This window comes from Chitinivorax sp. B (genome assembly GCF_005503445.1).
Lineage (GTDB): Bacteria > Pseudomonadota > Gammaproteobacteria > Burkholderiales > SCOH01 > Chitinivorax.
Window position 1 is genome coordinate 170,992 of record NZ_SCOH01000002.1, and the last position, 57,671, is coordinate 228,662.

Consider the following 57,671-nt stretch of genomic DNA (forward strand, 5'->3'; position numbering starts at 1 on the left):
CCAAAAGATGCCAATGCCGTCATGGTCTCCTATGTGATGGAAAGCATGGTCAGCCAAAAAACTGGTGACAAAGCCGCCGCGCAGATGGCCCTGGAAATGGCTCAGAAACAATACCATCTACTTGGTGGAGACGTACCGGAACGCTATGTATTGGACCTGGCCGAAGCTTGTTATCGAGTGGGTGATGAGTCAGAAGCAGAACAGCTGGTACGCAATGTGTTGAAAAACCGCAATGAAGATCAGGATGTATTAGATCGCGTCAATAACCTCTACTCAGCAATCGGCCGTACAGAAACAGGTAATGCACTGATTGAACAGACCAATGCAGATCTGATCAGCATCAACAACCGAGCTGTGAACATGGCCAAGCAAGGGGACTTGGAAGGCGCTGTACAACTTTTCATCCAAGCGGTCACCGACATGCCAGCTAACATCCAAGTCACCCTCAACACCATCAACGCCTTACTCGCTTACGTGAACACCCAAGGCTGGCACGCCAGTTACATACAGCTGGCGAAGGAGTATCTGGAACGGGTCCGCAAACAGGACCCGGCCAATGGTAAATTTCAGAAGCTAGTACAAACCTACCAGCAAACGCTGTTGCGCTACTCGGCCAAACGAAGCAGATAAACGCCCATCATTATCGATCGAATACATCCCGATAGCTGACATAACCGGTAATCAACAATGTAGGTCCCAATACCAGTAATCCCAGCCCAAAAGGAATAATTGCTACAAACATCAACACGGTACCGATTACCGTGTAAACCAGCATCGGTACCAGATTACGCAAGCTGGCATTCAGGCCGAGTTTCAATGCATCCACCGCACCCACCCCTTCCAACATGACCAGATTTGTCGCGAACCACAGTGCCATCGTGACGGGTATAGCCATCGCAGCAAATACCAATATCGAAATGACGATAGCAAGTGCCGCAAATAAACCGATGCCCGCCAATGCCTCCATGTTTCCGATCAAGATACCTGTAAATACCGTGGCACCACCCGCTACCAGCACCGGTAGAAATGCGATCATCGAAACAGCCATCATTGCCACGACTGCAACCACACCCAACAAGGCTAGCTGATCCGTTCGTTGCCGAAAACCTGCAAACAATTGGCCAATTTCCAATTCTTCGCCATTTTCAGCCATAGAACACGCTGTGACGATTCCAGCAAATAGAATGGGGCCCAGCAGATTAGCCACCATACCGATTAGTGGCAGCTTGGTCGCCACGATATGAATAATGAAAAAGATCAGCGTAAACACTATCCACAATCCAGGTTGCTGTCGAAACAACTGAAATGCGCGGATGTACCACAACCACCCATGATTCGCGCTCACTGCACGAGATACGGGCAATCCACTACGATGTTCAAACGTCGTCATTACTTAATCCAAAATATTGAAATTGTTGGCAGATGGTAGGAGACCAAGCTTCTTTTATCGATTCTTCCCCTTCTTCACAAAATGTAGTCAAATCGCCTCCATGTAGTTTTACAACGAAAATTAAAGTGATAACTCGATGTTTTTTTTCGACAATCTTGCTCGAAAACCCTGAAACAGCGATAATTGCCGGATTTTTACGGTCGGCCGCGTGTAATTGGATGCCCCCACCCGCACATGCAGCCTGCTACTGAAAGCCCGTACCCAGGCCCTGGGGGAGTTTGATTCTTGCCAATGGGTACCACGAGGAAACCGATCTACATGGCGACTCGCAAGCAACTTGCCGATGCTATCCGCCTTTTGGCGATGGATGCAGTTCAAAAAGCCAATTCCGGCCATCCGGGCATGCCAATGGGCATGGCCGATATCGCAGAATCCCTCTGGAACCACAACTTGCGCCATAACCCGGCCAACCCGAACTGGGCTGACCGCGACCGCTTCGTGCTGTCGAACGGCCATGGTTCCATGCTGCTGTACGCACTGTTGCACCTGACGGGCTATGACCTGTCGATCGACGACCTCAAACAATTCCGCCAGTTACATAGCAAAACCCCGGGGCATCCGGAATATGGCTACGCACCCGGCATTGAAACCACTACTGGCCCGCTGGGTCAAGGCATTGCCAATGCAGTAGGCATGGCTATTGCGGAAAAAGTCCTGGCAGCAGAATTCAACCGCCCCAACTTCGACATCGTCAACCACCATACCTATGTGTTCCTGGGCGATGGTTGCATGATGGAGGGCATCTCGCACGAAGTCTGCTCGTTGGCTGGCACACTGGGTCTCAACAAACTGATCTGCTTCTATGACGACAACGGGATCTCCATTGACGGCGAAGTAGAAGGTTGGTTCACCGACGATACACCGAAACGCTTCGAATCCTATGGCTGGAAAGTCATTCCCAATGTAGATGGCCATGATTTTGCCGCATTGGATGCCGCCATTGCTGAAGCCAAGCAAAGTACCGACAAACCGGTAATGATTTGCTGCAAAACCGTCATTGGCCAAGGTTCGCCAAACAAAGCGGGTACCGAATCCTGCCATGGCGCGCCGTTGGGTGATGCAGAAATTGCCGCTACTCGTGCCAATCTGGGCTGGGAACACGAGCCATTCCACGTACCGCATGCGGTTTACCAAGGTTGGGACGCAAAAGCACGCGGTGGTGCCCAAGAAGCACGCTGGAACAGCCTGTTTGCAGACTACCAAAAAACCAATCCGGAATTGGCTGCTGAATTCCTGCGCCGCATGGCTGGCGAACTGCCTGCCGACTGGGCTAGCCACGCACAAACAGCTATTGCTGCGGTGGATGCCAAGGGCGAAACCATCGCAACCCGCAAGGCTTCGCAAAATGCCATTTCCGCGTTCGCACCCAAATTGCCCGAACTGCTTGGCGGCTCTGCCGACCTTGCTGGTTCGAACCTAACACTGTGGTCCGGTGCCAAAGGTGTTGCCAAGGAAAATGGCGGTAACTACCTGTACTACGGCGTGCGCGAGTTCGGCATGGCCGCCATCATGAACGGCCTGACCTTGCACGGCGGTGTTCGTCCCTACGGCGCCACCTTCCTGATGTTCAGCGAATACGCCCGTAATGCGCTGCGGATGGCTGCGCTGATGAAAATCAACCCGATTTTCGTCTTTACTCACGATTCAATCGGCCTGGGCGAAGATGGCCCGACCCACCAGCCGGTGGAGCAAACCGCTACTCTGCGCCTGATCCCCAATATGGATGTTTGGCGCCCTGCCGATGCCGTTGAATCCGCTGTTGCCTGGGCAATGGCGATTGAGCGCAAGAGTGGTCCAAGCTGCCTGATCTTCAGCCGTCAGAACTTGCCGCACGTACCTCGTGAAACTACAACCGTAACCAACATCCGTCGTGGCGGCTACATCCTGCGTGACTCATTCAAAGCAGAACCGGATGTAGTACTGATTGCGACGGGTTCCGAAGTGGAGCTGGCCCTGAAAGCTCAAGCAGAACTGGCCAGCCAAGACATCGCTGCCCGCGTAGTCTCCATGCCATCTACCTTTATTTTCGACCATCAGGATGCCGCCTACCGCAAGCAAGTGTTGCCCGCCGGCACACCGCGCGTTGCCATCGAAGCTGGCGTGACCGACTACTGGCGTAAGTATGTTGGCCTGGAAGGTGGCGTGGTCGGTATTGATACATTTGGCGAATCAGCCCCCGCTGGCGCGCTGTTTAAACATTTTGGCCTGACTGTAGACAATGTCGTGAAAACTGCACAGACGGTGATCGGCAAGTAACACAATAAAGGCGCCACGAAACAAGCCCGGTATTGTAGTGATTACAAAACGGGCTTTTTCCAGGCGCCAATAAAAATAATAATTTTCACTTCAGATTTTGTAATTTTTGTTTCAGGAGATTGAATCAACATGGCTATCCGCATCGCAATCAACGGCTACGGACGTATCGGCCGCAACGTGCTGCGCGCGATTTATGAGCTGAACAAGACCAACGAGTTCAAGGTCGTCGCTGTCAACGCCTCTGGCGATTTGGCAACCAACGCCCATTTGACGCGCTTTGACACGGTACACGGGCGGTTCAACGCCGACGTGAAGGCCGATGTGGATGGCGGTTGGCTACGCATCAACGACGCCAACGTCAAGTTCTTCTCGACTCGCAATCCTGCCGAATTACCCTGGGGCGACCTGGGCATCGACGTTGTGTTGGAATGTACTGGCTCCTTTACCAGCAAAGCCAAGTGTATGCCACACATTGAAGCAGGCGCGAAAAAGGTGCTGATCTCAGCACCGGGCGACAAGGACGTGGACGCAACCATCGTCTATGGTGTCAACCACCACCTGCTCAAGAGCGACATGACTGTCGTTTCCAATGCATCGTGCACCACCAACTGTCTGGCACCGCTGGTTCAGCCGCTACATGACAAACTTGGCGTGGTAAAAGGCTTGATGACAACGATTCACGCCTATACCAATGACCAGGTATTGACTGACGTACGTCACAAAGACCTGCGCCGTGCCCGTTCTGCCACCCAATCGATCATTCCGACTAAAACCGGCGCAGCTTCTGCAGTGGGCCTGGTATTGCCGGAACTGAATGGCAAGCTGGATGGCTATGCCCTACGCGTGCCGACCATCAATGTATCGATGGTTGACCTCAGCTTTGTTGCCGGCCGTAATACCAGCAAGGAAGAAGTCAACGCAATCCTGAAGGAAGCGTCGGAAACCTACCTGAAGGATATTCTGGGTTACAACGACCTGCCGTTGGTATCCATCGACTTCAACCATACCAGCGAAGCATCGATTTTCGATTCCACCTTGACCAAGGTCATGGATGGCAATCTGGTGAAGGTTTCCTCGTGGTACGACAACGAGTGGGGCTTCTCCTGCCAGATGCTGCGCACGCTGAAAGCGATGATGGAAGCCAAGTAATCAATGCACAAAACCGCATGCTGTGTTCGCGAAAAAAGGCTGCCAAGCTAAAAATTGCCGAGCAGGCATGCGATTTGGCTGCTATGTTGAATCGTTGTAATGAATTTCTTCACAGCTGCATTGGACTTCAACGGGAGAACGGGCAACCGGCTCCCGTTGTTTTTACGTATAAGTTGTGGTGTGCAATGATTAGGCGATCACTGCGCTTGTGCGTAAAATACGACATCTTCATAGTTCGAGACTGCTGATCCCGATGCTCACGCTACGGCGACTGCCCGATACTTTTGCCATTCACCGGTGGCCAGCAACTAGCGCGATACCTGCCGCTGCCTTGGCAGCCAACTGGTTTTCCATCACCCGAACAGCCAACGAACTGTCGTTGGTACTGCCCTCAGCCATTACGCTACCTTCCGAACATGTTTCAACCGACTGGCAAGCACTGGCTGTAGTAGGTCCACTGGATTTCGCCCTGACCGGTATTCTTGCCGGACTGTCCGGTGTATTGGCTCAAGCTGGCATTTCAATTTTCGCGATCTCGACATACGACACCGATATTCTGCTGATCAAAGCTGACAGGATGGATGCGGCCATTCACGCGCTACAACAAGCCGGTTATCACATAGAATCGGCCCCCACCCCCACGGCTTTGACCTGAAAAAACAATCCTTGGAGCCAGACATGAATTTTCGCAAACTGACCGACCTTGACCTCGCTGGCAAGAAAGTGCTGATTCGGGTCGACATGAATGTCCCCGTTAAAAATGGCGTCATCGGTGACGACACACGTATTCGTGCATCGTTGTTGTCTATCGAGCATTGCCTGAAAGCGGGTGCTGCAGTGATTCTGATGACTCACCTGGGGCGACCAACTGAAGGTGAACTGACCGAAGAGGATACCCTGAAGCCCGTTGCAGCCCGGTTATCAGAACTCTTGGGTAAGGCCGTTCCTGTTATGGCAGATTGGCAGAGCCAGGGCTTAACTATCCAAGCCGGCGATGTCGTGATGCTGGAAAACGTCCGCTGCAATGTCGGCGAGAAAAAGAACAAGGACGAGCTGGGCCAGGCCTATGCCAACCTGTGTGACGTATTCGTCCATGATGCTTTCGGCACCTCGCACCGTGCAGAGGCTTCTACCTACGCCGTAGCCAAATTCGCTCCCATTGCCTGCGCAGGTATTTTGATGGCCGCTGAACTGGATGCACTGGGCAAAGCCTTGGCTCAACCTGCCCGTCCGCTTGTTGCCATCGTGGCCGGCTCCAAGGTTTCCACCAAACTGACCATTCTGGAAGCATTGGCTGACAAGGTTGATCAATTGATCGTCGGTGGTGGTATTGCCAATACGTTCTTGTTGGCCGAAGGCAAGCAAATCGGCAAGTCGCTGGCTGAACCAGATCTGGTCGAGGCTGCACAGGCAGTGATCAAGAAACTGCGCGCACGTGGCGGTGATGTACCTTTACCGACCGATGTGGTATGCGCAACAGAATTTGCGGAGACTGCAACCGCAACCCCCAAGGCGCTGGCGGATGTCACTACCGAGGATATGATTCTCGATATTGGCACCCAATCGGCCCAACAACTGGCCGATATTGTCGCCCAAGCAGGAACAGTCGTATGGAATGGCCCGGTCGGTGTGTTTGAGTTCGATCAGTTTGGTAGTGGCACCAAGACACTGGCGACTGCCATTGCCAACAGCCAAGCCTTTTCGATTGCTGGCGGTGGCGACACTTTGGCAGCGATTGCCAAGTACGGCATTACCGAGCAAATCAGCTACATCTCTACCGGTGGTGGTGCGTTCCTGGAATTCCTGGAAGGCAAGACCTTGCCAGCAGTTGAGATCCTGGGCCAACGTGCCAACGGATAAACCACCATGCGCCACCTCGCCTTGAGTGTCTTGCTGTCAGCCAGCGTACTGACCGCATGTGGAAAAAAAGAAGCGCCAATGGCCAATATGGCCGCTGCGCCAGCGGCGGAGGTCGCAGCCCCCGCAGCGCCCCCAGTAGCTGACCAAGCCGATTACAGCAGGGCTGCTGGTGCAGCGGGGCAAGCTGAAGCGGCGCCACAACGTTATCTGGCGATTCGTCATCATTTGACGATCGAGAGTGATCCGGTTGATCTGGAAAAAGCCTGGCAGGCCGCGCAAGCCAAGTGTCTGGCATTGGGTTGTGAGATTCTCAGTGCAGGTCTGCAACGTAACGAAGCAGATCGACTGCCGTCGGCAGAACTATCGCTTCGGATACCACCGAAGAATGTCACTGCCTTCTTCGAAACACTCAAGCAAGGCGGTCACATTCAATCCCAACAAACTACTACTGAGGATAAAACCGATGCAGTGGTCGATGTGGAAGCTCGGCTGAAAAACTATACCGAGCTGCGTGATCGCTTACGGCAAATGATCACCAACAAAGATGGCAAGTTGGCTGACGTGTTGGCGGTACATAAAGAGCTGGCCAACACACAGGCCGAAATCGACCACATGACCGGTATGCGCAAAGTGTTGGCCAATGAAACTGAAAAGGTGGCCATTGATGTGCAATTTGTACCGATTCGGTCAATTGCCGAACGTGGTGTATGGACACCATTAGGTGATGCTTGGCAGCGCTCAGGGTACAATTTCACCAGCGGCTTGGCAGATGTATTGCACTTTGTCACATCTGCCATTCCTTGGTTATTGCTGATCGCACCTGCCGTTTGGCTATGGCGCCGGCGGCGTAAAGCACGCAGTAAATAAGCATGACGTTGAGTGAGCGCATCTGCTGAAACAAAAGATGCGCTTGCTTGATCAACACAATCTGAAATGCAGGCATCGTACCTGCCATAAAACAACAGATGACGTGCCGGCACGTTTTATTCAAGGCATGTCCCGTAGTGCAGATACTACGGCGAGGGATGACAATTTAGTAACGAACAGGAGAAATACAATGGCACTCGTCTCAATGCGCCAGCTGCTGGACCATGCAGCCGAATACAGCTATGGTCTACCAGCCTTCAACGTCAACAATCTGGAGCAAATGCGCGCCATCATGGAAGCTGCTGACAAGGTCGATGCGCCTGTGATCGTGCAAGCTTCTGCTGGCGCCCGCAAGTACGCCGGTGCCCCATTCCTGCGCCACCTCATTCTGGCTGCGGTTGAAGAATTCCCGCACATCCCTGTGGTCATGCACCAGGATCATGGCACCAGCCCTGGTGTCTGCCAACGCTCCATTCAATTGGGCTTCAGCTCAGTCATGATGGACGGTTCGCTGGGTGAAGATGGCAAAACCCCAACCGACTACGATTACAACGCCGCGGTTACCAAACGCGTAGTCGATATGGCTCATGCTTGTGGTGTATCCGTTGAAGGCGAAATCGGTTGTCTGGGCAGCCTGGAAACCGGTATGGCCGGCGAAGAAGATGGCATCGGCGCAGAAGGCACATTGGATCACAGCCAACTACTGACTGATCCGGAAGAAGCTGCTCGCTTTGTCAAAGATACAGGCGTTGATGCATTGGCAATCGCCATCGGCACTAGCCACGGCGCGTACAAATTTACCCGCCCACCCACCGGTGACATCCTGGCTATTGGCCGCATCAAGGAAATCCACGCTCGCATCCCGAATACCCACTTGGTCATGCACGGCTCCAGCAGCGTGCCGCAAGAATGGCTGAAAGTGATCAACGAATTCGGCGGTGAAATGCCGGAAACCTATGGTGTGCCGGTTGAAGAAATCGTCGAAGGCATTAAGCACGGCGTACGCAAGATCAACATCGACACCGACCTGCGTCTGGCATCCACTGGTGCGATCCGTCGCTTCCTTGCTCACAACAAGAGCGAGTTTGACCCCCGCAAGTACCTGAAGGAAACCGTTACCGCCATGCGCGATATTTGTATCGCACGCTATGAAGCGTTTGGTGCGGCTGGTCAGGCATCCAAGATCAAGGCAATCAACTTGGAAAAGATGGCTGATCGCTATGCGAAAGGTGAACTGGCGCAAATTGTGAAGTAAGCCAGCTCAAACCGCCCAACTAAAAACGCCCACCATCAAGTGGGCGTTTTTAGTTGCAGCAACTGCCCATTGTTATTTGCTTCATGCGGTCGATCACCGCCACCCGATCAGGCTCTCCACCAGTGCCCCAATCAGGAATCCCACCATACATCGCCTATATTGGTTAGATATGGGCCGATTCTTCATTCTGATCCCGCCCATCCCTCTATCAGGCAACTACCTATAAGGCGGTTGAGCATGAACCGGCGTCAATTTAACCAATGGGCCAGCCTTCTTCTTGCGCAGCTACTTGCTTCACCTGGTCATGCCGCAGGCAAACCGGTGATCGGCATGCTACTGAAATCGATGCGGAACGAGTTCTTTAAATTAATGGCTGACGCCGCACAGAAATATTACCGTGCCAAAGCGAGTGAATTCGAATTGCTGCTGGATGGTGTTCAGGAAGAAACCGACGTCAAAGGCCAGGAAGACATCATCAAACGCTGGGCTGGTCGGCAGCTGGATGCATTGATTGTGGTACCTGCCGACTCAGTCACCTTGTTACCCACCTTGCTGAAGGCCATCGAACGAGGCTGCTTGGTCATCAATATGGATAACAAACTGGATGACCGTGCGTTGGCTGCGGCAGGAGTTAATATCCCATTCGTTGGCCCCAGCAATTTCGCTGGTGCAAAAAGCGTGGGCGAATATGTGGCGCGCCAACTTCCAGCGGGCAGTTTTGTTGGGTTGATTGAAGGGCCGCCGAATTCGATCAACGCAAAAGCACGTAGTGATGGCTTCCGTGCCGCGTTACGAGCAGCAAACATGAATGTTGCCGGCATCCGTTCCGGTTTTTGGGAAGTCGAAAAAGGAAAAGCTGCCGCGTTGGAGCTGTTGAAAGCCTTTCCCGATATCAAGGCATTGCTATGCGGGAACGACAACATGGCGATTGGGGCCGCCGCAGCCGTAAACAGCAGAAGTGCCACCGTGTCGGTTCTGGTAGCCGGTTATGACCACATCCCCGCAATCCGTCCTTTGATTGCTGAAGGCAAGGTGGCAGCCACTGCCGATCAGCACCCGGAAACCCAGGTGGAATTCGCTATTGATTTGGCTACCAACGCCGTCAAAAAACGCATGATGCAAAGCGAGTTACCTACAATTGTCCAGACACCTGTACAACTGATTACCCAATGATTCTTCGCTGTATTCGATATGGATCACGCTGTTGCAGATTATTGACAGTCTGGATAATGACTGTGGCAGCTGCAAAAGCAGCGGTCACACTGGATGTGTATGCTGATGCTTATCCACCTTTCCTGAACATCCACAAAAACAGTTTGCGTGGCCCGATGGTGGAAGCTTTTGCCAAACTGATGGCTCAACGAGGGATCACCCCCCGCTTCATTGCCCAACCCACCAAGCGGGTGATGCTGACCATTGCCACTACCCCAAACAGTTGTGGACTGGCTGTCAATTTCTCACCCGGTGACGCGGAAACCATCACCTATGTTGCCCGAATTGCGCCTGTCACAATCGCCGTTTATGCCAGAAAAGACTGGAACCACGTCATCAAATCGGTTGCTGATCTCAAGTCGCACTCCATTGGCGCCATTGATATCGCCGAAATCCGAGATCTACTAGACCTGGCTGGTATCCGTTACGAACCACTAGCTAAAACCAGCAGCGGTATGCGAATGTTGGCCGCAGCACGATTCGATTTGTTGATCAGTGATCTGAACCCAGAGTATTTGACCGGTAAGGACCAACAGGCACATGATATCCACAACGTATTGACCCTCGCTCGCCTGGATCGTTGGTTGGCCTGCAACCCAAAAATTGATTCCACCACCTTATCCACCCTGCGGCGCACCTTAAAAACGGGCCTGTTCAATGAATCCACCCAAATAATCTGGCAGCAGCACGGACTGGTCGCCTACTGGCGTGAGGCCATGCAGGAATGGAATGACGTCGCTCCCCCTGTTAGTGGCAAATAAGTACATTTCCGGATCAGGCCACTCTCGGGCCAAACTGATCGATATAATAAGGCGCTATTGAGTACCTTTTCTAAAGCCATTCACGATGAAGTAACTCTGGCCCCCATTCTTCCATAACGTTTGGTCTGGATTTCGATTGTTGGGATTACAACCGATCCAAGTGTGAAATTCCCGCTGTACACCCGAACAGTTCGCATTGCTGGTATTAATGAATGTGGAGTTGGAGATCGCCACCTGCAGGCTAGAGTTTAGCCAAAGCGGGGAAATGAATTGGGTAGCTTTACCCAATTACCTATTGATCCCAATGCTGGATGTGATGGTAGGGCTAATACTGACCCGGTTGTTCAAGCATCGCCGGTTACTGTTGTGGCGGCCGGTTGCAGTGTTGTCCATTTCAGTTTGGTTATCCTTAACTTGCCAGTCCTTGGTGAAGTGAGGTGGCTTGAAGGTCCACGATCTAGAAGCGATTCATTTCACACCCGTCAACGTGATCTGGCTGGTTCTGTCGATATGGTATCTACTGATCCTGTTATTGGCACTGAAGCGTGTCCTAAAGGTTTCGTTACGGCGAGCAATTCTGGTCAGCATTACCATGATTCCGGGACAAATGGCCGGGGCCATGTTGTACTCAGAATCGCTATGGTGGCCGATGACAACAGACGCCCTGGCCGAGCATCCAGCCCCACCGTCACCCCTTGTCTTGGACGAGTCATTCCTGCGTGAGGAGAAGACACGTCTGGATGAGTATTTGGCTTCATTAGCCCCTGAACGTAAGGGAGTCGTCATTTCTGCAAGCTGCTGGCTACAGCACCACGACTACCCAGCTCTGCCAGTACCGGACGCGGTTATTGCATAAGCCATAGACCCATTATATTAATATTAGTATCTTCTAATATTAATATAATTAGATTTTCTTATTTTCTCCATTTAAAAAGCATATTGCTGCCGATCTGATTTCGGCAGGAACTTTTAGCTGGCAACTGACAATAAGGAGACATGATGAACCCTTGCAATTCCAATTCGCGTAAGGCGATTTCCCTATTTGCGCTCTCCCTGACATTGGCCTTATTCGCTGGGTGTGGCGGAGGCGGCGGTAGTGACAGCACTGGGACAACCACGGGTACTGGTACTGGTACTGGTACTGGTACTGGTACGACGACAGGATCGTCGGTTTCTGGGCTTCAGGTTGCCGAACAGGTCAGCGTCGTCGAGGCCAAATGACCCTTCCATCCACGCAACCAGTCCAGACAACTGCTTGACCGTGGCGCAGTGATTGACACAAAGGCATGCAACGGTTGCCGATGCAGCGGGCCATTTTGCCCGTGCAATGCACTGCAACGATGGAATCAAACAAATTGGAAATTGCGCGTTTAATTTAGGAGTGCTTCATGTCACAAGCTAAAACAACACTCATTGCCAGCCTTGTTGCCGGCATTTTTGCCCCAGTTGGTTCCATACTGGCGGACATCCCCGCCGATTCGGACTACAACAAGGACAAATCTCAACGGCATGTCCATGAACGAGCAGCGGAAACGTTCGATATGGTCAACGAAATCCTATGCTATTTTGGTCAGACCAAGTATGCCAGCTTCGTCAACAAAGGCCCTTACAAAGCAATGGTGGATGCCAACCAATGCTCATCCAGCCGTGACGATGGTAGCAACAGCACAGCCGATTCAAGTTCAACCAGCAACAACCCCAGTTACATGGACTGGGTTATCGATGTGACCCGAGCAGACAACACGTCGTCACAGATCGTGAAGTTCTGGATTGATGACAAGGGCGGGGGCGATGACGGCGCCATGAAAATCCATGCGCTGATGACCATCACCGAAGCCGCCAGTGACAAAAACCCGTATGGGCTGTTCAAGCTCGACTTCATCGGGCATCCCGTCGTCAATGGCCAGACCATGAGCGAACCTGGCATGCGCGGTTATATGGAAGTCGCCAAGAATGCAAGTGACGTAGCGGAATTGTCGTTTTTCAATACCAATAAAGAACGGCAGTCCAATCAAACCCGTTCAGAGAGTGCCGTTATACAGCGCGCGGCCGATGGATCATCTGGTTCAGGCAAGACCGGGACAGGCAAAGAATCCTTTTCGTTTGCCTTTGACAGCAGTCACTTCTTGCGCGGTTCGGCAGCTGAAAACACCTGCTTCAGCCGGGATCAGCGAGACGAGACGGTATGGCGCTACGGTCTCTACGATGTTGCCACCGGCCAGCGCGTCGATGTCAATTCTGGCTTTCCAATCAAGGTAGAGCAGGATGGGAAAAAGTATCACGGCTGGGTAGGATACTGGGGCTTGCACCTGCCACGCGAAGTGATGTTGAACAATGGCGACACAGTCTATAAGGAGGCATTCGGTAAAGATGGTGCAGCCACGCCATACACCCTGCTAAAGGCTGGCGGACGCCTTCAAAAACACACACGCAAGACCTTGACGCTAGCTGATATCGCCGGTGTGTTGTTGGACTGGCAGCCCATGAACAGCACTACGCGCTTCCAGATCAAGTGGGACAAAGATCAGGGCAAGTTTTTCAAGGTCAAATCCATGCCGGCCAAGCAAGAGGGCGAACAAATGTCCAATTGGGAGGAAATCAAACCGGCGGTCGCGCTGAGCGCTTCCGACTTGGAGAATCAGCATGATCTGAATGCGTGGTCGCAGGCATTGGGTGGGCAGGTTCGTGTCGCAATCAAAGAGGCAGACCCGACCCGGCCAGGTCAAGCGACGCTCAGGACACTGCTAAACACAACGCAAGCCACGGTGATGGTACAAACGTTTGTTGGTCCCAATGACTCGGTACCCTCGACACTTGCTTGCTTCGACAATTGCCCAGACGTATCCAAATTTGGGGTGGTTGGCCAGCAACCCTATTGGGGATTTGGCACGGGCCAACATGATTACACCTTTGACAGCACAACCATGCTGCTCAAAGAAGGTAATAAGAACGTCGTGCTGACCGCCACCTACAGTGGTGTTCGGAACATTAACAGCGGCCCCATGTTCGAACCGAATTCGACCAACATGAGCAAGCTCGCCTGCGACTGGAACACCTCACAGACATGTTCCTGGAAAGCCTGGCAAGTGCTGGATTCGTTCTACACATGGCAAACAGGCATTGACCAATGGAACCAGCTGGCGTTGTTGAAGGATAGTAGCGGCAAGATCTTGAAGTTCGATCAGCCCAAGCTGGTCACACTGGTCTATACCAACGCCGATTTAGGATTCAAGGAAACCAAGTTCCAATTGGAATACGGCGGATTTGGCAATCTGCACGGCATTCCTGGTGATTGCGTCCATCCAGAAACCAACCTGAAAACGGCTTGTGGTCCGAACGTCCGCTTCGTGCCCGTCTTTTCGATCCCAACCGGGACAGAGGTGACCGATGCCACGCCCGGATCGACCAAGACTTATCTTGTCAAGGCATTGGATATGGAACAACGCATGAAGAAAATCGACACCACGATGTGCAGCTCACTGACACTACCAACCAACGTTACATTACCCGATGGCTCGCACTTCAAGACGCCTGATGTCGGTGATGAACCGACCGTCTCCGGCGGTGCGGCAGTCGTGGGCGGTGTCATCAAGACAGAGTGACGGTCATCGTGCCATTCCGCCAGGTTCAATCGTGAACTTGAACAATGACATCTTGGAACGCTGCCCGGGGCCGCCAACGGCTCCGGCGCGGTGGTTCATTCCGGCATTGCTGGCACTGGCGCTCCACACAACGGTCTTTCACTTATTACCCGCCCCTACCGCTAAACCGCCCACGCAGTCGACAAAACACTTCGCGCTGTCATTACTTCGGCGTGCTACAACACTACCTTCTGCACCCTTGGACGCCGCCATCGCGCGATCTCGTCAACCCGACGCAGCGTTGAGACCTGGATCCGATCGGTTGAGACACCGCATTACTCATGCCACCGCCGCAGAGTCACCGGCAACGGCGACGAACGAGGCAACTCCTCCCGCGAACGAGCCTGTCGATCAATCGTTGCCGACCGTTCTCCCCCCCGTTCCCGACGTGGGTAGGGAAGCCATACAACCATTGCTTGATTTCGGCCAGCGTCGCCGCTGGGGTATTTCGTTTACTGGGCCGTCACCAGCAAGTGCGGACCCACTTTTTGAGGAAGCACGACGACTGGATGCCCAAAACCAGTACCTGTCGAGTCTGGCAATATCGATTGGCACACGCATCGCCCACGCGCAGCTACAACTGCAGGGCTCCTCGCCTGCCACACATTGCAGCGTGACGCTGGCTGCACATAGCGACCCGTCAATTGACTGTGCAACGCCGCAGCAGCATGCATGGCTCGTCGACAATCTCGACCCGGCAAGCTTCCCAAAACCTGAATCGCACTTTCCGTCGGCAGCATTTCTGATCGCCATCGACGGCGACGGAGCACTGCATTTCTCAATCACCCGTGCAGAACCCGCCAGTCTCGCAAAGGCCGAATGATCGGCAACGATCAACCCAAATGCCGCCCTCACCCCAGTTGACGGGACACGAGATGCGTTCTCTACACCACCTTGGTGACGGATTTGGGATAATGAACATCGAACCCTTTCCATTGATGTAACCATGAAACAGATATTGATCGATTTTGCGCGCAACCTGTGGGCTGGCGGACGCCTGCTCGCGCTGCGACCCGTGGACGTTCGAGATTTTCGCAGCACGCCGGAACAATTCGTACTGCTCGCATTTGTTGGCATCGCCATGCAGATTGCGATGGACATGGCAGAGCATCCCTGGTCTGGTTATCTGAACTGGCCTTCGTTACCGTATTATCTGCTGCTACCGGTACTGGATCTGTTCATGGGCTTATGTCTCGCCCGGCTCTACCGGCGGCGCCGGCTGATGGCATGGTGGCCCATCGCGGGGATGGTGGTTTCCTGCTGGATAACCCTCACATTATGGCCACTGGTCCGATGGGACAACCTGCAATTGCATGGCGTGGATCAAATCATCTGGTCTCGCGCGTACGTAATCATGATCGGATTGACGATCTGGACCATGGTGGTTTTGCTGCTGGCGTTGAAACGTGCATTGAACACCTCGCTGCGACAGGCAATTTTGGTATGCGTTGCCATGTTCCCATTACAGTTCGTCGCGGCCATGCTCGTCAACGAGCCATTGTGGCTGGCCGCAACACAAGAGGATATTGCCGATACGGCCGTTGCCAACACGCCATTGGTGCTCGACGAGTCGTTTCTTTATGAAGAGAAAGACCGTCTCGATCGACAACTGGCATCATTGAAGCCGCAGCGACCCGGTGTGGTGGATACTTATTTTCTGGCGGTTGCTGGTGACGCATCGCAGCGCGTGTTCAAGCACGAGGCGCTGGCCATCCGCCAATTGTTCGACACGCGTTTCGATACTGCAGGCCGTTCGGTCGTGCTGATCAACAGCAACATCACTGCCGGACACCGGCCTCTTGCAACACGGACCAGTATCGAAACAACGTTGCAACAAATTGGCACCGTCATGGATCCAACAGAGGACGTGTTGGTTTTGTATCTGACGTCACACGGCAGTCCTGACCATGAATTCGTGTTGTCGTACGAACCCCTGTCCCTCTTGCCTATCACGCCAAACTGGCTCAAGGAAACGTTGCAGCGGGCCGGTATCCAGTGGCGTGTCATCGTGGTATCCGCTTGTTATTCGGGCGGATTCATCCCCCCATTGCAAAACGATACCACGTTGCTGGTAACGGCCGCCGACGCGACTCATCCATCGTTCGGATGTGAAGATCGAGAACAGTTCACCTTTTTTGGACAGGCCATGTTCGACAATGCACTGCGCCAGACCCGTAGCTGGCAACAGGCGTTTGAACAAGCCAAAACCAGCATTCGCGAACGCGAACAGAAAGAAGGGTTCGAGCCCTCCAACCCTCAGCTGTCAATTGGCCGCGCGGTGCTCTCCAAACTGTCCGCAGCATCTTTCAATAGCGGCGACGTGCCATGACAAACAAGTTTTTCCGAGGGTCGTAACACGCTACAATGCCCACTTTCCTCAAGGCGGTTGATATGGATATCGGCATCGTGGACATGTGGGCCTATGTGGTCGCCTCATTACTTTTGATCATTTCTCCCGGCCCGGGCACACTGAACATTCTTGGTTGGTCTATCCGATCTCGCCGATCCGGCATGATGGCGCTGGCAGGCACCAGCGTTGGCGATGCGACATTGATGACGCTGGCCGCACTGGGTGTGGCGGCACTACTCAAGTCGTATCCAATCGCCTTTGAACTGGTCAAATATGCTGGCGCCGGTTATTTGGTCTGGCTAGGCATCCAAGCATGGCTGGCTCGCGGTGGCGAAGTTGTGGCCGTACCACCAACCGATGGTCATGCGTTTCGCCGTGGGCTTACGGTGACCCTGTCAAATCCCAAAGCAATCGTGTTCTTCATGGCATTCTTCCCACAGTTCGTCACGCCGGAAGCTGGCGTACCGGCATTTGTCGTGCTTGGTGCGTCTTTCCTCACAATGAACTGCGTGTATCAGCTGGTATTGATCCACAGCGCAGCCAGTATTGGCCGACGCCTGTCGTCGACGCCGCGTTTCGGGACGACACTGAATCGGCTGGTTGGCACGGTCTTTGTTGCATTCGGTATACGATTGGCAATCGGGAATTAGTCCCTGTTGCTGATGTCCGACTCACACATGGTGGTCATTTAATTCGTCGTTATTTGAGCCTTGCGTTCACCACTTTTTTTCACTTTACTCGTCAGCTATTCATGGATCTCATTATTCTGTTGAAAGCCCTGATTCTTGGGCTAGTCGAAGGCTTAACTGAATTTCTTCCCATTTCCAGCACTGGTCACCTGATATTGGTTGGCGCCCTGCTTGATTTCAATGATGACAAAGGCAAGGTATTTGAAGTCGTGATTCAACTAGCTGCGATCCTGGCCGTCTGCTGGGAGTACCGTGTCAGGTTGATCAATGTCACCAAGGGATTGACCACCCACGATGCCACATCACAACGGTTTGTGATGAATGTTTTGATTGCTTTCATGCCCGCTGCTGTATTAGGTTTTTTACTGGTCAAGGCCATCAAGACATACCTGTTCAACGCCATTTGTGTGGCAACCGCATTCATAGTAGGTGGCATTATTATTCTGTGGGCAGAATCTCGTGCCAGTACGCACACACGGGTGCAATCTATTGATGAGATGACACCGATGGATGCCTTCAAAGTTGGTGTCGCACAATGCTTTGCCATGATTCCTGGTACTTCCCGCTCCGGTGCAACCATCATCGGCGGCATGCTGTTCGGTCTATCACGTCGAACTGCCGCGGAATTTTCCTTTTTCCTGGCCATTCCCACCATGTTTGCGGCCACGGTATATGATGTCTATAAACACCGTGACCTGTTTGTGATGTCGGATGCTCCGGTGTTCCTGGTTGGCTCCATTGCCTCATTCGTATCAGCATTCTTCGCCGTTCGCGGGTTGTTGCGTTTCATTTCGAATCACACCTTTGAAGTGTTCGCTTGGTATCGAATTGTCTTCGGCATCATCATTCTGTTGACCTACTACTTCGGCTGGGTCAACTGGTCCGCCTGATCGTTCTGCACCGCGCCCGGCGATCATCGCTGGGCGTATTCCCCGACATTCCGTTTCTGGCAAATCCCCCATCTGTCAACTAAGCTGGAACCTGAACGCGCTAGCAGAAGCCGACGCGCACCGTGTTAGATGGTTCTTGTTAAATTGATTTGGGGAGAGTCGTATGTCTTGGAACGTCGGGACTCGTCTAACGGTCGTCTTGATCGTTGTCGCCACCGTTCTGCTCGCCATTTCAGGCGTTTATGGTTCATGGTCAACCAAGAAACAGCTTGAAAACCGACTTCAGGAAGAGGTATCGGGCGTCACCGCACGGTTGCAAGGTAGCTTGCCATCCATGTTGTGGAACTTTGACAAAGCCCAAATCGGCAAGACCATCGGTGCCGAAATGCACTCCAATACCATTGTCGGATTATTCGTATCGTCTGACCAAGGCGTAGTCGCTGGCGTGTTGAAAGACACTGGCGGCAAGCCACAGTCATCCACAACTGTCCCCAAATATGAAGGTATGACCACCGAAGTCGATCTGACTTATTCCGAAGAAGGGAAAAATCAAAAGGTCGGCAAAGTTAAAGTGCTGGTCTCCACTGCTGAAGTTGACGCCATCCTGCAACAAAACCTGATCGCACTGATTGTACAAATCATAGTGCTCGATGTACTGCTGATCGTCGCACTTTCCTGGGCAGTCAACCGCGTGGTATTGCGGCCACTCAAACAAGCCAGAGATGCACTGAAGAATATCGCCAGTGGCGATGCAGATTTGACTCGCCGCCTGGATGAATCCCGCAAGGATGAATTTGGCGAACTATCACATTGGTTCAATGTATTCGTAGAACGCATCCGCATGGTGGTAAGTGACGTGTCAGACAGCGCCATTCGTTTGGCCTCGGCGGCAGATGAAACCAGTCGAACCAGTGAACAAGCCTCCGAAAATGCAGCCCGCCAAGTGGTGGAAGCGGACAGCATGTTGCAGCACACCCGCAGTGTACTCAATCAGTTGGAACAGGTTGCTGACAGTACAGGCACCGCACAGCAAATGGTCACGGCAGCTGTCTCACAAGCCGAGCAAGGCAAAAACATCATTCGCGAAACCGGGTACGTGATCAATCAGCTATCCCAAGATGTGGTAAGTGCTGCGAATGTCATCTCGCAACTGGATACGGAAGCCCAGCGTATCAAAACCGTATTGCAGGTCATCGAAGAGATTGCGGGGCAAACCAATCTATTGGCACTGAATGCCGCCATTGAAGCAGCCCGCGCTGGTGAACAAGGGAGAGGGTTCGCCGTTGTAGCAGATGAAGTACGAAAGTTGGCTAATCGGACTGCCGTATCAACGGGTGAAATTCAGGAAGTCATCAAACGGTTACTGGAAGGCTCACGCAATGCTGTTCAGGTCATGAGCAGCTCTCGAGAACTTGCCGATGCCGGGTCAGAGCAAACCCAACGTGCTGAAGAAGCCATGGAAACCATTGTTACAGCGATCGCCGAAGTACGGGAGGTCAATGATTCAATCTACGCCATGACCAACGAGCAACGCACATTAGTCCATGAAGTTGAGGGCCGTGTAACCAATATGCAAGGTACGATTCACGACAGTTCAACCGCAGCGGAAGAAACCGCAGCAGCCAGCCATGAACAGGCTAATTTGGCGGAAGGCCTGCAAGCACTGGTGGCAAGATTCCGGATTTAAGCGCTTCTTCCAATAAGATGGCCGCCATATGGCGGCCATCTTACTGTTGCAATGTGGCTATTCCTGGATCTTGAACAGGCGCATCTGCGGAGCCGGCGAATTGGCACCGAAATAACGGTCGAAAATACGCAAGGCCTCACCTGAACGCTCCGATTCCACTAACGCTTCGTTCACCACCTTCTGCAAGCGCTTTTCTCCCTTGCGAATACCGATACCAAAGCTTTCGATGCCCAATGGCATTTCAGCTACGGTCAATCCGGCGCTCGCCGGCTGCTTGGCAATATTGCCATTCAGTACAGATGCAGGGCCTGCAACAGCTTCACATCCACCGCTCACCAATGCCTTGAAGGCCTGATCATAGTCATCCTGCACGACCTGCACAGCAGTCGGTATGTTCTCTTTGACCAATCCAATAGTCGATGTACCGCTTGCCACACATACCTTTACACCGGCCAGTTGCTTCAGGTCGCGGAACTTGTTTGCTTTGGCTGCAATCTTTTGTACGGTAACAAAATAACCCAGGCTGAAATCAACCTGTTTTTCTCGTTCCAGGTTCTTGGCAAACGTTGCAACTACCATATCAACACGTCCCTCTTTCAACGAGGGAATCCGGTCATCAGGTTCAACCGTCTTGAATATTGGCTTGGCGCCTAGCTTCTTCGCCACCATCTGGGCAAACTCAATGTCATAGCCTGAAACAGTACCTTTGTTCTTGTCGAAAAAGCTGAAAGGTGGCGAATTGGCGCGCACACCGATCACAACCTCACTTTTCTTCTGTATCTTGTCCAAGTCGTCCGCGAATGCCGGGAAGGCAGCCAAACATGCGGCAATGGCCAGTGGGAGCTGTCTTATCATTTGTTTCACCATATTTGGGGATGCTCTATGAGAATTATTAGTTTTCGCCACACGGAATAGCAAAAAAATAATGGCGATATCGAGATGATATCGCCATATCAGTTATTTTGTATGTACTTATTTAGTTATTTTCAATGACGTTGGTAGCTTGATTAGTACAAACTCATTGTCGTCTGCGGCTTTGCGGCCAATATGTCGGCCGACACTGAACGGAAAATTATTGTCGTCCATTACCAGTAATGTGTGTTCGTCCAACACAGCGATATCTTCAATGGTATTGAACGGCATTGCAAACGTACCACCCAACCCAATGTCGCCGTCACTGGCTGTACCACTGATACCGTCCGGGTCCTTGATTGACAGCAAATCGACCAGCTCTGTTTTCTCTACATAGTCACGCACTTTACCCAGGTTGATCCTGAACAACCGCTTGAAGCCGTTCAAATCACCCTGGCTACCATCTCGCTCGATCACGATGCCTTCCTGGGCATTGAACAAAGTGAAATCACCAATATTCGTCCCCTTGGCATCCAGCTTGTACTTGTAGGTATTACCTGTGTACTGACGTTTAGTAAGGTCAAACTCATGGATCAAAAGGGTTTTCTCATCATGACCGCTTAAGGGCAACTCCAGCAACGGATACAGCTTAGTTCCATCCGTGGATAACGCCATACCTTCAAAACCACCACTCCGTTTGGCGCGGAAAGCATTACTGGCACTTGTCTGTCGATACGGCCATACCAGCCCATTCATCCAGGGTGTATTTTGGCCGTTTTCGTCCTGCATATTGGTTCCATCATCGGAATCTGGCCCGTTGTAGATCGGGAAATCGCCAAACAGATAGGCCGTGCGGATCGAAGGGTAGCGTTCCTGAGTACGGAACAAGGCACGGAAATCAAAACTCTGGATATCAGTCCTAGCCTCCATTTTATTAGCCATGATTACCCCTGCAAGGGTATCGGTCATTTGCTCAAAACTCACTGTACGGTTTTGATAGACATTGCCGTGACTATCTTTGCCGGATCTGGGATTAAGCTTGGTTTCAATATTGAAGCGAACCTGCCTGGCATTCGCTACCCGCTTGACCGCATCGGTATGAGATTGGCCAGCACCGGTATTGTAAAAGTCGATGTAAGCCGATACCAAGTCAAACAAATCCTGTGTAGTCGGCATCACATATGGGCTGATATACCCTTTCTTGGCGGCCAATGCAGTAGACACTGGTGACAACGCCAAGTCGTTTTTCTGGTCTGGACCACGGAACAGTTTATCGCACACAAAAGCAGATTGGATTTCCGACTGGGTAAGATCCTTGATCAGACGCTCGTCAGCAAAAGCATAGGGCTTGCCATCAGCACGGCGGCACTTGACTGCCTCAATATATGGGTCATGTTTGATGATCGAGACACCGTCCTTTGTCATCCCCGTATCCGTCTCGATTGTTGTCATCAAGTAATCCAGCGCGACTTCAAAAGCAGGCAAGGTATTCTCTGGACGCTGGTTACGACCACCCCGATGCCCTTGGGCATCAAACTTTCTGATATCAATCAGGCCATCCGCTGTCAGGTAATCACCTGCCTTACCATCACCATTCGCATCAAACCCGGCTACAGCTTGGTAAAGTAGATCCGGTCGGTCAGAAATGATACCGTTGACACCCGCTTTCAGTAGCTTGGTCATGTCATCAAGCGTATTCACCGTCCAGGTCACCACAGGAAAACCTGCCGCTTTCATCGATGTAACATCATGAATATCTGACACTGCTTTTTTCAAATCAGCCGGTGTTTTGCTGCCTCGCGCATAGTGCGCATCAGCGCTGGACTTGACCCCATTTACGTCATACTTCAGTTGAACAAAGTAAGGTGAAAAAACAGGTGGGCGTTTACCACCGTGCGCAAGTGCATGCGCCCTTGCCGCATTCATGATGCGTAGTGCTGAAGCTTCCTCGCTGAATGGGTTTTGGGGAGAACGGATTTCCTGGCCCTTGTTCTCGATATCCGGTAGCGGAATCGGTGCCTCCAGTACAATGCCATTGGCGTCGGTATGAATCAGGAACGGCCCAAATTCATCACCGAACCATAACGTACCATCTGGCGCTCGTTGCATCGATTCAATATCGAAATCCGCACCGGTCAAGACTCGATCTTTGGTGAACTGATTAGTCAAGGCAAACGGAATCATTTTGTTGGGATCCTTCAGTTCGATAAATCCCGTCACTTTGACATTACCATCCCCGCCCACTTTGGTTTTAAAAGTGGGGTACACAGTATAGACACGCAAATTGAAATCTGCCGAATTCTCAATTGTGCCGTAACCGTTATCCGCCATCACGGCATAGCTGCCATCAGCGTTACGCAAAACAGCCGAAAAACCCTGTACTGGCTGTTTTGCAAATGGTGCAATCTGGCCATTCAAATCGCCTGTTACATACTGACCAGACACTGGGCCTTCGGCAAAAGTGGCTGCTGGCAACACTGCATGGCCTGCCAAGGTGGCTGCGGCTTCCGCATTACTACTTTCTGCATTGCATGCACCGAGCAAGCCGATGCTGACTGCTATGGCTGTTAGTCTCATGGAAAAGGGCAAAATGGCCATCATACTACTCCGCGGAAAAAACACGGATGCTAGCGACCAGGCGTGACAAGCACTTGAATACTATGTTGCAGCTTTATTACTGAATACGAAAAAGGGCAATACCGCTGGTATTGCCCTTTTAATTGAGTTCGCCTACTAACTAATCAGACTTGTCGTGCTTTTTTGTGCTCGACGAAACGTTCGATATGACCAAGCAATTCATCTTCCTGATACGGCTTACCCAGATAGACGTTGACGCCCAACTCATTAGCGTAGTTACGGTGCTTTTCCGCAGTACGTGATGTAATCATGATGATTGGAATATGGCGGGTCTTCTCATCGCTTCGAATATGGCGGGTCAATTCAAACCCATCCATCCGAGGCATTTCGATATCGACCAACATCACATCAGGCATGACGTCCTGAATCTGCTGCAAAGCATCAACACCATCCTTTGCAGTAATCACCTGAAAGCCTTCACGTGCCAGTAAACGGCCCGTAATCTTGCGTACTGTCAACGAATCATCGACCACCATCACCACTGGAACCATCGACAAGGCATCCGGTTGCGACTGCACCGGTGCTTGTCCTTGGGCCTGCCCTTGTTGCTGGGCATTCGCAGTCTCAATCCGGTTCAATAGCAACAACGGATTCAGAATCAGAACAATATCGCCGTTACCCAGTACAGTCGCCCCTGCAATACCTGGGACACGCGCCAGTTGTGGGCCAATGTTCTTAACCACCACTTCCTGGTTACGCATCAGATCATCCACATGCAGCGCAATCCGCTGACTACCACTGCGGAGCAACACGATCGTACTGTAACGCTTGGATTCCGGCTGATGTTCTTGGTCTCCCAGTAACCGCGGCAAGTAGGTGAACGGATACTCATTACCCAACCAAGTTGCTTTCTTCTGTTCGTACAAACGCTCCAGATCGGCCAGTTTAAGTTCCTGTACTTGCTCAACCATCACAGATGGGATGGCATACTTCTTGTTGGCCGCCGTCACCAATACCGTTTGGGTTACCGCCAATGTCAACGGCAGGTGAATGGTAAAACGAGTTCCTTTCCCGATCTCCGAATCCAACTGAACACGGCCGCCAAGATCGGAGATTTCGTTCTTGACTACGTCCATGCCGATACCACGGCCGGATAGCTGGCTCAGTGCATCAGCAGTGGAGAAGCCTGGCTCGAAGATCAAGTACATGGCTTCTTCATCACTCAACACCTGATCAGCGGTGATCAGCCCCTTGCTGATGGCTTTTTCGCGAATCTTACCCAAGTTCAAGCCTGCACCATCATCGGCCAGAATCAGGACCAATTCGTTACCTTCCTGTTTCAGACTGAGTGAAATCTCACCTACTTCCGGCTTGCCCGCTTCAATCCGTTTTTCCCGGCTTTCAAGGCCATGGTCAATCGCATTACGCAGCATGTGCTCGAACGGCGAAGTCATCTTCTCCAGCATCGAACGGTCAATTTCCACACGCCCGCCACGGATCTCCAAGTTGACTTTCTTACCCACTTCCTTACCGGTCTGACGAACGATACGGTACAAACGTTCACTGACACTGGAGAATGGAACCATTCGAATCCGCATCAGTTCCTGCTGTAGATCCTTGGTCATACGGCCTTGCTGTAACAGCGCGGCATCGGTTTCATCCAGATTCTTCAGCAGGTTATGTTGAATTGTCGCAACGTCATTCACACTTTCTGCCATAAAGCGGGTGAGCTCTTGCAAGCGCGTGAATCGATCAAATTCCAACGGATCAAACTCGTTGTCTGTCTGAATATGTGACATGCGGGAGGCCATTTGCGACTCAGCCTGAATTTCGATCTCCCGCAATTGGGTGCGCAGACGCGTCACGTTATCTGTCAGATCCAGCAGCGATTGCTTCAGGGCCAACATTTCCGCTTCCATTCGCGACCGGGCGATCGCGACTTCACCAGCCTGGTTTACCAGTCGGTCAACCAGATCAGCACGTACACGCAAGGTACTCTTGGCCGCATCAGCATCAACCAGACCCATCGGCATCGCGGGTATTGCCAGATTACCGGCGGCTTGAGATGCTGCCACTACATCAGCCGCAGTCTCTGCTGACGACTTGCCCTGTAGAATGTCGATCAGCTCGTTCACCTGATCAAGCTGCGACTCTAATTCATCAAAATCGTCACTAGTCGGTGCGGTTTCCTGCAACCCGATGACCTTGGTTTCAAGGTTATGCGTTGCCTCACCCAGACGCATGGCGCCGGTCATCCGCGCACTACCTTTCAAGGTATGTAACAACCGCTGTAATGCCTTGGACATTTCATAGGCAGCGGGATCCGTACGCCAATCTCTCATGACTTTACTGATCTGCGGTTGCAGATCGTTCACTTCCTCGATGAAGACCGGCAACAATTGCTCATCGATGTCATCCTGTACTGAGTAGGTTGCTTCAGCGGTCTCTTCTGCTGGTACAGCATCAAAGCTGGGTACAACCTGTACTGCTGGTGTTACTGGGGACAATATCTCCACCGGTTCATCAGGTATCACCACGTCTAGAACAGGTTGTTCATCTTCCTGCTCCTGGTCCGCTTGTGGCGCATCAACCTCCAATTCAACATCAGCTATCACATTAACCACTGGTGCAGATTCAGAAACCGGTTCAGCTTCAACGGCAGGTTGCTCTGGGAACACGTCCACAGCAGGCAGTTCAATGACAGGTTCATCCAGATTTACCGAGAGTTCATCGTGAACGACTGGCTCCGACACCGATGCTTCCACTGCAGCAGGGGCAGCTATCTCTTGAGTAACGGAGGGTAGATCCGGGGATTCAGCCAGCCCAATTACTGGTAACGTATCCGACGGTTCCATCTCAGCTGGCACTAGCTCAATCGCAGGCAATGCCTCCGGTGGTGTCAGCTCAATCGGCTCCTCCACCAGATACTGATCTTGATCCAGTGCTTCGACTTCTGGTAAATCGATCGCCAGCAACGCATCTTCTGGCAGATCATCCAAGCCTATAGGTTCGGTGATGGGCATCCCCGGCTCTAATGGCCCTTGCTCATCCGTATCAAAACTCAGCCCAATTTCATGCTCAGCTATTATGTCCAGCGAAACAGCTGGGCTCTCAACAACAGTGTCATCCCATGTCAGTGCTGCTGGTGTAACATCACCAGGCACTGCTTCAAGTGTCGGCAATTCAAAACTGAACCCCTCGTTCACAGGAGCCGGCGGTGCTTCAACTTCATCCACCAAAGGAACATCACTTGGCGCACGCAGGCGAGTTGCCACCTCGTCCAGCTTTTGCACCAGTTCAGGTGCTGCAGGCGGTGCCAGCTTGGCATTAATAGTCAAGAACATGACATCAAGCTGCGCAATAGCCTCCGCAAAGGTTTCGATGTCGGCAGAGTCCAGCCGTTCCGGCGCTTTCATCTGGCCTTGAATGCACAACTCCAAACCATGCCCAAGCTCACCCATATCCTGGAATCCGGCAGTCCGACAAATACCGCATAAGGTATGTGCCGCATGCAGAAACTGATCCGACACAGCCCGACCCGGATGCTCACGCAACAACGCCTGCTGCTGATTCAAGGTAGAAAGGTAGCGAGCTGCCTCGTTGGTGAAAATGTCAAACAACACTGACGAAATCACTACATCACCGATATGCAGGTCTACCTCGTCTGGTTCACTGGCCTCTACCGGCTCAGCAGTTACAGGCTCGGTACCAAACGAAAGCTCAAACGCAGGCTCCAATATCGACGGCACCTCAGCAGGTGGCACCGCCTCCGCCAAATCCAAGGTTGGCACATCCAGTGATGCTGGCTCCAACTCGGCAACAGACTCAAGCGAGGGCAAATCCAGTGCTGCTTCAGGACCGCGAACAGCCGAACTTGGTGCAGGTGGCTCTTCACCAGCTTTCAATGCTTCAGCCAACTCGAAAATTTCGCTGGCTTCTACCGATGCACTACCCTTGTCACGCAACTCATCAATCCACACGGCAAAGCTGTCATGCGACATATTGACTAGACGCAATACACCAGCAGTCGCAGGCAAATCATCCTGCAAAACCTTGTTCATGACCTGCTCGACCGACCATGCCACCTCGCCAAGATGGTTCAGGCCAACCATGCGACCTGATCCCTTCAACGTATGGTAGCTGCGACGAATCACTGTCAGCGCTTCCTTGTCGCGTGGGGACGCAGTAATGATTTCAAGATTGCTGCGGATATTGGCCAATACATCCACAGCCTCTTCCAGATACACTTCCAACAGTTCCTGATCAACCGCTTCGTCACTGACAGGTGCCGGTTTAGGCTGAGCTTCTACAACGGGCTTTACTTTCTCACCCACCATCTCGCTGACCGTTGCCACCAATGCCTCGATTGGTTTGCCTTCAGCCTCTTTCAACGCAGACAGCGCAGCTGCACTTTGTTGACCAAGGGCATTGTCAGCAATCAAATCTGCATTTTGCTGCAATGTTTGTAAAGTAGCTTTCAGCTGTTGCTGTGCCGCCTGGTCTTTCGGATTGTCACGCAACACTTCCAACAACTCTTGCGCTTGCTGTTTCTGCTGGCTGACTTCAGATTCAACGGTTGCTTCTTCAGTTGCTGCCTCGTTGACACTTTCGGTCTCGCCACGCAATTTACGCAACATCGGACGCAAAATTTCCTGGCGATTGGGTCGGTCGTTCTGTGTGGCTTCTACATAGAAACCCAATGCTGACAATACTTCTGCCAACAACTCCAGTTCAGCCGGATTCAGCTCCACACCAGCATCTTCATAACGGGCTGTCGTTTCCTGGCTCCACCCCAGCAATTCAGCGGCATCATTAAGCTCGGTAATAGCCAACGCGCCTTGAATCTGGCGGAAGTAAGGCTGCAGGCCAGCTAACTCACCGCGTTTGGACGAGTCACGGAAAAACGCGTCTAGACCTTGTTCGATATGTTGAAGGTTGACTTGAATCTCATGCATCAGCTGCGATTGCAGCATTTTGGCCTGTGCATCACGCGCCAACTCATCCAGCTGTGGCAGATCCGGCAATGAAGCATCGATTTTGCCAGTGCGCGCCAACGCATCCAGACGTGCACTCATGGCCTGCAACTGGCCAGGTAGTTCTTGCGGGGGATTCACTGGATGCTCACACAACGCATCCAGCAACAGGAATGCCGTTGCAACATCCAACGCAGCAGCTTCAGAAATAGGATTGCCCTGCACTGAATGGACAGCCGCTTGTAGGTTCTGCAAACAAGGTTGCAATCCGTCCAGATCAAACACCACCGACTTGTTGACCAAACCGGCCAATGAGTCAATCACCAGTGTCAGCTTGTCCGCCTGACCACCTGCAGCACGCGCCCATGCGTCTTTGGCTTGGGTAAGCAGATCGCGCATGGCACGGGCGGCTTTTTGACGCGCAGCATCCACACTGGATTCCGGCACATCGTCAGCGGGCATCAATTCGTCAAGCGCAAACGACTGTTTGATCTGACGCAATGTATCGGTTGCTTCGGACGAACGCGCCAGATAGTAAAGAATATCGCGCTGCAGTCGATCCGCAACGGTTTGCGAACCTTCAGCCAGTCGACGTAACTGAATATTGATACGTGCAAACAATTGCTTGGCAACATAATCAATATCAACAGCTTTACTGGCGATGGCTTCCACCAAACCAGCAGCAGTCCACCAGAAAGTACGTTGACGCGGGGATCGCACTGCGGTTTCAATCGCACGTAAGGTCTGGGCCATGATTAACAGCCCATCTTCTCCCCCCCTCAACCACTTCAGTAAGCCCAGTTCATAACGTGCGCGCTGGGCTTTGACCAGAGCTGGCAAGTCGCTATCTGCAACTGGTGCTGCATTGGCAGGAAGAGAAAAAGCATCCAAGCTTGGGAAAAACAGATCGCTTGGGGAAACCTTGGTGATACCACGTGCCAGTTTGATCCTCTCATACTCTGGATAGAGTCTGAGTGGCATGTCCGGCGTACCGTTCATCAGCGCTTCAAGGTAACGCCCACAACCGTCGACAGCCGCCGCCAATGCATCCAGCACATCAGCGGTCGATTCGGTCTCACCTTTCTCGATGGCGCCAAGTGCCAGTTCCATTTCTTCAGAAACACGCGCCGCGCCATCCAGGCCCACCATCTGCAACGCACCGGTAACCTGGTGGAGATGGGTACGGCCGAACTTCAGCTGCGAGGTATCCGCAGGAGATGCCCGGTATTGTTCAAGGCAAGTTTTGGCTCGCTCCAAGGCCTGGTCAATTTCAGCTTTGACCCAGACCAGCGAGCCGACATCGAATTCGCTATGTACGCGCATGAGGCGGCCCGATTTTTATGAGAGTTTAAAGCCGGCTACGGAACCTTTCAGTTCTGCCGCCAGACCCGTCAACTGACCGATCTGTACAGCGGTCTGTTTGGTACCGGCAGTGGTCTGCTCGGTAATGTTCAAGATGTCCGTCATCGAATGGGATACATCATCCGCCATCTTCGACTGCTCCTGGGTTGCGCCGGAAATGCGTTGAATCAGCGATGCCAGATCGCGCGATACCTGACGAATCTCCAACAAAGCCTGACCCGCCGCATCAGACAGCTTCGCACCTTCAACTACACCCTGGGTGGATACTTCCATCGCCGCTACCGCATCGTGGGTATCGCTCTGAATGGTCTTCACAATCGCGCCGATCTGCTTGGTCGCTTCAGCAGAACGTTCCGCCAGTCGTTGTACTTCTTCTGCAACCACAGTAAAGCCTCGACCTGCTTCACCGGCCGACGCGGCCTGAATCGCCGCGTTCAGCGCCAGTACGTTGGTCTGTTCGGTAATATCGGAAATCAGTTCAACGATTTCGCCAATTTCCTGTGAGCTTTCACCCAGTCGCTTAATCCGTTTCGCAGTCTCTTGGATCTGTTCACGAATTTCGTTCATACCCTTAATTGAGTTATCCACCGCCTGCGTACCTTTTTCCGCAGCTTGCAGCGATTGCTCCGCCACTCGGGCTGACTCGGAAGCAGTATCTGCTACGTCCGAAATCGACTGTGCCATTTCCTGTACACGGTTGTTGGCAGTCACAATTTCGGTCGACTGGCGTTGTGCAGCATCCAGCAGTTCATTCGAAATCGACTGCGCTTGCGCCGCAGCGCTTGTTACCTGCTCGGTAGCCTTGTTAATACCGATAATCAGCGAACGGAGTTCGTCAATCGTATAGTTCATGGAATCAGCGATCGCCCCGGTCAGGTCTTCCGTCACCGACGCACGTACGGTCAAGTCACCATCCGCCAAGTCCGACATTTCATTCAGCAATCGCAGAATCGCTTCCTGGTTCCGTTTGTTTTCACGTTCAGATTCCAGACGACGTCGCTGTGCTTCGGCCGCGTTCACACTACCCAACATTACCAACGACGCTACCGCGCCCATGCCAAATAGGGCAATCAGTGCGTAGGTAAGTGCGCTGCCACCTTGCAACTGATATGCATCCGCTAGCTTCTGGGAGTCTTTCAGCAGGTTTTCACTCTCGGCAAAGATCGTCTGGTTAGCCAAACGGGTGTTCACCAAGTTCTGCATGTTTCGGGAGAAGGTACTGACCACCGTTTCAAAGTCTTTGAAGAGTTTCTTGATCTCTTCAAGCTTCTCACGGGTCTCAAGATGTTTCACCGGGGTCAGCCGTAATTCCTCACTACCGTCCAGCATACCTTGCAATGTGTCACGGAAAGTGTTGGCATCCTTACCCAGCAGAAACACCACTTCCGGGTTAATGATCTCACCCGCCAACATGGCGTTGGCGTTTTTCGCCATACGCTGCGTCAACACTACCATCTGTTCGGCCAATTCGCGATCGTGTTCAGGTGCGTTGGTTTCTTTCAGCAGTGAAACCAATTGCTGTGTTGCTTCCAGCAGCTTCGCATCATTGGCATTGATTGAGCTTACGCTCTTGGTAATCGTAACGATGGTCTGCTTGTTGTTCAGAATCGTTTCAACAGTTGGCGTACGCGGGTTAGGTAGAAAACTTGATTGCCATACTTTCTGAATCGAATTCAGGAAAGTGACCGGTGCACCCGTCGATTTGGGTACTGCATCACCACCATCACGCAGTAATGACAAGTTTTGACCAAACTGGGTGTAAGACTCTTTCAGCGTGTCAAACGCTTTCTCGTTACCTTGGATCGCTTGCGCTGCCGCACGTGCCATCCGTTGCGACAACATCTGCATCTCGGTAGAGGTTGCACGACGGATTGAATTATGGTTTGACGAACGGATGTCCCACAATACCAGCGCACCAGCACATGCCAGACACACCACAATACCGGTGGTGAAAATGGTTGACTGACGACGAGTTGGCAAATGGCCAATCAACGGTAGCGGTGCCGGCATGTCGGAATCGCTTGTAGTACGAAGCTTTTCGATGATGGAGACAGTCTTGGACGGATCGAACGGGCGATCGCCGCTACCATCGCCGCCACGGCCAGTCAACTTGCCGAACAGATTTTTAATGTTGTCGGATAACGCCATTTTTCTTTCTCTCCCTCACCGAACAAGTCGGGGACGACTGAATTTTGGAATCACGCGGCAACCTGCAGAAATTGCGGGTGTGTTGTCAGCGCGGAAATATCAAGCACGTTCCAGACGATACCGTCCTGATCGCGCAACTTGCCCCCCAGCCACGGCGGGCTGTCCGGCGGTACATCCAGGGTCTCCATACTCTGCAAACCGCGCAAGCCCAGCATTCTGGTCACCAAAAGCGCAGAGTTGGAAATGAAATGCGGATTGACCAACAGCAGACGGCTACTGCTGGTCAATACTGAATACTCGCCGCCAAAGAAAGCAGGAAGATCAATCACGCTGTATAAATTACCGCGGACATTGGCTACGCCCCGAAACCAGTTGTGGGTCAACGGTACTGGGGCCATTTCCGTCAAGGCAACAACTTCGCTGGTGTCCTGCAGATCAACTACCCAGCGTTCGTTACCGATCTGCAAACCGAGTTTGGATGCTGACGCCGTGGTCGATGCCAGCGAGGTCTGCAACTTGGCAACCACACTTTCCTGATATTCCCTGAGGCTGATTTTTTTTGCCATAAGGTGGGCGCTCCCGCTTGCTTTTCTGGTATTTAGCCCAGTGCCGAAATCTTCTGCAGCAACTCTTCCTGATTAACAGGCTTGACGATGTAGTCTTTTGCACCTTGGCGCAGACCCCAGATCTTGTCGGTTTCTTGGCCTTTGGTGGTACACATGATCACGGGAATATGCTTGGTCGCTTCTTCTCGGGTAATCGTACGGGTTGCCTGGAAACCATTCAGGCCGGGCATTACGACATCCATCAGGATGAGGTCTGGCAATGCCACTTTCGACTTGGTCACTGCTTCCTCGCCACTCTCAGCCGTAACGACCTCAAAACCGTTACGAGTCAGCATTTCGCTCAAAACGTGGCGCTCAGTCGGAGAGTCGTCCACAACCATGATTTTCTTGATCGGCATTTTGTATTTCCTCGATACACGATGATGTCTATTCAGAATTAGCCCGGCTGCCTGGCATGCTGGCCAACAGCCTGCAACAGGCTATCTTTGGTGAATGGTTTGGTCAGATATTCGTCAGAGCCTACCATGCGACCGCGCGCCCGGTCGAACAAGCCATCCTTGCTGGATAGCATGATGACCGGCGTGGCCTTGAAACGCGGATGCTTTTTGATCAGCGAACACGTCTGATAACCATCCAGGCGCGGCATCATGACATCGACGAAGATCAAGTCGGGATGAAAGTCGGTGATTTTCGCCAGCGCGTCAAAACCATCTTCTGCCAGGATGACTTCGCAGCCAGCCTGACCAAGGAAAATCTCCGCACTGCGTCTGATGGTGTTGCTATCGTCAATCACCATAACCTTGACGCCCTTCAGATCCGTTGTACCAGTCACACAACCTCCTTGGCATTCCGTTTAGCACGAACCGAATGGCACCGCACCAAGCGGCATTGCCGCGAATTGGGGGTAGATGATACGTCCACCCTGTTGCGGCAATGAAATTTTATTCGGGGTTTAATTCGTTTTTATGCGATACCACGCGGATGGGCAAGTTCCGGAAGCGTCCGCAAACCCACGCGCGGTAATTAATGTTAGCGCATTTTTTAGGACTTGCTAATGTTCAGCATGCCGTATTCATCAAATACGTTACCAAGACAACAAAGAAAAACCCCGGCCTAAAGGGGAAAGCCGGGGTGAAACGCCTTAACGAGTAAGGCACCCGCTCAGGGAGGAGAAGCGGGAGGCGGAAAGTCTCGCCTACTACCTAAGATAGTTCATTCATGCGAGAGTTCCAATGAATTTGTCAATTAATTTAAACTATTGAATATCAATCAATTTTTATCCAGTCGCAAATCGCTTTCTCCAGCTCCTCGACCCCTGTTTTCTTCAGGCTGGAGAACAATTGCACAGAACAATTCGAGTGTTCTGCCAAGGCTTTTCGTACTGAATTTAGAGCTAATACTTGTTGTTGGCGGGTCAACTTATCCGCTTTGGTCAGTACAACGTGAACGGGTTTGCCAGTCGGCAAAAACCACTGCAACATCTGAACATCAAGATCCTTCATCGGATGACGTGAGTCCATCAGCAGAACCAAGCCCTTAAGCGGTCCTCGGGTTTGCAGATATTGACCCAGCAACTTTTCCCAATGTGCTCTGACCGCTACAGGAACTTGGGCATAACCATAACCAGGTAAATCTACCAAGTAGGCTTCGTCACCAAACGAAAAATAGTTGATATGCTGTGTACGGCCTGGTGTTTTTGAGACAAAGGCCAAACGAGTATGATTTGCCAGCGTATTAATAGCACTTGACTTGCCGGCATTGGAACGGCCAGCAAAAGCAATTTCGGCCCGAGTATCGGGTAAATCACGCAGATGGTTGACGGTGGTATAGAACTGTAATCGAGAGAAGAGTGACATTCACAATCCGTGCGCTGGTATCGCTTTGATAAGTTGGGATAGAATAACAGGTTTGAATCGAAATCTACTTTTGCAGATGCAAGGAGCCCGTATGAAATTCCGCATGGTGGCCTTCATTACCGCCGGCTTAGCAGTCTCCGGAGCCGCGTTGGCCGGGACCAAAGCTGATCCAGCAAAAGGCCAGCAGATCGTGCAGCAAGTTTGCGTTGCCTGTCATGGCACCGACGGTAACAGCAGTGCGCCGGTCAACCCAAACTTGGCCGGCCAGCATCCGGAGTATCTCTTCAAGCAGTTGAAGGAATTCAAGGAAAATAAGCTGCGCAAGAATCCGACCATGTTGGGCATGGTGGCGAATCTAAGTGAAGAGGACATGCGGAACGTTTCGGCGTTTCTGGCTGACCAGAAGCCCAAAGTACGGGAAGGCACCAAACCCGATCTGCAGGACCTTGGCAAGAAGATCTACAAAGCCGGCAACCCCGCGACGGGCATACCTGCCTGTGCAGCCTGTCATGGCCCAAAAGGTAATGGGATGCCAGCCCAGTTCCCGCGCCTAGGTGGTCAGCATGCCGAGTACACCATTGCTCAACTGACCGCCTTCCGCAAGGGTGAGCGTGCCAATGATCCTAACGAAACCATGCGCCAAATTACCTTGAAGATGACCGACAAGGAAATAGAAGCCGTTGCCAATTACATGGTTGGCCTGCGCTGATTTACTGACGCCAATCAAAGCGTACAAGGGTGGCTTAGGCCACCCTTGTTTACATTCGCCAATCGCAGAAATGCCATTGGCAAGTGTTGTGATGTTCCCAAACGGATTGATATTTTGCGCCGCCAGACGTTTCCCCGCGCGTTGTACGAGTTACTAAGCTCGATGCGCTTTGCCATCACTTTGTTGACGGTCATCGCCATTGCTTCGGTAATCGGCACCGTGTTACAACAGAACCAACCCTATCCTGCCTACACCATCGAATTTGGTCCATTCTGGTTCGAAGTGTTCCGCACACTGGGCTTATACGATGTTTACCATGCTGGCTGGTTCCTGGCGATTCTCTTGTTTCTGGTGATTTCCACCAGCCTGTGCATTTATCGCAACCTACCGGGCATGTTGAAAGACATGCGTAGCTTTCGCGAACATGCCGGTGAATCTTCACTCAAGTCTTTCTCACATCATGCCATCCTGCCGATTGGCGATCCAGCAGCACCATTGTCAGCCCTAAGCCAATACCTGACAGCCAAAGGCTATCGCTTCAAACAACAGGACCAGACAAGTGGTGCCATTTTACTAGCAGGCAAAACAGGAAGCGCACAAAGACTTGGTTACTTTTTCGCGCATGCAGCAATCGTATTGATCTGCATTGGCGGCCTGATCGATGGCAATATTCCGCTGCAACTACAGCAACTGACTGGCTCTAAGCGTGCGGAAACACGTGATATACCACAGAGCCAAGTCCCTACAATCAGCCGTCTACCACAGGACACTCTGTCTTTTCGGGGTAATGTCACCATCCCCGCCGGTAGTGAAACTGATGTCATGTTTATCAACGTTGGCAACGGTTATATGGTGCAAGAGCTGCCATTCAGCATCAAACTGAAACAGTTCCATATTGAACATTACTCCACAGGCCAACCCAAGCTGTTTGCCAGTGATGTTGTTGTTACCGACAAGGCAACCGGAACGACTGCCGAAGGTACAGTCAAAGTCAACCATCCGTTAATTTTCAATGGGGCGGCTATCTATCAAGCCAGTTTTGGTGATGGTGGCTCTGGGCTTGAATTGGCGCAATGGGCGCTACGTGGTGATGGCACACAGCCAGTGCCGTTCAAATCACGTTCGCAAACGGCTATATCGATTACACTCGGCAGCAAACCTTACACGCTGGAGTTTGGAGACTTCCGCCCATTCAACATTGAGAATTTCAGCAAAAATCCCGAGCCAAGTAGTGGCATGGCTGGCCAATTAGCCAGCGCGGTCGAAAATGCAATGCAGGTTCGATCTGAGAAAAGCTTGCGCAATGTTGGCCCAAGTATCCAGTTCAAACTTCGCGATGAGACTGGGCAGGCACGTGAGTACATGAACTATATGCAACCAGTGTTACTGGATGGGCAAAGCTATTTTGTCAGTGGCATGCGTACGCAACCAGGCGACCCGTTCCAGTATCTGCGCATCCCGGCTGACGACAACCTGGAAATCAACGGCTTCATGCGACTGAAAGCTGTACTGACCAGCCCACAGCACATTGACAAGCTGGTTGACGCCACCCGGAAAACCATTCTGAGTGCAGACGCCATGTCTGCCAAGAGCGGGGAGCAATTTGCACTTGGGGTGTCATGGGTATTGAGCCAGTTTGCCAAAGGCGGATTTCCAGCCCTCGATAAAACACTCCGTGACAATGTTCCACAAGACAAACGAGATACCATTGCACGAACTTATCTGCAAATTTTGCAGGGTGTCGCAGTAGAAGCTGACAAACTTTCGCGGGAACAGGCAGGCTTACCAGTCAAGCCGATGACACCTGAACATTTCCGTTTTATTGTCGATAGCTTGGTCGCCATCAGCACCAGCTTCGACTATGGCGAACCGGTATACCTGCAACTCACTGGCTTCGACGAAGTCAAAGCCAGTGGTTTTCAAGTTACTCGTGCCCCGGGGCAGAATATTGTCTACCTTGGATCATTAATGTTGATTCTGGGCGTTTTCGCCATGTTCTACATTCGGGAACGCAGGGTATTTATCTTGATCAAACCGGAAGAATTGGTCCTGGCTATGTCGGCCAACCGCAAGCACGCCGAATTTGAGCGCGAATTCAAGCAGATCCGGCAAGACATCGAACAGATCACCCAAATCGCTCGTCATTAAGGTGCACACCATGGAACTTGCACAACCGTATCGAGAACCTGGCTTATTGGCCCGGCTCAATTGGTTTGATTGGCTCTACGCCGCGGTACTGATGCTCAGCGCAGGCTGGGCATGGACGCAGTATGGCAACTACATGGATGGTTACGAAAAAGGCATCCTGATCCTGGCTGCAATATCCATGGCAGCATTCGGCTGGTACTGGAAACCCATACGCTTACTGCTGCCTGCCGCAGGCCTCCTAGCTCTGCTCGCCACCCAACAATACGCAGGTGAGTTGACACGGGCCAATCAGGTTTTTCTGCTGAAGTATCTGATCGCCAGCCAGCCAGCCATCATGTGGATGTGTGCCTTGTTCTTCCTGGCTACTGGTGCGTATTGGTTAGGGCTGCTCAGTCGTAGTGAATTTGCTACCCGTACTGGCAGTGGCTTGACTTGGGCTGCAATCACCATGGGCCTGACCGGAATGCTGGTACGCTGGTTCGAAAGCTACTTGCTGGGTAGTGATGTTGGCCACATTCCGGTATCCAACCTGTATGAAGTATTTGTCCTGTTCTGTCTGATCACCGCCTTGATGTATCTTTACTATGAAGGCCGCTATGCATCCCGCCAGTTGGGCGCATTCGTCTTGCTGGTGATTTCGGCAGCAGTGGGCTTTCTGCTCTGGTATTCGTTCGACCGGCAGGCTCATGAGATCCAGCCACTGATCCCTGCCTTGCAATCATGGTGGATGAAGCTGCATGTACCTGCAAATTTTGTAGGCTACGGTGCATTTGCCATGTCTGCCATGCTGGGCATTGCCTATTTACTCGCGACAGGGGAGCCCACCCACGCGGGTCGTTATTGGGTTGCCATCGCCATCTTAGCGATCGCCGGGATCGTACTGAATACAATGGCTGGCACTTGGGCACAAAGTGCACACTACTGGGGTAAAGCTGCAATCACTGTAGCCGTACTGTTGATGGTACAGGCAAGTCGAGGCAAGCTTGCACGCTTTTTGCCACAGCCTGTAATGATTGAAGAAATCAGCTATAAGGCCATCGCCATCGGCTTCGCCTTCTTCACCATTGCCACCGTCTTAGGCGCAATGTGGGCGGCCGATGCCTGGGGTGGTTACTGGTCATGGGATCCAAAAGAGACCTGGGCGCTGATTGTGTGGCTCAACTATGCAGCATGGCTACATATGCGTTTAATGAAAGGTTTGCGCGGCACAGTCTTGGCTTGGTGGGCAGTAATCGGGTTGTTTGTTACTACCTTTGCCTTTTTGGGCGTGAATATGTTCCTGACTGGTCTGCATTCCTACGGTTCGCTATAACGTTGCTGCCAGCTGCTTGACGTACCAAAGTGGCCACGACTAAACTACTGGCCACTTTCCTTTTATCGCTGCTGATCTGGAAAGACTATTTTCACCCCCAAATTGTGGGTGCTGATGCACGTCTTTTTGAAAGCAGCATAGATGTACAAACTTTCTCGGCTTGAAAAAGCTTTTTTGCGTTCGGGCATCGAACTGTCCCGCAACGGCAACATCGTTTCTCTTATCCGCCAACACGGCGATACTCAAGCCACGATATTGCTTCCTGAGGCCTTCCCTCTTGAAGAAAAAGCAGTTCGGCAACTATTGGATTTTGCCTCCGTGCATGTCCCCGGTCAGTCTGGACACGTCTGCAAAGCCTGCGCAACTCCTGACTTCCATCCCGGAAGTATTGCACCTGTTGGTAGCGTAGTCGCCACCACGCCCGATCTGATCATTCCCGCTGCAATTGGCACCGACATCAACTGCGGCATGCGACTATTAAGTACTGGCTTGTCACTTGCTGAAGTCGAAGCAAAGCGTACACCACTGTTGAACAAGCTCACCCATACCTTGTTACAGAATGGGCGAGACGTACCAATGACATCTCGCGCCTTTACCGCCTTGTTCGACGACAGCCCAGCAGCTTGCCTGGATCAGCTTGGCCAGCAAGGGTTATGGGCTCGTGTTGACCATAATCGATTGAGTGACGAACTGACTGGATGTATTGGCCTGCATGAAATGCAAGGTCACCGACGCTTTGCGCCCGAAGCTTTGATGCCTACAACCCGGGATACTTTGCGTGATCCATGTCTTGGCACGCCAGGTAGCGGAAATCACTTCGTCGAGTTGCAGGTGGTCGAAACACTGATAGACCGTCATACCGTGTATCAATATGGGCTAAAGCCAGATGAGATCGTAATCATGATCCATAGCGGCTCCCGTAATGTTGGTTTCTTTGTTGGCCAACGTTGGATGGATCGTGCCAAGGCAGCTTGGCCGAAGGGCATCAAGCACCCAGGCTCTGGGCTTTATGGCTTGACTGGCCATTTGGCCAGTGAATACCTGCAGGCCATGGGTGTTGCGGCCCGCTACGCTTGGTTGAATCGTGTAGTACTGTCGGAAATGGTACGCGATTGTCTACAGCAGGTTTTTCAACAGGATAACAGCCGAATGATCGTAGATATTCCCCACAATGTTGTACTGAGAGAGCAAGGCCTGAATATTCATCGTAAAGGGGCAACACCTGCCCGCAATGGTGATCTGGCTCTGATCCCAGGGTCAATGGGTGACCATTCCTATTTGGTCTGTGGGTTGGGAAATGCAGATTGGTTATGGTCATGCAGCCATGGGGCGGGGCGTAGCATACGTCGACAGGCGATGCGCGCTGTCAAATCCGTCGGCGACAGCAATTTACCCTGGCACTGCGTCACCTTACGGGAAGAGCGGAAGGTGGAAGAAGCACCGGCAGCCTATAAACCGATTGGACCTGCCATTGAAGTACAGGAAAGTCATGGCCTAATTCGTCCCGTCGCCAAGTTTCGACCTTGGGTCACCTTCAAGGCTTAAACAATATGCCTGATCACATTAATTAGGCATAGAATTTATACAAAAATATTATATAGAAGAAAGAAATGGCACATGACAAACACGACAATACAACTCAGTAAATTCCTGAGCTACGTGCTCCGACATGACCCAGGGTCTATTGGCCTCACGCTGGATGAGCATGGTTGGGCCGATGTCAATATGCTGCTTAGCCAAGCCAATGCAGCTGGTCAATCAATCACGATGGACTTACTGCAACAAGTAATACGCGACAATGACAAACAACGATTTGCACTCAGTCCGGATGGCAAAATGATCCGGGCCAACCAAGGTCATTCCATCAAGGTCAATTTGGCATTGGAAGACATCGAGCCGCCTCAGCAACTTTTTCATGGTACCGCAACCCGCTTTTTGGAGACCATCCGGCGACAAGGTCTGAAACCAGCGTCCCGGCATGACGTCCACCTTTCAGTGGATAGGGAGACCGCCGTCAAAGTAGGTTCGCGCCATGGCACACCGGCCGTACTGATCATCGACAGTACAAGCATGTACCGCGATGGCTATACATTCCAGTGTTCGGCAAATGGCGTGTGGCTTACCCAACAAGTGCCTGCACAATACATCCTGTTTCCAGATCAGTTTCCGAACCATCAGAGTAAACAATGAGCAGCAACCAATCCATACTGCCATGGGGTAACTTGAAACAATTAGGTAACCCCATACCAATCACCTTCACCTACTCAATTCACTCATCACCACCAAGAGGAAACCGCATGAAACAACCGCCCGTGCTGCGTGATGGGCCCGTCACATTGAAGATGGCAAATGATGGAGATGTGCCAGAGTTGATTGATTACTACCAACGTAACCAAGTCTTCCTGCGGCCATTTTCACCACCCTGGCCGGAAAACATGTTTGAACCCGATATATGGCCTGGTCGTCTTGCAGCACAGTGGGATGAGTTCTTGCAAGGCAGGGGCTGCAAGCTCTATTTGTTTGACGGCACTCGAATCATTGGCTCTGTTGGCCTGTCTGGTATTCAACGCGGCCCGTTCCAAGCATGCTTCCTGGGCTACGAACTAGATGAGCATGTACAAGGCAAAGGCCTGGCAACCCGGGCCGTCAAACTGGTGACCCACTATGCATTTGTCGAGCTGGGCCTGCATCGCATTCAGGCCAATTACATGCCCGCCAACGAACGCAGCGGCAAATTATTGAGGCGCTGTGGTTTCACTGTGGAAGGGTACGCACGGGATTATCTCTACATCAATGGCACGTGGGCTGACCATGTGCTCACTTCCCTGACAAATGCGGACTTATTGAAACCCTGATCGGATCGAAATGATTGGGACGTTGTGAGTGGCCGCCAATAAAGGATGTAGCCAGCCATCAATCCTATGGTCAACGATCAGACCTGACACCCAATCACACTGAGCCGACAATGTTTAAAAGCCGTAACACAGGCACAATCAGGAAACCTCAAGTCAGTTTGCACCATGACATCAAGACTCAAGTGGCCAGGGGATGTCGACACTTGGCCCGGCTGCAAATCTGATAGTACGTTCGTCGAATGCTGACTGATACTGGAAAGTTACAAACGCTTGCAAGCCGACCAGTGTTTGGAGAGCAGCATAGGTGCCATCCCAATTTGCGGACAAAACAAAGGGCAACCTAAGCTGCCCTTGTCACCTGCATTAAGCGCCCTATTTTTTGATAGCGCGATGCCCAATGTCTTTACGATACTGCATTCCAGCAAACGTGATCTGTTCAGCCAACTCGTATGCACGCTTTTGTGCAATCCGCACACTATCGCCCAAAGCCGTAACACAAAGTACTCGGCCACCGCTGACCGCCACCTGCTTTTGGTCATTCAATGTCGTACCAGCGTGAAAGACATGTGCATCCTCGCCATTTTTGGCCTGACTGGCAATCACATCCCCTTTACGAGGGCTGTCAGGATAGCCTGAAGCGGCAAGCACTACGCCCAACGCCACTCGGCGATCCCATTCTGCTTCTACCTTGTCCAGACGCGACTCAACTGCTGCTTCAACCAAATCCACCAAGTCCGACTTCAAACGGAACATGATGGGCTGAGTTTCCGGATCACCCATGCGGCAGTTGAACTCCACCACATTGACTTTGCCATCTTCGCCAATCATCAGGCCAGCATACAAGAAGCCGGTATAGGGAATACCGTCCTTCGCCATACCTGCCACGGTAGGGAGAATCACTTCGCGCATCACACGGGCATGCACCTCCGGCGTCACGACGGGGGCTGGGGAATATGCGCCCATACCACCCGTATTCGGGCCCTGGTCGCCATCCCGCAATCGCTTGTGGTCTTGGCTGGTTGCAAGTGGCAACACATTGTAACCATCCACCATGACAATGAAGCTGGCCTCTTCGCCTACCAGAAAATCCTCAATCACGACTCGTGCGCCAGCATCGCCCATCTTGTTATCAAGCAACATCGCATCAATTGCCGCATGGGCTTCATCCAATGTCATCGCCACAATGACACCCTTACCAGCAGCTAGTCCATCAGCCTTGATGACAATGGGGGCACCACGCTCAGCGACATAGTCATGCGCCTCCTGAGCAACGGCGAAAGTACGGTATTGTGCTGTCGGAATACCATGGCGAATCATGAAAGCCTTGGCAAAGTCCTTTGACCACTCCAATTGCGCTGCACTACGAGTCGGGCCAAAAATCTTAAGGCCTTCCACACGGAATGCATCCACCACGCCTTGTGACAATGGCGCTTCCGGACCAACTACAGTCAGCTCAACATTTTCCTGTTTTACAAAGGCAATCAGATCAGGAATGGCCGTGATGTCAACATTCACCAAACCTTCTTCCTGGGCCGTACCGGCGTTGCCCGGTGCAACATATACACGCTGCACTTTCGGCGACTGCGCAAGCTTCCAGGCCAACGCATGTTCACGGCCGCCGGAGCCGATGACCAAAACTTTCATCAAACGATCCTGTTCCAACAATACAAAAATAAATGCCCTTCCCTCAGCATAGCCAAGCCGCCGCACAGGCGACGGCCCATAAGCTTAGTGGCGGAAGTGGCGAGTGCCGGTCAGCACCATAGCAATGCCGTGCTCGTCGGCAGCTGCGAAAACTTCTTCGTCACGCATTGAGCCTCCGGGCTGAATAATAGCTTTGATACCGTTCTCGGCAATCACGTCCACCCCATCTCGGAACGGAAAGAATGCATCCGATGATGCAACGGCACCAGTCAAAGGTAAACCAGCATTCGCCGCCTTGATCGCAGCAATCTTAGTGGAATCTACGCGGCTCATCTGCCCAGCGCCAATACCAGCTGTCTGACCATTCTTAGCGAAGACAATTGCATTGGATTTAACGAATTTGGCAACACGCCATGCAAACAACAAGTCCTGCAACTCAGCCGGGGTCGGTTGACGTTTCGTCACCACACGTAGTTCATCCAAGCCCACGTTACGGGTATCAGCACTTTGCACCAGCAAACCACCACCTACGCGCTTCAAATCATATGGATTGCAGCCTAAATGCATCGGCACTTCCAACACACGGACATTGATCTTTTTAACCAGCAATGCACGAGCTTCAGCGGTATAAGCTGGAGCAATCAACACCTCCAGGAACTGGGCCGATACAGCTTCCGCTGTCACTGCATCAACTTCACGGTTGAATGCGATGATTCCGCCAAATGCACTGGTGGTATCCGTAGCAAATGCCAGCTTGTAGGCAGTCAGTGTATCGCTTGCTACAGCGATACCGCAGGGGTTTGCATGTTTGACAATGACACAGGCCGTCTGGTCGAAGGTTTTAACCGCTTCCCACGCTGCGTCAGCATCAGCGATGTTGTTGTAGCTGAGTTCCTTACCCTGATGCTGGGTGTAATTGGCGATGGTACCCGGCACTGCGACCAGATCACGATAGAAGGCAGCTTTCTGGTGTGGGTTCTCGCCATAGCGCATGTCCTGCACTTTTTCGACATTGATATTGAAACGGTCTGGGAAATCGGCGGTTGGTCTATTTTCGTGATCGCGGCCAGTCAAGTAATTGCTGATTGCGCTATCGTATGCCGCAGTATGCGAAAACGCCTTGCATGCCAGTTTGAAGCGGGTGGGCAGGCCCAACGCGCCTTCGTTAGCCTTCATTTCTTCCACCAATGCAGTATAGTCGGCCACATCAGTCACAATGGCTACATGGGCATGGTTCTTTGCGGCAGAACGGACCATGGCCGGACCGCCGATGTCGATATTTTCGATGGCATCTTCCAACGCACAATCAGGCTTGGCCACAGTTTGGGTAAACGGGTACAGGTTCACACAAACCAAATCGATATTACCGATACCATGTTGCGCCATCGTGGTGACATGCGTAGCTAAGTCACGGCGACCGAGAATTCCACCGTGGATTTTAGGGTGAAGCGTCTTGACCCGACCATCCAACATCTCGGGAAAGCCGGTGTAGTCAGCAACTTCGATAACCTTCAAGCCATGATCGGCAAGTAGTTTGGCAGTACCGCCGGTGGACAGGATTTCAACACCGAAAGCGGCCAGGCTTTTGGCAAACTCCAGCACGCCGGTTTTATCGGACACGCTGATCAGGGCTCGTTGGATTTTGGTCATGATGGTCATCGTCGTTACAGGTGAATCGGATAAAGATCAATATAGATCAGCGCCTTAGGCCAGATCGTAGTCTTTCAGCTTCTTGCGCAGGGTGTTGCGATTAATACCCAACAATTCAGCAGCTTTAGTTTGGTTACCTTGGGCATGGGACAACACCACTTCCAGCAGCGGTTTTTCAACGCACGCCAATACCATATCGTAAATGGCAGAGGGCGCTTCCCCATCCAGATCATGGAAATACTGCTCCATCGCCCGCTTGACCGCGGCCGAGATTTGCTCGTTACCTTGCATACCTTTCCCTATTTGTATGGATATCGCCGGCCTTGCCCGCTTGTGTGGGTCTAAACAGGCCTGAGCATTATTGTTACGCCGCCAGTGGTTCTTCTGATACTGCCTCTGATTCGTATACCAAGCGCTCACCCTGCTCGGCGAGCTGATCAAAGTAGCGTTGCACCGCCTGATGTTGTTCGATGGTCGATTCCAATTGATACATGGCTTGGCGGAATTCATTCGAACCACGCAAGCCTTTGGTGTACCAAGCAATGTGCTTACGGGCGATGCGCACGCCGGAATACTCGCCATAGAACTGGTGCAGATCATCCAGATGCGTCAGCAACACACTGCGAATCTCTGCCACCTCGGGTGGCGGCAATAACTCACCAACAGCCAGATAATGTGCAATCTCACGGAAAATCCATGGTCGGCCTTGTGCGGCACGCCCAATCATGATGGCATCTACCCCAGTGGCGGCTAGGATTGATTCAGCCTTTTGCGGTGAATTGATATCGCCATTGGCGATAACCGGAATTTGAATACTGCGCTTCACTTCACGAATCAGCTCATAACGAGCCGATCCGTTGTACATGTCTTCACGTGTACGCCCATGTACGGCCAGTGCGGCAATACCCGCGTTTTCAGCCATTTTGGCCACACGCAGGATATTTTCCTCACCGTTTCGAAAACCCAGGCGGGTTTTCAAAGTAACAGGCACATCCACCGCACCCACTACCGCATCCAGAATGCGTGCAACCAGCTCTTCATGCTGAAGCAGCGCCGATCCGGCCATCACATTGCATACCTTCTTGGCAGGGCAGCCCATGTTGATATCAATGATCTGTGCACCATGTGCAACATTGATGCGTGCCGCTTCTGCCATCTGCTCCGGAATCCCACCGGCAATCTGCACAGAGACAGGAGCGATCTCACCCTGATGATTGGCGCGCCGCTTGGTTTTCTCAGATCCCCATAAGAGTGAATTCGACGTAATCATCTCGCTGACAGCATGTCCAGCCCCAAACCGTTTGCACAGCATGCGAAACGGCCGATCAGTCACGCCAGCCATTGGGGCAACGATCAGATTGTTCTTGAGGATATGGGGACCAATACGCATGCGAGGTTTCACTGGCGGAAAGGTGCGTATTTTAATCGTTTCATACGCTGCCGCCAAAGACATTTTGCACAAAATTTAAGCGGGGACATCACGCATAGCCCCATATTACTTACTAGATATGAAATATTGCATCGCATCAATTATTAACAGAGTTCCGCCAGTTTTTTCACTACAATTCAGGGATAACATATTGCATTGCAACAAATCGATTTAGGAGGGAAAGATGCATAACCCAAAAATCCTAAGCTGGCTCAGTAAACGTGCAGGCATCAGCGAGGAACAGGCACATTGCCTATGGCTACGGGCGGTTCGGCGTGCCGAGCTATACTTTGATGAGACTGAACGAGCCACGCCAGCTTACTGGCAATTTGCACTCAGAGAATTACGTACAGCGCTTGACCAGATCGGGCGTCAGCACCAATGGCATCATGATGTACCTGCACACGTTCCGCAGTGGCTGACAGAAGTAGCGGAGTGGCAAGCCAACTACCTGATGAACTCCATGCTAATCTGGCGCAATGTCACACTGGCTTCGTCACGGGCTTGGGCAAATGCATGGCAACAGTCTCGGGCTGCATAAGCAGGCCCGTCAACAGCGTCTGTTATTCGTCAGGAGGTGGCCCGATAATATCCCCCATGGTTTCAGCCTGCTTGCTGGACAGATATTCCACCCGCGCTGACTTACGCAAGGCGGTCAACAGTTGCTGGGCAGTCTCGGCACGCTTGGTGTTTTCCAAATAACGCGCAATCATGGGTTTGGCCTCAGCCAAACTCAATGACCGAGGTGAAGCCGCCAAAATGTTCATCACCGTCAGCATTTGCTTGTTCCCGGCAATCACCACATCACCGGCCTCTGCACGTTGCAGGTCAGCATGCAGATAATCCGGTATTTGTTCTGCACCAGCAGTTCCATCAGCTGCACGAAACTTATAACCGGCAGCTTCCAATCCAACCGTCAACTCGCTTAGCCCTTTTCCGACTTGCAGTTCACGTTTCAGATGCCGTTCCAACCCTGCTCGAGGTTCAACAACATTGATGCTTCGAAAGGTAAAAACCCGCCGATTGCTGAACAATATCGGGTGCTGATCATAATACCTGGCGATTTCGTCATCGCTTGGTTTGCCAGCGGCATGCTTTTCCAACAAAGCTTGCGTCAGTACTTGGCGACGAGCGGCGGCCAGCGCATCCTTCACTGCCCAATCCTGGTCAATCCGCTCTTTTTCGGCCAAATCTGCCAATAGTTGCTGATCAACCAATGAATCAAGCATTTGCCGCGCAGCGGTTGTCGGTTGGCCAGCGCGCTGCAATGCTCGATCTACTTGAATCTGACTGATTAGTGTGTCGTTGACACGAGCAAGTGGGGCTGACTGTTCGCCATTACCCGTCACACGGCCACACCCGGCAACGATCATGCAGATTCCCATCCCTAAGCACAGCCATAATCGAGTCACATCGAATTCTTTTTTCATATCAGGAGCTCGCCATTTAGCTATCAAGTGTCCGGTACGTTTGAATGATGTAAACCATGACCGCCAAAGTGAAACGATTACATCCCTACACCCAAGACATAACACACCAGAATAAGACCGCCAGACACCAACAGTGCCATAGCCAGAGCCCGGGTAAATTCAGCAACCTTGGCACGCTGCCCAGGGCGTAGCAGCCATTGAAAGATAAAGACCAATACCAGTGCCAGTAACGCAAACCGCAATAATCGGCCAGTCATGTCAACGCAATGCTAAAAAGCGACGAGGATTGAGTGGTACACCGTTGTATCGCACTTCAAAATGGAGATGTGCGCCTGTGGACTTGCCACTGGAGCCCACTTCAGCAATTTTTTGTCCTTCTGCCACAGTTTGCCCTTTTACTACCAATAGACGCAGTGCATGGGCATAACGCGTGGTAAGCCCATTCGGGTGCTCCAGCTCCACAGTCCAGCCAAATTGTGGCATCAGGCCAGCACTCTTCACACGCCCTGCCTCCACCGCCAATATCGAAGTACCGATCGGCGCCTTGAAGTCAATACCGTTGTGCATAGCCAATCGCTTGGAGAACGGGTCCATCCGCAAGCCAAAATCAGATGTTGGCTGGATGCCTGCAACAGGCAACAAGCACTGCGCTCCTTGCCGCTTCATTTCCTTCAGTTCGTTCAGACGTTCGCCCAACGCAGTAGTCAGGACTTCCAGTCGACGCTGCAATTCGTCATTCCCAAGTTGTTCTGCCGGCTGCAATGCCAACGCAACAGCCGGTGTAATAGATGTCGCGCTACGATCATTGTCCGGTTGAGCCAGTAACAACGCTTCAAGCCGACGCCATTGGGTCTGCAACAACTGCAAACGCAAGCGCAGATCGCCCTGTTCGAAAGGATCAGCCTCTACGGGTTGTACAGGCGGTGCCAACAACGGCCCATCGGCCTCACGCTCATTTAACGCCCAATACCCTGCGGTGGCCATAGCCATCAACATCGCCAACGTTGCCATCACTGTCCGACGACGTTGACGTTTCAGGTAATCAGTAGGGGCGTAAGCGGGCCGCCGGTGGGTGGGTTGGTGCATGGTCTTCCTGTGAAAACAGCATTCTAACCGACTCGCTGCAGATAAACACAGCCCGCCTTGCGCAACGGGTATAATGGCACCAAGATCAACCGGTGGCTTTACCATGTCTCGACTTCTGATTCGTCGTGCCAGCCCGGAAGGGCGTGTCAAATCTGGCCGTTCGCCGCAACCGGCAGGCACGCCAATTGCAACCACAGCGACCACCATGCCCAACACCGTATCAGAAGCCAAGCCCGCCGACACTACTACGCCACAGCACGACAATGAACGAAAACGACGACCTGATTGAAGACTTGTTTGACAGCCCAGCACTTGATGAGGCTGGACCCGAGCCCTTGCCGGAGCCTGAACTCGAAACTGGCAACAATAGCGGCCAGCATGATGGCCCGCCACCTGCACTGACTGACTTCAACGACGATGCAGTCCCATTGGGCCTTTATGCTGAGCGGGCTTATCTGGAATATGCCGTCTCTGTCGTCAAGGGTCGTGCCCTGCCAGATGTCTGTGATGGCCAAAAGCCAGTCCAGCGCCGTATTCTCTATGCCATGCATGAGATGGGGCTGTCGCCCACTGCCAAACCCGTCAAATCTGCTCGTGTAGTGGGTGAAGTACTGGGTAAATTCCACCCACACGGTGATGTATCGGCCTACGATGCCATGGTGCGATTGGCGCAGGATTTTTCGCTACGCTACCCGCTGATCGATGGCCATGGCAACTTTGGCTCGCGTGATGGTGATGGTGCGGCAGCAATGCGTTACACCGAAGCACGGTTGACCAAGCTTGCTGAGTTGCTGCTGTCAGAAATCGATCGCGGTACCGTTGATTTCGTGCCCAATTATGACGGTGCTTTTGAAGAACCCAAGCTGCTACCCGCGCGCTTACCCATGGTATTGCTAAATGGCGCATCGGGTATTGCAGTCGGCATGGCAACAGAAATCCCTTCGCATAATTTACGTGAGGTAGCGGAAGCTGCTGTTGCGCTGATCAAAAAGCCGGAGCTCACCACGACTGACCTGTTGCAATACGTGCAAGGGCCGGACTTTCCTGGCGGTGGGCAGATCATCTCGCAGCCAAAGGATATTCAGGCAGCCTATGAAAATGGGCGTGGCTCGCTGACGGTACGGGCACGCTGGAAGATTGAAGAGCTGGCGCGCGGTCAGTGGCAGATCGTTGTCACTGAGCTGCCCCCCAATACCTCGTCACAGAAGGTATTGGAAGAAATTGAAGATCTGACCAATCCAAAAGTCAAAAAGGGTAAAAAGACGCTCACGCAAGATCAGTTGCAAACCAAGCAGTTGTTGTTGTCGCAACTAGATACGGTGCGTGATGAATCTGGCAAGGATCAGGCAGTGCGCTTGGTATTCGAACCCAAGTCATCCCGACAGAACGCCGACGAGTTCATGAACCTGCTGTTGACGCATACCAGCCTTGAGGGTAACTCCTCAATCAACATGGTGATGATCGGCATTGATGGTCGGCCACAGCAGAAATCCCTGAAACAGATCATTTCGGAATGGATCGACTTCCGCTTCCAGACTGTCACCCGCCGCACTCAGTATCGCTTGGGTGAGGTGGACAGCCGAATCCATATTCTGGAAGGCCGGTTGATTGTCTATTTGAACATTGATGAGGTGATTCGCATCATTCGCAATGCGGACGACCCGAAAGCCGATTTGATCGCCGCTTTCAGCCTGTCGGATCGACAGGCTGAAGACATCTTGGAAATCCGCCTACGCCAATTGGCACGACTTGAAGGCATCAAGATTGAGCAGGAGTTGGACAAGCTGCGAGGTGAAAAAGCAGAGCTGGAACATCTACTGGCTGATGGTGGTGCCATGCAAAAGCTGATCATCAGCGAAATCAAGACTGATGCCAAAACTTTCGGCGATGACCGCCGCACGCTGATCGAAACCACAGAACGTGCCAGTCTTACCCAGCAAGTGGTGGATGAGCCACTGACCATCATCCTGTCGAAAAAGGGCTGGATTCGTTCTCGTACCGGTCAAGGGCACGATGCGCAGAACTTCGGCTTCAAAGAAGGCGACAGTCTGTTTGTGGCGTTGGAATGCCGCTCTATCGAGCAAGTGATCCTGTTTGGTAGCAACGGCCGTGTATTCTCGCTATTGGCAGGACAAATCCCTGGTGGGCGTGGCGATGGCGTGCCAATTGCCACACTGATTGACTTGCCAGCGGGTGTGAAGGTTGTACAAGCCGTTGCTGGCAAAGGTGACCAACGCTACCTGCTGGCTGCCAGCAATGGTTATGGCTTTACCACTAAGCTTGAGAACCTGGTCAGCCGCGTCAAAGCGGGTAAACAGTACATCACGTTGGATGACGGTGATACCTTGTTGCCCCCGTTTCTGTTTGATGACAATACTCCGCCATTCCTGGCGGCATTATCGAAGGAAGGCCGTCTGCTGTTGTTTACCCGTGACGAGATGAAAGAACTGACTGGCGGGGGCAAAGGTGTACAGATCATGAGTCTGGACAATAGCGATAGCTTGCTCGATTTGGCCTTCACCAATGGGCATCAGTTAAACATTACCGGCAAATCAGCACGTGGCAAAGACACAGCAGAACGTTTTGATGTGATGGAGCTGGCGCAATGCCAAAGCAAACGTGGCCGTAAGGGTAAGGTATTGAGTCTGAACTTTGCACCGCTTGGATTTTCTGTAGAGCACTGAGTCTCGTACCACAAACAACAATGGGCCGTAACGGCCCATTGTGTTACTGCTGACCCGCCCGCCGCTAAAAATACTTCTTCAAATCCATCCCAGCATACATTGAAGCGACCTGATCACCGTAACCGTTGAACATCACCGTTTTGCGCTTGAAGAATTCACCGATGCGACGTTCGCTGGCCTGACTCCAGCGCGGGTGGTCCACCTGTGGATTCACGTTGGAAAAGAACCCATACTCTCGCGGATTGGCGCTCATCCAGCTACTTATGGGCTGTTTTTCCACCAAGCGGATTCGGATAACGGACTTGGCACTCTTGAAGCCATACTTCCAGGGCACCGCGATACGAATCGGTGCACCATTCTGATTTGGCAATAATTCACCGTAAAGCCCAAGCGTCACCAAAGTCAACGGATTCATTGCCTCATCAATCCGTAACCCTTCGACATATGGCCAATCCAGTACAGCATTACGTTGCCCGGGCATTTGCTCAGGTCGCTTCAAGGTAGTAAATTCCACATACTTAGCTTTGCTGGTCGGTTCAACCCGTTTCAGTATCTCCGACAGCGAATAACCAATCCACGGGATAACCATTGACCACCCCTCGACACAGCGCAATCGATAGATGCGCTCTTCCAAAGGGGCCAACTTCATGATTTCGTCCAGATCAAAGGTCTTGGGCTTCATCACCTCTCCTTCTACCCTGACTGTCCAAGGCCGGGTGACCAACTTGCCCGCATTGACAGCAGGGTCGCCCTTGTCAGTGCCAAACTCATAGAAGTTGTTGTAGGTGGTGATTTCTTGCTTGGTGTTGGGTTTATCAGCTGTTGAAAATCGGCTGGGTACCGTTGCCAGTTTAGCCTCAACCGGCCCACTAACACCCGCCAACACCAGACCCGCAGCCCCGGCTGCAGTCATGAAGTCACGGCGGGACAAGTACAAAGCCTTATCGGTAATTTCACTGGGCAAGATATCGGTAGGGTGACGGATCAGCATGTTGGTATCTCCACGTTTTGCATTGGTCGCATGTATTGACCATGCATTACAGCTTCGACCCAATTCCCCAGAAAAATTCCTTGATCGGCATACCTGACATTGATCGAACATATCATTGACCAGAATAGGGCTGATCTGGTCAATACATCAACACATCACCAGATAGAGTTAATATTCTAGTAAAATCCATTACTCTTGCGTTCCATGAGACTTGGTCATGTTCAACCTACGTTTCGGCTCGTTACTTGCCTGTGTTCTAATCACGTCAGTTCACGCTGAAACACCTGTCAACCATTTTGACACCCCACCCATTCATGATGCGTTGCACCTGAAAAATCAACGGCCGGTTGCAAGTGCGACATCACGAGAGTTAGGGGAACATGGTCAAACCATCATTACGGTATTGATTAGACGGGACGGTACTTTGCAGGATGCCAAGATCAAGCAATCATCAGGCTTTCCACGACTGGACAATCTGTCATTGGACACGGTCAAGGTCTGGAAATTTGAACCAGGCAGGCGTGATGGCGTACCTGTTGTTGCATCGGTCGACATCCCGTTCGATTTCCCACCCGGTGATACGGCCAACAGCATCATTGTTGCTAACGTTAGCTCTCGTAAAGATGCGCCAGAGCTCTGTGGCCACCACTTTCCGAACCCTGATAAATGGCTGCCACTGAAATCGGAACAACCTCCGGTCAATGACTATCCCAAGACGATTCAGGACCGCGCCATTCCCATCAATCGCTGGGATAAGGAATTCGATTTCGATAGCGGGACTAGCCCTTATCTGGCTTTCGAGCTCCCACGTTATGAAATGCCTTACAAAATCAAAGTCACCAGCGTACCTAGTCCCAAGCTGTTCTACCCGATTTTTGCTTTGCTTGATCGGCAGAAACGCGTAACCCGGTGTATTGCCACAGGCCATCAGTTCATCACCGGCAATTGGTCACGCCATCCCAACTACGTGATCGAACTGCCTATTGACCGAGATTCCCGCCGGGATCGCTACCTGATCGTTTTTACAACGGCATTTCAGGCAAATAACGTCGTAACAGACAAAGAGAGCTATACGTTAGCAAGTGTGGTGAATAACTATATACTAGCAATGCTGGGTGCAAAACCGGGCGATCCCCCGCCGATTCCGCATGGCTACTATGGCATGCTGCGTCTTGAAGAAAAGCCGTTGAATATCACAAAGAAACCGGTCGCAGATAGGCATGCACACTAGACACCTACGATGGCGACATCACACTACGTCAAGCATTTTGTTGACCACGTTTAATGAAAATGCAGCAGAGCTGGAGAGATCAATGCCATGCTAAGCAGATGTCTGCTTGAACTGGTATGCAACGTAGCCGACTACTTCCCGTGAAAGTGAGTACACATCCCGCCATTCATAGTATTCAGCATGCATGTGTCCTGCACTTTCAACCCCAAATTGACGCAGTGCCAGACGAAACCGGGCAAGATGAAAATACTGGCTGACCAGAATTGGGCGTTGAAATCCTTTGTTCTGCATCAGTGATGCTGTAAATCTGGCTGTTTCATAGGTATTGGTACCTTGGTTATCGGTAAAGATAACAGGGTCTGGCACACCTCGGCTAACCAGATAAGCCTTCATTACCGCCGCTTCATCAAAGCCTTCTTTACCAATTCCACCACTCACCAGAATGGCTGTGCAGTAACCATCCCGATACAGCTTGAGGGCTGCATCAAGCCGACCCTGAAGCCGCCCGGAAGGCGTACCATCCAGATTCACCGTATTACCTGGCACAACGGCCAAATCCGCAGGAACCAATCGGTCTTGCAAACCATACAGGCTGATTGCCAACGCACCGATCAGGAAACCGGCAACAGAACAGACCAACAGCCAGCGGCATACCCGCTTCAGCACAGCAAACATAAGTGGCAATTTCCGGATTGTCCTGGAATCAAATGCCCAATGACCAAGTCACGGTCAAACTGATCATCTTGCTCGTGATCAATCTTCACCCATTGCGGCCAACAGTTCAGCTTGGTGCTCGCTCAACAGGGCCTGTGTCAGCTCAAACAGGTCGCCATCCATGATGGCATCCAGCTTATAGAGGGTAAGGTTGATGCGATGGTCGGTCATGCGGCCCTGTGGAAAGTTGTAAGTGCGAATACGCTCAGAGCGGTCTCCAGAGCCAACCAGGCTCTTGCGAGTCGCCGCTTCTTTGGCCTGGCGTTCACGCAATTCCTTGTCTTTGATGCGAGCAGCCAACACAGACAAAGCACGCGCCTTATTCTTGTGTTGTGAACGATCATCCTGACACTCCACCACAATGCCGGTCGGCAGGTGGGTAATTCGTACCGCCGAGTCGGTCTTATTGATGTGCTGGCCACCTGCGCCACTAGCGCGGAAGGTATCAACACGGATGTCTTCGGTGCGGATTTCAACCTCAGCCATTTCGTCCGCCTCCGGCATGACCGCGACAGTGCAGGCTGATGTGTGAATGCGGCCCTGGGTTTCAGTAGCGGGCACACGTTGAACACGATGGCCGCCGGATTCGAATTTCAGTTTTGAATAGGCACCAAAACCGACAACACGAGCGATCACTTCCTTGAAACCACCTAAGTCTGATTCACTGGCAGAGATAATCTCGACCTGCCAGCGATTACGCTCTGCAAAGCGGGAATACATGCGAAACAAATCCGCTGCAAACAAGGCCGATTCGTCCCCGCCAGTACCCGCCCGAATTTCCAGGAAGATATTGCGTTCGTCATTGGGGTCGCGTGGCAACAGCAACATTTGCAGTTCGCGATCAAGTTGCTCAAGCTTGCCCTCGTTGTCTTCAATTTCGGCTTCGGCAAACTCTTTCATATCTGGATCAGACAACAGCTCCTGCGCTGTTTCGATATCGGCCTGGCATTGCTGGAAAGTATGATACAACGCTACCACCGGCGTGATTTCAGCGTGCTCGCGGTTCAGCTTGCGATATTGGTCCATATCACGCGTGGCCTCCTCACTGGCGAGCAACAAATTAACCTCATCCAAGCGATCGGCAAGTTGAGCGAGTTTGGCAGCAATACTGGGTTTCATGAATGTTCTTGAGGCACAGGCAAGGGCGCGATTATGCACTGAAAATCTACAGGGCGAAATCGTTGACACAGATACTTTATCATTTGGCACCAATCTCAACCCAAGCTAAAAACAGGCTGTGCCTGGCCAAAGCCATCATCAAGCTCTTGCTCGTCATCTGTTTGATCAAATTAAGAGCAAACGGGTCCACAGCCAATAAAATTGATACAGTCAAGATGGCTAGATATCGATATTGAATGACATTTTGTTGATAGCGAGCCAAGTACAACTCAATCCACAATGAACATGCTTTCAACTGCCTGTGAGCCATGCCATGTCGACCTCTACCACGTTTCATTGCCAACCCGATGTGCAAGTACTTGTTGATGAATTGACTCGATCACCCGCCAAGTTACCAGCCTGGCTTGCCGCAGACTGCGAAGTCCTACATGACAACGAGCCTGTCGCAAGCTTACCCCTAACCCTTGTAGATCAGGTATTAACCACCATACAGATCAAAGCAACCCTGGCACATGGTGACTATCAGACCTTGTTGCTGACAGCACACTATTGTGACGTTACACAACAAACTCACCAATACGACTATCAAGTTCTGCTTCGTTGGCAGCAGAGTCAAATCATCTTTTGGCATACCTATCGTCTTTGCCAACCACATCAGATCAATAACGCACTTTCCTCGGTCAATCATGAAATTGTGGCCAACGGTGAACATTTACCCGTCGTGAAATTGAAAGATGGCACTCCAGTACAAACGGGCACTGTCGCCGCCATGCTGGTCAATGTGGCTCGCTATAACACTGGCGAACGGGGCCAAATGGAGGAGGCTCTGGCTTTATCGGTTCCCACCTTGATCAAGGTGGGTTTGTTTGATTTGTTTTCACCGGCAGAATGGCAAGCTGGTAACAATGCCGGGCGTCGACTGGTTGGGCAACTTGGCGAGGCGTATTTGAATACCCACGGTCAGGGCACTCAGAACACGCCCAGTGCATGACAATGTGGTAGTTCTTGTCCGCTACAGACGTCAATTACATTATCCAGTTTGCCCTAATTCTGATTAAGAGCGACAGGTTGTTTGTCAGTCATGTATGCCATAGATACGTGTGATCAGTGCCAGCGTATCCTCACGCTCAGTAACAGCGGCTTTGCTGAGGGCTTGGGTCGGGGGGTGGATCAGTTTGTTGGTGAGACCTTGTGACAGGGACTCCAAGACCGTACAGGGGTCCTCGCCTTTTTCAAGCAACTTCAACGCTCGCTCAACCTCCTGTCGACGCAGCCGTTCTGCCTTGTCACGCAAAGCACGAATGACAGGCACCACTTCACGTGTGTTGAGCCAAGTCATGAACTCAATCACTTTGCCTTCTATGATGGTTTCCGCTTCACTGACTGCCAACTGACGACGCTCTCGGCCTTCCTGCACCACAACGGCCAAGTCGTCCACGGTGTACAGATAGACATCATCCATCTCGCCAACCTCTGGCTCCACATCACGCGGTACCGCCAAATCCACCATGAAAATCGGTTTGTGTTTGCGCTGTTTGATGGCCCGTTCAACCATTCCCTTACCAAGAATCGGAAGTGTGGAAGCAGTTGAGGTCACGACAATATCGTGCTGGGGCAACACGGCTGGCAACTCGGACAACAACACGGCCTTGGCACCAATGCGGCCAGCCAACGCCTCTCCACGCTCCATAGTCCGGTTGGCTACAGTCATGGACTTAGGATGTTGTGCGGCAAAGTAGGTAGCACAAAGCTCGATCATCTCGCCCGCGCCAATGAACAACACATTGGTGTGGGATACACTGGGAAACAGTCGCTCTGCCAACCGAACACTGGCTGCTGCCATCGATACTGAATTGGCACCGATTTCAGTACGGGTTCGAACTTCCTTCGCAACAGAAAAGGTTCGTTGAAACAGAGTGTTCAGCAGTTGTCCCATCGTACCAGCCTGCTCGGCAACCCGGACAGCATCCTTCATCTGCCCCAGAATCTGTGCTTCACCGAGCACCATGGAATCCAACCCTGATGCAACACGGAAAGCATGACGTACTGCTTCGCTTTCCGGCAAACGGTAAAGATAAGGCTCGACTTTTCCAATGGGTAATTCGTGATAACCTGCCAACCAATCCACGACCACACCGGGATCTTGGGTGTTACAGTAGATTTCGGTTCGATTGCAGGTAGAGACAATCGCGGCTTCCGCCACACGGGGGCGGGCTATCAGGTCACGCAGCGCTTGGGCCACGCTGTCAGCTGGAAATGCCACACGCT

49 protein-coding genes and 1 pseudogene (2 of these 50 only partly in view) are annotated in these 57,671 nt (G+C 52.0%); 29 read left to right on the top strand and 21 right to left on the bottom strand.

Annotation, left to right across the window (positions count from 1 at the left end):
- On the top strand, positions 1-630 hold the final stretch of the coding sequence (locus FFS57_RS02250) for a tetratricopeptide repeat protein (RefSeq protein WP_137936128.1). 1,074 nt of this gene lie to the left of the window's left edge; the window shows 630 of its 1,704 coding nt (coding positions 1,075-1,704); its start codon lies beyond the left edge, outside the window; the stop codon is at positions 628-630.
- 10 nt (positions 631-640) lie between these two features.
- On the opposite strand, the gene FFS57_RS02255 is transcribed toward FFS57_RS02250, so the two are convergent.
- Positions 641-1,390, bottom strand: a complete 750-nt coding sequence (locus tag FFS57_RS02255; RefSeq protein WP_137936129.1) for a BPSS1780 family membrane protein — start codon at positions 1,388-1,390, stop codon at positions 641-643.
- Positions 1,391-1,708: 318 nt separating this feature from the next.
- Here FFS57_RS02255 and tkt point away from each other — a divergent pair, with 318 nt between their 5' ends.
- The 16 genes from tkt (at position 1,709) to FFS57_RS02335 (ending at position 20,067) form a co-directional block, all read left to right on the top strand.
- Positions 1,709-3,706: a transketolase gene (gene tkt, locus FFS57_RS02260; RefSeq protein ID WP_502705890.1), complete on the top strand. Its 1,998-nt coding sequence runs from the start codon at positions 1,709-1,711 to the stop codon at positions 3,704-3,706.
- 129 nt (positions 3,707-3,835) lie between these two features.
- Positions 3,836-4,855 carry a type I glyceraldehyde-3-phosphate dehydrogenase gene (gap, locus tag FFS57_RS02265; RefSeq protein WP_137936131.1) on the top strand — a complete coding sequence of 340 codons (1,020 nt, stop codon included), beginning with the start codon at positions 3,836-3,838 and terminating at the stop codon, positions 4,853-4,855.
- Positions 4,856-5,108: 253 nt separating this feature from the next.
- On the top strand, positions 5,109-5,510 hold the full coding sequence (locus tag FFS57_RS02270) for an ACT domain-containing protein (RefSeq protein ID WP_137936132.1): 402 nt from the start codon (positions 5,109-5,111) through the stop codon (positions 5,508-5,510).
- 23 nt (positions 5,511-5,533) lie between these two features.
- Positions 5,534-6,715, top strand: a complete 1,182-nt coding sequence (locus FFS57_RS02275) for a phosphoglycerate kinase (RefSeq protein WP_137936133.1) — start codon at positions 5,534-5,536, stop codon at positions 6,713-6,715.
- Between the two features lie 6 nt (positions 6,716-6,721).
- On the top strand, positions 6,722-7,582 hold the full coding sequence (locus tag FFS57_RS02280; RefSeq protein ID WP_137936134.1) for a DUF4349 domain-containing protein: 861 nt from the start codon (positions 6,722-6,724) through the stop codon (positions 7,580-7,582).
- Positions 7,583-7,772: 190 nt separating this feature from the next.
- Positions 7,773-8,837, top strand: coding sequence for a class II fructose-bisphosphate aldolase (gene fba / locus FFS57_RS02285; protein WP_137936135.1), 1,065 nt, complete (start codon positions 7,773-7,775; stop codon positions 8,835-8,837).
- A 237-nt stretch (positions 8,838-9,074) separates the two neighbouring features.
- The gene (locus tag FFS57_RS02290) at positions 9,075-10,010 is read left to right on the top strand and encodes a substrate-binding domain-containing protein (protein WP_137936136.1); all 936 of its coding nucleotides are present in this window, start codon (positions 9,075-9,077) and stop codon (positions 10,008-10,010) included.
- Between the two features lie 62 nt (positions 10,011-10,072).
- Positions 10,073-10,810 (top strand): transporter substrate-binding domain-containing protein, encoded by a 738-nt coding sequence (locus tag FFS57_RS02295; RefSeq protein WP_137936137.1) that lies wholly within the window; start codon positions 10,073-10,075, stop codon positions 10,808-10,810.
- Positions 10,811-11,252: 442 nt separating this feature from the next.
- Entirely contained in the window at positions 11,253-11,666 is a 414-nt protein-coding gene (locus FFS57_RS02300) for a hypothetical protein (protein WP_137936138.1), read from the top strand.
- Between the two features lie 140 nt (positions 11,667-11,806).
- Positions 11,807-12,031: a hypothetical protein gene (locus tag FFS57_RS25575; protein ID WP_212749155.1), complete on the top strand. Its 225-nt coding sequence runs from the start codon at positions 11,807-11,809 to the stop codon at positions 12,029-12,031.
- A gap of 167 nt (positions 12,032-12,198) precedes the next feature.
- Complete coding sequence (locus FFS57_RS02310; RefSeq protein WP_137936139.1) at positions 12,199-14,412, top strand: hypothetical protein; 2,214 nt, start codon at positions 12,199-12,201, stop codon at positions 14,410-14,412.
- A gap of 31 nt (positions 14,413-14,443) precedes the next feature.
- On the top strand, positions 14,444-15,274 hold the full coding sequence (locus tag FFS57_RS02315; RefSeq protein WP_137936140.1) for a hypothetical protein: 831 nt from the start codon (positions 14,444-14,446) through the stop codon (positions 15,272-15,274).
- 123 nt (positions 15,275-15,397) lie between these two features.
- Entirely contained in the window at positions 15,398-16,780 is a 1,383-nt protein-coding gene (locus tag FFS57_RS02320) for a C13 family peptidase (RefSeq protein WP_137936141.1), read from the top strand.
- Between the two features lie 62 nt (positions 16,781-16,842).
- Positions 16,843-17,451 (top strand): LysE family translocator, encoded by a 609-nt coding sequence (locus tag FFS57_RS02325; protein ID WP_171013514.1) that lies wholly within the window; start codon positions 16,843-16,845, stop codon positions 17,449-17,451.
- Between the two features lie 101 nt (positions 17,452-17,552).
- Positions 17,553-18,380, top strand: coding sequence for an undecaprenyl-diphosphate phosphatase (locus tag FFS57_RS02330; protein WP_137936143.1), 828 nt, complete (start codon positions 17,553-17,555; stop codon positions 18,378-18,380).
- A 163-nt stretch (positions 18,381-18,543) separates the two neighbouring features.
- Positions 18,544-20,067 (top strand): methyl-accepting chemotaxis protein, encoded by a 1,524-nt coding sequence (locus tag FFS57_RS02335; protein WP_137936144.1) that lies wholly within the window; start codon positions 18,544-18,546, stop codon positions 20,065-20,067.
- Positions 20,068-20,124: 57 nt separating this feature from the next.
- Here FFS57_RS02335 and FFS57_RS02340 read toward each other — a convergent pair whose 3' ends face one another.
- The 8 genes from FFS57_RS02340 to yihA form a co-directional block, all read right to left on the bottom strand.
- On the bottom strand, positions 20,125-20,922 hold the full coding sequence (locus FFS57_RS02340) for a transporter substrate-binding domain-containing protein (protein ID WP_171013516.1): 798 nt from the start codon (positions 20,920-20,922) through the stop codon (positions 20,125-20,127).
- A 117-nt stretch (positions 20,923-21,039) separates the two neighbouring features.
- Positions 21,040-23,520: an esterase-like activity of phytase family protein gene (locus FFS57_RS02345; RefSeq protein WP_137936146.1), complete on the bottom strand. Its 2,481-nt coding sequence runs from the start codon at positions 23,518-23,520 to the stop codon at positions 21,040-21,042.
- Positions 23,521-23,660: 140 nt separating this feature from the next.
- The gene (locus FFS57_RS02350; RefSeq protein ID WP_137936147.1) at positions 23,661-29,792 is read right to left on the bottom strand and encodes a hybrid sensor histidine kinase/response regulator; all 6,132 of its coding nucleotides are present in this window, start codon (positions 29,790-29,792) and stop codon (positions 23,661-23,663) included.
- A gap of 15 nt (positions 29,793-29,807) precedes the next feature.
- Entirely contained in the window at positions 29,808-31,979 is a 2,172-nt protein-coding gene (locus tag FFS57_RS02355; protein ID WP_137936148.1) for a methyl-accepting chemotaxis protein, read from the bottom strand.
- Between the two features lie 50 nt (positions 31,980-32,029).
- Positions 32,030-32,545, bottom strand: coding sequence for a chemotaxis protein CheW (locus FFS57_RS02360; RefSeq protein WP_137936149.1), 516 nt, complete (start codon positions 32,543-32,545; stop codon positions 32,030-32,032).
- Positions 32,546-32,577: 32 nt separating this feature from the next.
- On the bottom strand, positions 32,578-32,943 hold the full coding sequence (locus FFS57_RS02365) for a response regulator (protein WP_137936150.1): 366 nt from the start codon (positions 32,941-32,943) through the stop codon (positions 32,578-32,580).
- Between the two features lie 38 nt (positions 32,944-32,981).
- Positions 32,982-33,341 (bottom strand): response regulator, encoded by a 360-nt coding sequence (locus FFS57_RS02370; RefSeq protein WP_137936199.1) that lies wholly within the window; start codon positions 33,339-33,341, stop codon positions 32,982-32,984.
- 469 nt (positions 33,342-33,810) lie between these two features.
- Positions 33,811-34,401, bottom strand: a complete 591-nt coding sequence (gene yihA, locus FFS57_RS02375; RefSeq protein WP_137936151.1) for a ribosome biogenesis GTP-binding protein YihA/YsxC — start codon at positions 34,399-34,401, stop codon at positions 33,811-33,813.
- A gap of 223 nt (positions 34,402-34,624) precedes the next feature.
- Here yihA and FFS57_RS26230 point away from each other — a divergent pair.
- From FFS57_RS26230 to FFS57_RS02405, 7 genes and pseudogenes are all read left to right on the top strand, one after another.
- Positions 34,625-34,741, top strand: a pseudogene (locus FFS57_RS26230) (c-type cytochrome); the annotation flags it as partial.
- A gap of 30 nt (positions 34,742-34,771) precedes the next feature.
- Positions 34,772-35,110: a c-type cytochrome gene (locus FFS57_RS26235; protein ID WP_502705892.1), complete on the top strand. Its 339-nt coding sequence runs from the start codon at positions 34,772-34,774 to the stop codon at positions 35,108-35,110.
- Positions 35,111-35,272: 162 nt separating this feature from the next.
- A complete protein-coding gene (locus tag FFS57_RS02385) occupies positions 35,273-37,258 on the top strand; it encodes a cytochrome c biogenesis protein ResB (RefSeq protein ID WP_137936200.1) in 1,986 nt (661 codons plus the stop codon).
- A 10-nt stretch (positions 37,259-37,268) separates the two neighbouring features.
- Complete coding sequence (ccsB, locus tag FFS57_RS02390) at positions 37,269-38,570, top strand: c-type cytochrome biogenesis protein CcsB (protein WP_137936153.1); 1,302 nt, start codon at positions 37,269-37,271, stop codon at positions 38,568-38,570.
- A gap of 141 nt (positions 38,571-38,711) precedes the next feature.
- A complete protein-coding gene (locus tag FFS57_RS02395) occupies positions 38,712-40,115 on the top strand; it encodes an RtcB family protein (RefSeq protein WP_137936154.1) in 1,404 nt (467 codons plus the stop codon).
- Positions 40,116-40,187: 72 nt separating this feature from the next.
- Positions 40,188-40,760, top strand: coding sequence for an RNA 2'-phosphotransferase (locus tag FFS57_RS02400; protein WP_137936155.1), 573 nt, complete (start codon positions 40,188-40,190; stop codon positions 40,758-40,760).
- 107 nt (positions 40,761-40,867) lie between these two features.
- Entirely contained in the window at positions 40,868-41,425 is a 558-nt protein-coding gene (locus FFS57_RS02405; RefSeq protein ID WP_171013518.1) for a GNAT family N-acetyltransferase, read from the top strand.
- A gap of 372 nt (positions 41,426-41,797) precedes the next feature.
- Here the strand turns inward: FFS57_RS02405 and purD are convergent, their stop codons facing one another.
- From purD to dusB, 4 genes are all read right to left on the bottom strand, one after another.
- Positions 41,798-43,069: a phosphoribosylamine--glycine ligase gene (gene purD, locus FFS57_RS02410; protein WP_137936157.1), complete on the bottom strand. Its 1,272-nt coding sequence runs from the start codon at positions 43,067-43,069 to the stop codon at positions 41,798-41,800.
- An 84-nt stretch (positions 43,070-43,153) separates the two neighbouring features.
- A complete protein-coding gene (gene purH, locus FFS57_RS02415) occupies positions 43,154-44,719 on the bottom strand; it encodes a bifunctional phosphoribosylaminoimidazolecarboxamide formyltransferase/IMP cyclohydrolase (RefSeq protein WP_137936158.1) in 1,566 nt (521 codons plus the stop codon).
- 54 nt (positions 44,720-44,773) lie between these two features.
- Positions 44,774-45,010, bottom strand: a complete 237-nt coding sequence (gene fis / locus FFS57_RS02420; RefSeq protein WP_137936159.1) for a DNA-binding transcriptional regulator Fis — start codon at positions 45,008-45,010, stop codon at positions 44,774-44,776.
- A 73-nt stretch (positions 45,011-45,083) separates the two neighbouring features.
- Entirely contained in the window at positions 45,084-46,109 is a 1,026-nt protein-coding gene (gene dusB, locus FFS57_RS02425; protein ID WP_137936160.1) for a tRNA dihydrouridine synthase DusB, read from the bottom strand.
- A 223-nt stretch (positions 46,110-46,332) separates the two neighbouring features.
- On the opposite strand from dusB, the gene FFS57_RS02430 reads away from it, so the two are divergent.
- A complete protein-coding gene (locus FFS57_RS02430; protein WP_137936161.1) occupies positions 46,333-46,689 on the top strand; it encodes a hypothetical protein in 357 nt (118 codons plus the stop codon).
- 22 nt (positions 46,690-46,711) lie between these two features.
- Here the strand turns inward: FFS57_RS02430 and FFS57_RS02435 are convergent, their stop codons facing one another.
- The 3 genes from FFS57_RS02435 to FFS57_RS02445 all read right to left on the bottom strand — a co-directional run bounded on the left by FFS57_RS02435 (position 46,712) and on the right by FFS57_RS02445 (position 48,664).
- Positions 46,712-47,578, bottom strand: a complete 867-nt coding sequence (locus FFS57_RS02435; RefSeq protein ID WP_137936162.1) for an EpsD family peptidyl-prolyl cis-trans isomerase — start codon at positions 47,576-47,578, stop codon at positions 46,712-46,714.
- Between the two features lie 77 nt (positions 47,579-47,655).
- A complete protein-coding gene (locus tag FFS57_RS02440; protein WP_137936163.1) occupies positions 47,656-47,835 on the bottom strand; it encodes a protein MIGRI in 180 nt (59 codons plus the stop codon).
- A 1-nt stretch (position 47,836) separates the two neighbouring features.
- Positions 47,837-48,664, bottom strand: coding sequence for a M23 family metallopeptidase (locus tag FFS57_RS02445; protein WP_249383850.1), 828 nt, complete (start codon positions 48,662-48,664; stop codon positions 47,837-47,839).
- Between the two features lie 103 nt (positions 48,665-48,767).
- Between FFS57_RS02445 and FFS57_RS02450 the strand changes: the two genes are divergently transcribed.
- Positions 48,768-48,953: a hypothetical protein gene (locus tag FFS57_RS02450; RefSeq protein WP_137936165.1), complete on the top strand. Its 186-nt coding sequence runs from the start codon at positions 48,768-48,770 to the stop codon at positions 48,951-48,953.
- Positions 48,928-51,348, top strand: a complete 2,421-nt coding sequence (gene parC / locus FFS57_RS02455; RefSeq protein WP_137936166.1) for a DNA topoisomerase IV subunit A — start codon at positions 48,928-48,930, stop codon at positions 51,346-51,348. The genes FFS57_RS02450 and parC overlap by 26 nt, the downstream gene beginning before the upstream one ends.
- Positions 51,349-51,412: 64 nt before the next feature.
- On the opposite strand, the gene msrP is transcribed toward parC, so the two are convergent.
- On the bottom strand, positions 51,413-52,339 hold the full coding sequence (gene msrP / locus FFS57_RS02460) for a protein-methionine-sulfoxide reductase catalytic subunit MsrP (protein ID WP_137936167.1): 927 nt from the start codon (positions 52,337-52,339) through the stop codon (positions 51,413-51,415).
- 217 nt (positions 52,340-52,556) lie between these two features.
- On the opposite strand from msrP, the gene FFS57_RS02465 reads away from it, so the two are divergent.
- The gene (locus tag FFS57_RS02465) at positions 52,557-53,570 is read left to right on the top strand and encodes a TonB family protein (protein WP_137936168.1); all 1,014 of its coding nucleotides are present in this window, start codon (positions 52,557-52,559) and stop codon (positions 53,568-53,570) included.
- 90 nt (positions 53,571-53,660) lie between these two features.
- Here the strand turns inward: FFS57_RS02465 and FFS57_RS02470 are convergent, their stop codons facing one another.
- The 3 genes from FFS57_RS02470 to FFS57_RS02480 all read right to left on the bottom strand — a co-directional run bounded on the left by FFS57_RS02470 (position 53,661) and on the right by FFS57_RS02480 (position 55,665).
- Entirely contained in the window at positions 53,661-54,245 is a 585-nt protein-coding gene (locus FFS57_RS02470; protein ID WP_137936169.1) for a YdcF family protein, read from the bottom strand.
- A 78-nt stretch (positions 54,246-54,323) separates the two neighbouring features.
- Positions 54,324-55,403, bottom strand: coding sequence for a peptide chain release factor 1 (prfA, locus tag FFS57_RS02475; protein WP_137936170.1), 1,080 nt, complete (start codon positions 55,401-55,403; stop codon positions 54,324-54,326).
- A 79-nt stretch (positions 55,404-55,482) separates the two neighbouring features.
- Positions 55,483-55,665, bottom strand: a complete 183-nt coding sequence (locus tag FFS57_RS02480; protein ID WP_137936171.1) for a hypothetical protein — start codon at positions 55,663-55,665, stop codon at positions 55,483-55,485.
- Between the two features lie 357 nt (positions 55,666-56,022).
- Here FFS57_RS02480 and FFS57_RS02485 point away from each other — a divergent pair, with 357 nt between their 5' ends.
- Positions 56,023-56,394: a DUF7709 family protein gene (locus tag FFS57_RS02485; RefSeq protein WP_137936201.1), complete on the top strand. Its 372-nt coding sequence runs from the start codon at positions 56,023-56,025 to the stop codon at positions 56,392-56,394.
- Between the two features lie 84 nt (positions 56,395-56,478).
- On the opposite strand, the gene hemA is transcribed toward FFS57_RS02485, so the two are convergent.
- A protein-coding gene (hemA, locus tag FFS57_RS02490; protein ID WP_137936172.1) for a glutamyl-tRNA reductase crosses the window boundary here: on the bottom strand, positions 56,479-57,671 show its 3' portion. It continues 55 nt past the right edge of the window; 1,193 of the gene's 1,248 nt are visible here — the last part of the coding sequence; the start codon falls outside the window, past its right edge — the gene reads right to left on this strand; its stop codon occupies positions 56,479-56,481.

Bases quoted from the DNA above. Each gene is read 5' to 3' on its own strand.
- FFS57_RS02255 (WP_137936129.1), bottom strand. From the start codon at position 1,390: ATGACGACGTTTGAACATCGTAGTGGATTGCCCGTATCTCGTGCAGTG.
- tkt (WP_502705890.1), top strand. From the start codon at position 1,709: ATGGCGACTCGCAAGCAACTTGCCGATGCTATCCGCCTTTTGGCGATG.
- gap (WP_137936131.1), top strand. From the start codon at position 3,836: ATGGCTATCCGCATCGCAATCAACGGCTACGGACGTATCGGCCGCAAC.
- FFS57_RS02270 (WP_137936132.1), top strand. From the start codon at position 5,109: ATGCTCACGCTACGGCGACTGCCCGATACTTTTGCCATTCACCGGTGG.
- FFS57_RS02275 (WP_137936133.1), top strand. From the start codon at position 5,534: ATGAATTTTCGCAAACTGACCGACCTTGACCTCGCTGGCAAGAAAGTG.
- FFS57_RS02280 (WP_137936134.1), top strand. From the start codon at position 6,722: ATGCGCCACCTCGCCTTGAGTGTCTTGCTGTCAGCCAGCGTACTGACC.
- fba (WP_137936135.1), top strand. From the start codon at position 7,773: ATGGCACTCGTCTCAATGCGCCAGCTGCTGGACCATGCAGCCGAATAC.
- FFS57_RS02290 (WP_137936136.1), top strand. From the start codon at position 9,075: ATGAACCGGCGTCAATTTAACCAATGGGCCAGCCTTCTTCTTGCGCAG.
- FFS57_RS25575 (WP_212749155.1), top strand. From the start codon at position 11,807: ATGATGAACCCTTGCAATTCCAATTCGCGTAAGGCGATTTCCCTATTT.
- FFS57_RS02310 (WP_137936139.1), top strand. From the start codon at position 12,199: ATGTCACAAGCTAAAACAACACTCATTGCCAGCCTTGTTGCCGGCATT.
- FFS57_RS02320 (WP_137936141.1), top strand. From the start codon at position 15,398: ATGAAACAGATATTGATCGATTTTGCGCGCAACCTGTGGGCTGGCGGA.
- FFS57_RS02325 (WP_171013514.1), top strand. From the start codon at position 16,843: ATGGATATCGGCATCGTGGACATGTGGGCCTATGTGGTCGCCTCATTA.
- FFS57_RS02330 (WP_137936143.1), top strand. From the start codon at position 17,553: ATGGATCTCATTATTCTGTTGAAAGCCCTGATTCTTGGGCTAGTCGAA.
- FFS57_RS02335 (WP_137936144.1), top strand. From the start codon at position 18,544: ATGTCTTGGAACGTCGGGACTCGTCTAACGGTCGTCTTGATCGTTGTC.
- FFS57_RS02340 (WP_171013516.1), bottom strand. From the start codon at position 20,922: ATGATAAGACAGCTCCCACTGGCCATTGCCGCATGTTTGGCTGCCTTC.
- FFS57_RS02345 (WP_137936146.1), bottom strand. From the start codon at position 23,520: ATGATGGCCATTTTGCCCTTTTCCATGAGACTAACAGCCATAGCAGTC.
- FFS57_RS02350 (WP_137936147.1), bottom strand. From the start codon at position 29,792: ATGCGCGTACATAGCGAATTCGATGTCGGCTCGCTGGTCTGGGTCAAA.
- FFS57_RS02355 (WP_137936148.1), bottom strand. From the start codon at position 31,979: ATGGCGTTATCCGACAACATTAAAAATCTGTTCGGCAAGTTGACTGGC.
- FFS57_RS02360 (WP_137936149.1), bottom strand. From the start codon at position 32,545: ATGGCAAAAAAAATCAGCCTCAGGGAATATCAGGAAAGTGTGGTTGCC.
- FFS57_RS02365 (WP_137936150.1), bottom strand. From the start codon at position 32,943: ATGCCGATCAAGAAAATCATGGTTGTGGACGACTCTCCGACTGAGCGC.
- FFS57_RS02370 (WP_137936199.1), bottom strand. From the start codon at position 33,341: ATGGTGATTGACGATAGCAACACCATCAGACGCAGTGCGGAGATTTTC.
- yihA (WP_137936151.1), bottom strand. From the start codon at position 34,401: ATGTCACTCTTCTCTCGATTACAGTTCTATACCACCGTCAACCATCTG.
- FFS57_RS26235 (WP_502705892.1), top strand. From the start codon at position 34,772: ATGCGGAACGTTTCGGCGTTTCTGGCTGACCAGAAGCCCAAAGTACGG.
- FFS57_RS02385 (WP_137936200.1), top strand. From the start codon at position 35,273: ATGCGCTTTGCCATCACTTTGTTGACGGTCATCGCCATTGCTTCGGTA.
- ccsB (WP_137936153.1), top strand. From the start codon at position 37,269: ATGGAACTTGCACAACCGTATCGAGAACCTGGCTTATTGGCCCGGCTC.
- FFS57_RS02395 (WP_137936154.1), top strand. From the start codon at position 38,712: ATGTACAAACTTTCTCGGCTTGAAAAAGCTTTTTTGCGTTCGGGCATC.
- FFS57_RS02400 (WP_137936155.1), top strand. From the start codon at position 40,188: ATGACAAACACGACAATACAACTCAGTAAATTCCTGAGCTACGTGCTC.
- FFS57_RS02405 (WP_171013518.1), top strand. From the start codon at position 40,868: ATGAAACAACCGCCCGTGCTGCGTGATGGGCCCGTCACATTGAAGATG.
- purD (WP_137936157.1), bottom strand. From the start codon at position 43,069: ATGAAAGTTTTGGTCATCGGCTCCGGCGGCCGTGAACATGCGTTGGCC.
- purH (WP_137936158.1), bottom strand. From the start codon at position 44,719: ATGACCAAAATCCAACGAGCCCTGATCAGCGTGTCCGATAAAACCGGC.
- fis (WP_137936159.1), bottom strand. From the start codon at position 45,010: ATGCAAGGTAACGAGCAAATCTCGGCCGCGGTCAAGCGGGCGATGGAG.
- dusB (WP_137936160.1), bottom strand. From the start codon at position 46,109: ATGCGTATTGGTCCCCATATCCTCAAGAACAATCTGATCGTTGCCCCA.
- FFS57_RS02430 (WP_137936161.1), top strand. From the start codon at position 46,333: ATGCATAACCCAAAAATCCTAAGCTGGCTCAGTAAACGTGCAGGCATC.
- FFS57_RS02435 (WP_137936162.1), bottom strand. From the start codon at position 47,578: ATGAAAAAAGAATTCGATGTGACTCGATTATGGCTGTGCTTAGGGATG.
- FFS57_RS02440 (WP_137936163.1), bottom strand. From the start codon at position 47,835: ATGACTGGCCGATTATTGCGGTTTGCGTTACTGGCACTGGTATTGGTC.
- FFS57_RS02445 (WP_249383850.1), bottom strand. From the start codon at position 48,664: ATGCACCAACCCACCCACCGGCGGCCCGCTTACGCCCCTACTGATTAC.
- FFS57_RS02450 (WP_137936165.1), top strand. From the start codon at position 48,768: ATGTCTCGACTTCTGATTCGTCGTGCCAGCCCGGAAGGGCGTGTCAAA.
- parC (WP_137936166.1), top strand. From the start codon at position 48,928: ATGAACGAAAACGACGACCTGATTGAAGACTTGTTTGACAGCCCAGCA.
- msrP (WP_137936167.1), bottom strand. From the start codon at position 52,339: ATGCTGATCCGTCACCCTACCGATATCTTGCCCAGTGAAATTACCGAT.
- FFS57_RS02465 (WP_137936168.1), top strand. From the start codon at position 52,557: ATGTTCAACCTACGTTTCGGCTCGTTACTTGCCTGTGTTCTAATCACG.
- FFS57_RS02470 (WP_137936169.1), bottom strand. From the start codon at position 54,245: ATGTTTGCTGTGCTGAAGCGGGTATGCCGCTGGCTGTTGGTCTGTTCT.
- prfA (WP_137936170.1), bottom strand. From the start codon at position 55,403: ATGAAACCCAGTATTGCTGCCAAACTCGCTCAACTTGCCGATCGCTTG.